The following is a 55,939-nucleotide window of genomic DNA, read 5'->3' on the forward strand; positions in this document are numbered from 1 at the left end:
CTCGAAGAACTGGTGGCCTGGCGGCAGGTCGGCGAACAGTTCGATCATCGTGCGGGCGACCTGGACGCCCATGTTCAGGAAGTCGCGCGTCAGCCCCACCTTCTCCAGCACGCCCAGCACATAGGTATTCTCCGCCATGCTGTCGACCGCGAAGACCGGCCCGACCGGGCTGCCGAACAGAAGGTTTTCGGCCACCGTCGCGTTGTTGTTGAACCGGTCGGGATGCCAGATCTCGACCAGCGACCGCATCGCCGGCTGGGCCAGCTCGGCCCTCAGCGCCGCCCGCGCCTCCAGGATGCGCGCGACCACGTCCCCGTCGCCGCCTTTCGCCAGCGTGCCGTTAAGGCCCAGCCGGTAGACGTCGTCCGCCATATCCACCATGTCCAGCACGGCGAGCGTGCGCCGGCGCAGGCTCTCGGGGCCGTCGCAGCCGGCGGCGACATAGTCGATCCAGTCCGCGTCCAGCGGGAAATCGGTGTTGCCGGCCGCCCGTGCCTCGGAAGACCGGCGGCGGTGCTCGGCCGCCGACCTCTCGTCCCCCTCATGCACGGCCAGCGGGCGGTGCCGCAGCCCGTAATAGAGGTTGTCGCGCAGGCTGGCGGTGAACATGTAGCTGTTCTGCCCGACATAGGCGATGCGCCGCCCGGTGACCGCCTCCGGCATATGCACCAGATCCTGCTCGCCGATCCGGATCCGGCCGGCCGTCGGCATCAGCAGCCGGGCGGCCAGCATGGCGAACTCGTCCCGCCCGGCACCGCCGACGATCGCCGTGTGCCCGTCGAGCGGCAGCGTGCAGGACACGCCGTCCAGGATCTTCGGCCCGTTGTCCTCGCCGAAAGAGACGTTGGTGAAGACCATCGGCGCGGTCAGCCGCGTGTCCGGAGCGGCGTCGGTGGCGATCAGGCCGGCGGCCATCAGTTCAGGCACGTCGAACTGCTCGATCACCTGCTCGTACTTGATCCGGATGTCCTCCTTCATCTGGTAATAGTCCAGCAGCTCCTTCCACGGCCCCGCCAGATCCTTGTAGGCGGCCAGCACGGCGACCAGCGAGCCGAAGCTGATGCTCCCCTGGATCACCAGGTACCCGCCGATCGAGTAGAAGAAGAAGGGCGTCAGCTGGTTGATGAAGTTATTGAGGAATTTTATGAAGAATTTGCGCTGGAAGATTTCGAACCGGATATCGTAGACGTCGCCGTACCGGTGCGAGATGTCCGCCAGGTGCCAGGCCGAGGTGTCGTGGGCATGGATCTCCTGCACGCCGGAAACCGATTCGCCGATCCGGTCGGAGATCTGGCGCATCGCCCGCACCCGCTGCTTGCCGAGCTGGTTGACCTTGCGCTGCAGCCGGGGGATCAGCCAGCCCTGCAAGGGGTAAAGCGAGATCGCCGCCGCCCCCAGGATGGGGTCCTGCATGAAGATGAAGACCAAATAGACCAGCAGCGTGCCGCCCTGGAACACCGGCAAGGCGATCGAGTCGCCGATGAAGCCGCCCAGCGGCTCGACCTCGGCGGTGATCATCGGGATGATCTCGCCCTGGCTGACCTTGCGGAACCGGGGCAGCGGGAATCGGAGCACCCTGACATACAGCTCGTAGCGGAGCCGCCGCAGCATGCGCTCGCCCAACCGCCCTTTCAGGGTGTTGATCCGGAACTTGAAGGCGCCGTTGACCAGGACCAGCATCAGGAACATCCCTGACAGCAGCATCAGGTACGGCACCTGTTCGAACTGGAAACCAAGGAATTCCTTGGGAAAATTCTGTCCGCCGATGGCGTCGTTGACGATCTGCTTCGGCAGTTCCAATGAATAGTAAAGGAACGGGAACGAGGACAGGGTGAGCAGGAGTATGATCACCTGCTGCCGCGTACTATAGCGCAGCACGAAGCGAAAGATGCTCTTTTCCATACCACCGATGTCCGAAAAAGCGTTCCTGCGCTGGTCCGACCGGGCAGGAAAAAGTAGGGCCGAGAGTACCTGATGGTGTGGCACCCGGCAATTCACATGGTCGATAACCAGCTATTCTGCTAGAGACAGACGATGGCATTGACCCCTATGGGTTCCAGGCTTCACAGGTTGGCCGAACTGCCGGAGTGGACACCGTGAGCAACCGCACATGAGCAACCGCATCGGGCCAGGCCGGGAAGACATCCGGGAACAGGTGCGCGAGCACAGCCGCGTGCTGATCTACAGCCACGACACCTTCGGCCTCGGCCATCTGCGCCGCTGCCGGACCATCGCCCATGCCCTGGTCGAGCAGCACAAGGACATGTCCGTCCTGATCCTGTCGGGGTCGCCGATCATCGGCAGCTTCGATTTCCGCAGCCGGGTCGATTTCGTCCGGATCCCCGGGGTGATCAAGCTGCGCAACGGCGAGTACACCTCGCTGAACCTGCACATCGACATCGAGGAGACGCTCGCCATGCGGGCGTCGATCATCCGCCACACGGCGGAGATCTTCGATCCCGACCTGTTCATCGTCGACAAGGAGCCGCTGGGCCTGCGAGGCGAGGTGCTGGAGACCCTCCAGGTGCTCAAGGCCCGGGGCACGCCCCTGGTGCTCGGCCTGCGCGACGTGATGGACGAGCCGTCGGCCCTGGGGCCGGAATGGGAGCGCAAGAAGGTTATGCCGGCGCTCGACCGTCTCTATGACGAGCTGTGGGTCTACGGCCTGCCGCAGATCTGCGACCCGCTCGAAGGCGTCCGGGTGCCGCCCTCGGTGCGCCGCAAGATGGTCTATACCGGATACCTGGAACGGAGCGCCCCGGTCCACCCCGCCCTGCCCGACATGCCGGACGAGCCGTTCATCCTGGTCACGCCCGGCGGCGGCGGCGACGGCGAGGACATGGTGGACTGGGTCCTGCGCGCCTACGAGCACGATCCCAGGCTGCCCCACCGCGCCCTGATCGTGCTCGGCCCCTTCATGCAGCGCGAGCTTCAGAACGAGTTCGCGGCGCGGGCGGCCGCCTTGCCCAAGGTCGAGACGCTGACCTTCGAGGCCCAGCTCGAAAGCCTGATGGCGAAGGCGATCGGCGTCGTCGCCATGGGCGGCTACAATACCTTCTGCGAGATCCTGTCGTTCGACAAGCGGGCGCTGATCGTGCCGCGCATGGTGCCCCGGCGGGAGCAGTATATCCGCGCCAGCCGCGCGCAGGAGCTGGGGCTGGTCAGCATGCTGCCCGACGACGGCGTGCGCGATCCGGGCGCCATGGCGACGGCGCTGCGCCAGCTGCCGCAGCAGCAGGTCCCCTCCGACGTGATCGTCCCCGGCCTGCTCGACGGGCTGGAGAACGTCAACCGCCTGGCCACCCGCCATCTGGCGGAACCTCGCCGCCCCGCGCGCCGCGCCACCCTGCGCCGCAGGGCCTGACCCATAGGCTGTTGATCTTGACTGTCTGCGTCGTCGTCAAGGGCTGGCCCCGGCTGTCCGAAACCTTCATCGCCCAGGAACTGGTCGGCCTGGAACGGCGCGGGGTCGACCTCGCCCTGTTCTCCCTGCGCCACCCGACCGACAAGACCGCCCACGCGCTGCACCATCAGCTCCGGGCGCCGGTGACCTACCTGCCGGAATATCTCCACGACGAGCCGGCCCGGGTCGCCCGCGCGCTGGCGGCCGCCCGCGCTCTGCCGGGTTGGAGCCGGGCGCGGGCGGTCTGGCTCCGCGACCTGGCGCGCGACCGCACCCGCAACCGGGTCCGCCGGTTCGGGCAGGCGGCGGTGCTGGCCGCCGAGCTGCCGCCGGGCACCAGCGGGATCTACGCCCATTTCCTGCACACCCCCGCCAGCGTCGCCCGCTACGCCGCCCTGATGCTCGGCCTGCCCTGGAGCTTTTCCGCCCACGCCAAGGACATCTGGACCATTCCCGAGTGGGAGAAGCGGGAAAAGCTGGCCGAGGCGCGCTGGGGCGTCACCTGCACCCGCCTCGGCCATGCCCATCTGGCAGAGCTGGCGCCCGCGCCCGGCCGTGTCCAGCTGCTCTACCACGGGCTGGAGTTCGACCGCTTTCCGGCCGAGGTGCCGGCGCGGCCTCCCCGGGACGGCGGCGACCCGGCCGACCCGCTGGTCCTGCTCTCGGTCGGCCGCGCGGTGGAGAAGAAGGGGTTCGACGTGGCGCTGGAAGCCCTGGCGAGGCTGCCCGCCGGCCTGCACTGGCGCTGGGTCCATATCGGCGGAGGGACCGGGCTGAAGACCCTGAAGGCGGAGGCCGGACGGCTGGGCCTCGACGGCAGGATCTCCTGGCGGGGCGCCCAGTCCCAGGACGTGGTGATCCGGCATTATGCCGAGGCCGACCTGTTCTTCCTGCCCAGCCGGCTGGCGCGCGACGGCGACCGCGACGGACTGCCCAACGTGCTGATGGAGGCCCAGGTCATGGGGCTTCCGGTGGTCGCGACCCGCATGGCCGCCATCCCCGAGCTGGTGGTCGAGGGCGAGACCGGCATCCTGGTCGATCCCGGCGATGCCGCGGGCCTCGCCGAAGCCCTCGCCGCCCTCGGCCGCGATCCCGAAGCGCGCCGGCGTCTGGCGGCGGCCGGCGCCAGCCGCGTCCGCGGGCGGTTCAGCGCCGGGGCCGGGCTCGACCATCTGGCCGGGCTGCTGACCGCCGGCGGTCCGGACTAAGGGGACCGGCCCGGCATGCGGATCGCCTTCTACGCTCCCCTCAAGGCGCCGACGCACCCCACGCCCTCGGGCGACCGCCGCATGGCGCGGCTGCTGATGGCGGCGCTGCGCCATGCCGGGCACCGGGTCGATCTGGCCTGCACCTTCCGGAGCTGGGACGACGGCGGCAGGCCCGGCCGGCACCGGCGCCTCGCCGATCTCGGCGGCCGGCTGGCGGGCCGGCTGGCGGACCGGCTGCGGCACGACCCGCCCGACCTGTGGTTCACCTACCACCTCTACCACAAGGCGCCGGACTGGCTGGGTCCCGCCGTCAGCGAAGCGCTGGGCATTCCCTACGTGGTCGCCGAGGCCTCCTTCGCGCCCAAGCAGGCCGGCGGCCCCTTCGCCCTAGGCCATGAAGCGGCGGCGGCCGCCATCGCCCGCGCCGACGCCGTGATCTCCCTCAACTCGGCCGACGCGGAGTGCCTGCATCCCCTGCTCCGGTCGCCCGGCCGGCTGACGCTGCTGCGCCCCTTCGTCGAGCCGCCGGCCCCGCGCGACCGCGCCGTGGACCGCGCCGGCCTCGCCCGCTCGCTGGGGCTGGATCCGGAGGTGCCCTGGCTGCTGGCCGTCGGCATGATGCGGGGCGGCGACAAGCAGCGTTCCTTCCGCATCCTGGCCCGTGCCCTGGAACGGCTCGGCGGTCACGACTGGCGGCTGCTGGTCGTCGGCGACGGGCCGCGCCGGGCCTGCGTCGAGGAAAGCTTCGGCCGCGTCGATCCCGGCCGGCTCCGCTTCCTGGGCGCGCTGCCGCCCGACCGGCTGGCCGCCTGCTACGCCGCCGCCGACCTGATGGTGTGGCCGGCGATCAACGAGGCCTACGGCATGGCGCTGCTGGAGGCGCAGGCCGCCGGCCTGCCCGTCGTGGCCGGCCGCACCGGCGGCGTGCCCGACATCGTGCGCGACGGCTCGACCGGCCTGCTGGCCCCGGTCGGGGACGAAATCGCCTTCGCCGACGCCATCGCGGCGCTGCTGTCCGATCCGGCCCGGCGAAGCGCCCTCGGCCGGGAAGCCGCCCGCGTCGCGGCGGCCGAGCACGGCTTCGACGGCGCGTCCCATACGCTCGATACCCTGCTCCACAGCCTCGCAAGGTCCCGATGACCGATCTTCTCATCCTGCGCCACGGTCCGACCGCCTGGAACACCGAGGGCCTGATCCAGGGACGCACCGACATCCCGCTGTCGCCGGAAGGCGAAGGCGTCGTCCGCGCCTGGGTGCTGCCGGACCGGCTCCGCGACCGGACCTGGGCCGCCAGCCCGCTGAAGCGCGCCCTCGCCACCGCCGCGATACTCGGGCTCGACCCCGTGCCCGACGCCCGGCTGGTCGAGATGGACTGGGGCGCCTGGGAAGGCCGGACCCTCGCCGGCCTTCGGGCCGAGCTGGGCGACCTGATGGCGGCGTGGGAAGCGCGCGGCCTGGACTTCCGCGGCCCGGGGGGCGAGAGCCCGCGCGAGGTGCAGGACCGCCTGCGTCCCTGGCTGGCGGAGACGGCCGCCGCCGGCCTGCCGGCCGGCGCCGTCGCCCACAAAGGCGTGATCCGCGCGATCTATGCCATGGCCACATGTTGGGACATGACGGACAAGCCGGTCCATAAACTCCTCGACGGCTGCGCCCACCGCTTCACCCTGGCGGCGGACGGCACCCCCACCGTGGCCGAGCTGAACATCGCGCTGGAGATTTGACTAAATTCCTATTAATATGTATGCTGGCGGCATCGCAGGGGCTTGGAAAATGATGACATCCGCTGACATTCTCCGCCTCCCTGCCGCCCATTCGTCAGAAACCGTAGGTCGGGTAGAGCGAAGCGGCAACCGACACCCAAGCGCCGGCTTACGTCTGGTGCCGCTTCGCTCTACCCGACCTACGTCGCCGACGAACCGCCACGGCACCGACGCCCCCATTTCATCATGGCCGGACTTGATCCGGCCATCCACGCGCAAACTCCGCAACGCCGGTTTGCACGTGGATGCGCGGGTCAAGCCCGCGCATGACGAAGAAGGAAATGCTTGGCGCCGTGAAGTCTTCACCCAGCGAGAGGCAGGCACCACCACCCCCTTCTCGTCATGGCCGGACTTGATCCGGCCATCCACGCGCGAACTCCGCAACGCCGGTCTGCGCGTGGATGCGCGGGTAAACCCCGCGCATGACGAGGAAGGAAATGCTTGGCGCCGTGAAGTCTTCACTCAGCGAGAGGCAGGCACCGACACCCCCTTCTCGTCATGGCCGGACTTGATCCGGCCATCCACGCGCAAACTCCGCCGCGCCAGTTTGCATGTGGATGCGCGGGTCAAGCCCGCGCTTAACGAGGAAGGAAATGCTTGGCGCCGTGAAGTCTTCACCCAGCGAGAGGCAGGCACCACCACCCCCTTCTCGTCATGGCCGGACTTGATCCGGCCATCCACGCGCGAACTCCGCCACTCCGGTCAGCGCGTGGATGCGCGGGTCAAGCCCGCGCATGACGAGGAAGGAAATGCTTGGCGCCGTGAAGCCTTGCCATGGCCGGCCGGATCATGACGAATCATGACGTTCGGCCCCCCCTGAAGGCCCTCGTATGGGTGCAGCACCTGCTCGGCATCGGGCATGTCCGGCGGGCGGCGCTGATCACCCGCGCCATGGCGGCGGCGGGGCTGGACGTCACGGTGGCGTCCGGCGGGTTCCCGGTCGCCGGCGTCGATTACGGCGATGCCCGCGTGGTGCAGCTGCCGCCGGCCCGGTCGGCGGACAAGAGCTTCAAGCGCCTGGTCGGCGAGGGCGACCGGCCCCTGGACGACGCCTGGCGGGAACGCCGCCGCGCGGCGCTGCTGGAGCTCGCGGACGCGGTCGATCCCGACATCCTGCTGCTGGAAACCTATCCCTTCGGCCGGCGTGCGTTCCGCTTCGAACTGCTGCCGCTGCTGGAACGTCCTCGGCGCCCCAGGGTCGTCGCCGCCTCCGTCCGCGACATCCTGGTGGCGAAGGACGATCCCGCCCGCGAGGACGAGATGGCCGACGTGGCGCGGCGATACCTGGACCTCGTGCTGGTCCACGGCGACCCCTCCGTGGTGCCGTTCGACGCGACCTTCCCGCAGGCGCACCGGATCGCGGACCTGATCCGCTACACCGGCTACGTCGCCCCGGCCCGCGCCCCGGCCCGCACGCCGACCCGCCCGGCCGCGAAACCGCACGGCGGCGGCGCCGGGGAGGTGATCGTCTCGGTCGGCGGCGGCGCCGTGGGATTGCCGCTGCTGCGGACCGCCCTGGCGGCGCGCCCGCTGACACCCCTGGCGTCATCCCCCTGGCGCCTGCTCGCCGGTCCCGACATCGGCGAGGCCGACTTCCAGGCCCTGCGCGACGGCGCCCCCCCCGGCGTGACCGTCGAACGGGCGCGGCCCGACTTCCCGGAGCTGCTGTCCCGCTGCGCCCTCTCGGTCAGCCAGGCGGGGTACAACACGCTGATGGACCTGATGCAGGCCCGGTGCCGCGCCGTGGTGGTGCCCTTCGCGGCCGGGAACGAGACGGAGCAGACCGACCGCGCCCGCCTGTTCGAGCGGCGCGGATTGCTCCACATCCTCCCCGAGGACGGGTTGACGCCGGAACGCCTGGCCGAGGCGGTCGGCCGCGCCATGGCGGCACCCCCGCCCGCCGGTTTCACCCCGGATGTGGACGGCGCCGCCACCACCGCCCGGCTGCTGGTCGAGGCCGCGTCATGACGAATGATGACATCTGGGCCGCCCTGGCGCGCGAACTGGACCTGTGGGCCGAGGCCGGGCGGACCGCCACCCTGTGGTGGCGCGACGACGACGCGGTTTCACCTTCCCCCGCCCTGGCCCGCCTGCGCGACGCCGCCACCGCCGCCGACGTGCCGGTGGCGCTCGCCGTGATCCCGGCGGGTGCCACGCCGGAGCTGGCGGAGGAACTGCGGCGCTGGCCCGGCGCCTCGGTGCTCCAGCACGGCCTGTCCCACGCCAACCACGAGACCCCGCCGTCCAAGAAGACCGAGCTGGGTCCGGCCAGGAGCGTCGAGGCGGTCCTGGCCGACCTCGCCGAGGGATGGCGGCTGCTGCGCCCCTTCGATCCCCTGCCCGTCCTGGTCCCCCCGTGGAACCGGATCGCGGCGGAGGTGGCCGCCCGGCTGCCGGCCATCGGCTATGCCGGCCTGTCCACCTTCAACGCCCGGCCCCGCCCTTGTCCCGTGCCTGGACTGGTCCAGGTCAACACCCATGCGGATGTCATCGACTGGCGAGGCGGCGGCGGTTTCGCCGGGACGGAGGCCGTGATCGGGGCCATGGTCCGCCACCTCGCGGCGCGCCGGACCGGCGCCGCCGATCCGGACGAGGCGACCGGGCTGCTGACCCACCATCTGGTGCATGACGACCCTTGCCGCCGCTTTCTCGACCGGTTCCCGGCCGCCGCGTCGGAGCACCCGGCCGTCCGCTGGCTCGGTGCCCCCGCCCTTTTCAGGAGTCCCTCCTTCAGGTGTCCCCCGTGAAACAGTTCCGCTATCCGGCTCCCCCCCTGTATGGCGACTATGCCCGCGCCGCCGCCGGGCTGGCGCTGACCGGCATTCCGCCGCTGCTGGTCCCGCTCAGCCCCTGGGTCGCGGTACCCATGATGATGGCGGCGGCCCTTTTCGTGGTGTTCGGCGCCCGGACGGCCCAGCGTCACGCCACCGTCATCGAAATGGACGATAACGGGATCAAGGCCCGCGGACCCTTGGGCGGTTCGATTTCGTGGGAACATTTGGCTCAGGTACGTTTAAACTACTATTCTACTCGTCGGGATCGCGGCCTCGGCTGGATGCAGCTCAAGCTCAGGGGCGCCGGTTCCGGGGAGACCGTCCGGCTCGAATCGACTCTCGACGGCTTCGACGAGATCGCCGAGCGGGTGGCGGACGTCGCGTGCAGGAAGGGGATCGGGATGACCGAGACGACGATCAGCAATTTCGCGGCACTCGGCATCGACGCCGATCCGCAGGCCGGCATGGATGCCCCGGGCGTGCGGACGGCGCGCTGGTCCCGATGACCGACCTGCTGAGCGTCCGCGACCTGCATGTGGAGTTCCGCGTCGCCGAGGGCGTGATCCATGCCGTGCGGGGGATCTCGTTCAGGGTCCGGCCCGGCGGCACGGTGGCCCTGGTCGGTGAGTCCGGCTCCGGCAAGTCGGTGGTCGCCCAGACCATCATGGGCATCCTGCCCCGCCCCGCCCATATCACGCGCGGCGAGATCCTGTTCGCCGACCCCCGCCTGCCCGGAACCGTGGATATCGCCAGGCTCGATCCGGAAAGCCGGGCCATGCGGGCGATCCGCGGCGGCAACATCTCGATCATCTTCCAGGAGCCGATGACCTCGCTGTCGCCGCTGCACACGGTCGGCGACCAGGTGGGCGAGGCGGTCATGCTCCACCGCGACGCCGGCAAGGGGGAGGCGCGCGAGTTGACCCGCGACATGCTGCGGCTGGTGGGCTTTCCCGATCCGGCCCGCGCGCTCGACACCTACCCGTTCGAACTGTCCGGCGGCCTGCGCCAGCGCGCCATGATCGCCATGGCGCTGATCTGCCGCCCGGCGCTGCTGATCGCGGACGAACCGACCACCGCGCTGGACGTCACGATCCAGGCGCAGATCCTCAAGCTGATCCGCGACCTCCAGGGCGAACTCGGCATGGCGGTGCTGATGATCACCCACGACCTGGGCGTCGTCGCCAACGTGGCCGAGGAAGTGATCGTGATGTACCGGGGCGAGGTCATGGAAGCCGGCGAGATGCGCGACATCTTCGCCAAGCCGAGGCATCCCTACCTGAAGGCGTTGCTGCGCGCGGTGCCGCGCTTCCACATGGAGCCGGGCGAGCGGCTGGTGCCGATCCGGGAGATCAAGTCGGCCGGCGGCAAGCTGCTGGAGAAGACCCGGGAACCCTGGCCGACCGGCGCCGACGCGGCCGGCCCGCTCCTGGCCGTCTCCAGCATCAGCAAACGGTTCGAGACCGGCGGCACCGGCTGGTTCAACCGCAACCGGACGGGCGCCGGCGTGCTGGCGGTCGACGATGTCAGCTTCGAGATCCGCCGCGGCGAGTGCCTGGGGCTGGTCGGCGAATCCGGCTGCGGCAAGACGACCCTGTCCAAGATCCTGATGCGGGCGCTGAAGCCCGACACGGGGGCCATCCTGTTCAACGACCGGGGCCGCCTCGTCAACGTGCTCGACCTGGAGGACGACGCCCTGGTCGCCTTCCGGCGCAAGCAGCAGTTCATCTTCCAGGACCCGTTCGGCTCGCTCAACCCGCGCATGACAGTGTTCGACATCGTGGCGGAGCCGCTGGTGATCCACGGCATCGGCGACGACGAGCATCGCCGGACGCTGGTCAAGGAGCTGATGAACCTGGTCGGCCTGGACGTGCGGCACCTGAAGCGCTACCCGCACAGCTTCTCCGGCGGCCAGCGGCAGCGCATCGGCATCGCCCGCGCCCTGGCCCTGCGGCCCGACCTGCTGATCTGCGACGAGCCGGTGTCGGCCCTGGACGTGTCGATCCAGGCCCAGATCCTGAACCTGCTGAAAGACCTCAAGGAGAAGCTCGGGCTGACCTACCTGTTCATCTCCCACAACCTGGCCGTGGTGGACTATATCGCCGACCGGATCATGGTGATGTGCCGGGGCCGGATCGTGGAGGTGGCGACCCGCGCCGCCCTGTTCCGCAATCCGGTGCATCCCTATACCCGCGCCTTGCTCTCGGCCGTGCCGGACCCCGATCCGGAATGCCGGCTCGACCTCGAGATGCTGGGCGAAGGCCGCGCCTCCGATCCGGGCGCCTGGCCGGCACCCTTCACCATCGACGGCACGGCCCAACCCGGCATGATCGACGTGGGCGACGGCCACCTCGTCCGCGCGACCGCCCGCCCCGCCCTCCTGGATCTGGCATCATGAGATTCCACCGCATCCGCGCCGGCTGCCTGGCCCTGGCCGCGATCACCTTCCTCGCGACGGTCCCCGCGTCCGCTGCGGTCGAGACGCCCTTCTTCGCCGAGCAGGTCGCCGCCGGAAAGCTGCCGCCGATCGGCGAGAGGCTGCCGGCCGAACCGAGAGTCGTGACATTCGATGACGATGGCGCGCAGCAGGGCCAGCCGGGCGGCGACATGAACATGCTGATGGCACGGGCGAAGGACGTACGCATCATGTTCGCGTACTTCTATGCCCGTCTGATGACGTACACCACGGACCTGACGCTCGAACCGGACATCCTCCGCTCGATCGACATCGAGGACAACCGGGTCTTCACCCTCCATCTCCGGCCCGGTCACCGCTGGTCGGACGGGTCGCCCTTCACCGCCGAGGATTTCCGCTATTGGTGGGAGGACGTGATCCTCAACAAGGACGTGCCGCCCTTCGGCGCCCCGCCGGAGATGCTGGCCGGCGGCGAACCTCCCGTTTTCGAAGTGCTGGACGAGACCACGGTACGCTATACCTGGAACAGGCCGAACCCGCTGTTCCTGCCGGCCCTGGCGGCGGCACGGCCGCTGGAGATCTTCGGTCCCGCGGCCTACCTGAAAAAGTTTCACGTGAAATACGCCGACCCCGCCGAGCTGAAGGATCAGGTCAAGGCGGCGGGGCAGAAGAGCTGGGCGCACCTGCACAACCGCATGGACAACGCCTACGACAACGACAATCCCGACCTGCCGACCCTCCAGCCCTGGATCAACACCACGGCGGCGCCGGCCGAGCGGTTCGTCTTCGTGCGCAATCCCTTTTATCACCGGGTCGATCCGGCGGGCAACCAGCTCCCCTATATCGACCGGCTGCTGGTGCAGATCGCCGACGGCAAGATCATCCCGGCGAAGGCCGGGGCCGGCGAGGCCGACCTCCAGGCGCGCTATCTGCGCTTCGACAACTACACCTTCCTGAAGCAGGCGGCGAAAAGGAACGGCTACAAGGTCGACCTGTGGAAGACCGGCAACGGCGCCCATCTGGCGCTGTTCCCCAACCTCAACGCGGCCGATCCGGTCTGGCGCGACCTGTTCCGCGACGTCCGCTTCCGCCGGGCGCTGTCGCTCGGCATCGACCGCGACGAGATCAACCAGGCGATCTATTACGGCCTCGCCAAGCCTTCCAACAACACGGTGCTGCCCCGCTCGCCCCTGTTCCGGCCGGAATACCGGGACGCCTGGACCCGGTTCGACGTGCGCGAAGCCAACCGGCTGCTCGACGAGATGGGGCTGAACAAGCGGGGCGGCGGCGACATCCGGCTGATGCCCGACGGGCGCGCCATGGAGATCATCGTCGAGACGGCGGGCGAGAGCACGGAGGAGGTGGACGTCCTGGAACTGATCGCCGACAGCTGGCGGAAGATCGGGGTCAAGCTGTTCACCAAGCCGTCCCAGCTGGAGGTGCTGCGCAACCGGATCTATGCCGGCCAGACCCTGATGGCGATCGGCAAGGGCGTGGACAACGGCATCCCCACGGCCGACATGGCGCCGGCCGAGTTCGTGCCGATGGACCAGAACCAGTACCAATGGCCGAAATGGGGCCAGTTCTACCAGACCGGCGGCACTGCGGGCGAAAAGCCCGACCTGCCCGCCGCGGTCGAGCTGATGGACCTGATGGGGCAGTGGCGGACGGCGCCCGACACATCGGCGCGGGCGGAGGTCTGGCACCGCATCCTGGGCATCCATGCCGACCAGGTCTTCACCATCGGGCTGGTCAACGGCACCCTCCAGCCGGTCGTCGTGCGCTCCACCCTGCGCAACGTGCCGGACGAGGGGATCTTCAATTGGGACCCGGGCGCCCATTTCGGCATCTATCGGCCGGACACCTTCTGGTTCGCCAAGCCGGGATGAACCGCGGAACGATGATCTGACGACGGACAATCAACAGGCGCGACGAAGGGACGATCGATCAACATGCTGGGCTTCCTCGTGCGGCGGATCATGGTGATGATCCCCACCCTTCTCGCGATCAGCGCGATCACCTTCGTCATCATCCAGCTTCCGCCCGGCGACTACCTGACCACCCTGATGACCGAACTGGAAAGCCGGGGCGAGGCGATCGACGAAAGCCGCCTGCAGTTCCTGCGGGAGGCGTACGGCCTGGACAGGCCCATGATCGAGCAGTATTTCGTCTGGGTCGGCGGCATGCTGACCGGCGACTACGGCTTCTCCTTCGAATACAACCGCCCGGTCGCCGACGTGATCGGCGACCGCATGCTGCTGACCATCGTGGTGTCCTTCGCGACCATCGTGTTCATCTGGGTCGTGTCGTTCCCGATCGGCATATATTCGGCGACCCACCAGTACAGCCTGGGCGACTACGGCCTGACCTTCCTGGGCTTCCTGGGGCTGGCGACGCCCAATTTCCTGCTGGCCCTGGTGCTGCTCTATTTCGCCAACGTGACCTTCGGCACCTCGATCGGCGGCCTGATGGACCCGGTCTACCTTGATGCGCCGTGGAGCTGGGGCAAGGTGCTGTCGATCCTCGAACATCTCTGGATCCCGGTGATCGTGATCGGGACCAGCGGAACCGCCGGCATGATCCGGCGCCTGCGCGCCAACCTGCTGGACGAGCTTCACAAGCAGTATGTGGTGACCGCCCGGGCCAAGGGCCTGTCGCCGGGCCGGGTGCTGTGGAAATACCCGCTGCGGATGGCGATCAATCCCTTCATCTCCGACATCGGCAACCTGCTGCCGCAGATCGTCTCGGGCGCCGCGGTGGTGTCCATTGTGCTGTCGCTGCCGACCACGGGGCCGATGCTGCTCGACGCGCTGCGCAGCCAGGACATGTATCTTGCGGGGTCCTTCCTGATGTTCCTGGCGCTGCTGACCGTGGTCGGCGTCTTCCTGTCCGATCTGGCGCTGGCGGCGCTCGACCCGCGCATCCGGCTCGAAGGCGGGGCGACGCGATGACCGCCGATCCCATGGGCACGGACCGGCTGGAACACTACGTCTCGACGGCGCCGTTCGACCCCTACTCCGTCGAGCAGATGTCGCCGGAGCAGGAACGCTATTTCATGGCGTCCCAGTGGCGCATGATGTGGTGGAAGCTGAAGCGCCACCGGCTGGCGGTGCTGTCGGCGGTGGTCCTGGGGTTGATGTATTTCACCACCCTGATCTCCGAGTTCCTGTCGCCCTACGCCCTGGACAGCCGGCACATCCACCATATCTACGCGCCGCCCCAGTCGGTCCACCTGTTCCACGACGGCAGCTTCGTCGGGCCGTTCGTCTACGGCTACGACTACCGGCTCGACATGGACACGCTCCAGCGCGTCTACACGGTGGACAGGACGGACGTGCAGCCGATCCGCTTCTTCTGCCGGGGGGACCCCTACGAATTCTGGGGCCTGTTCCCGGCGGACCTGCACCTGATGTGCCCGGCCGAGGGCGGCACGCTGTTCCTGCTCGGCACCGACCGGCTGGGCCGCGACATGCTGAGCCGCATCCTCTACGGCACCCGCATCTCCCTGACCGTCGGGCTGATCGGCATCTCCATCAGCTTCGTCCTGGGCATCGTGATCGGCGGCATCGCCGGCTATTACGGCGGCTGGATCGACAACGTGATCCAGCGCTTCATCGAGGTGCTGCGCTCCTTCCCGGAGCTGCCCCTGTGGATGGCGCTGTCGGCCGCCCTGCCGGTCACCTGGAGCCCGATCCTGATCTATTTCGGGATCACGCTGATCCTGGGGCTGCTGGACTGGACCGGCCTCGCCCGCGCCGTCCGCTCCAAGCTGCTGGCCCTGCGGGAGGAGGATTTCTGCACCGCCGCCCAGCTGATGGGCGCCAGCCCCCGGCGGATCATTGGCCGGCACCTGCTGCCCAGCTTCATGAGCCACCTGATCGCCTCGGCCACCCTGTCGATCCCCGGCATGATCCTGGGCGAGACGGCGCTGTCCTTCCTGGGCCTCGGCCTCCGGCCGCCGATCACCAGCTGGGGCGTGCTGCTGAACGAGGCCCAGAACATCAACGTCGTGGCCCTCTATCCCTGGCTGATGCTGCCGGTGGTCCCGGTGATCGTGGTGGTGCTGGCCTTCAACTTCCTGGGCGACGGGCTGCGAGACGCCGCCGATCCCTATCGTTGATCGTCTAAAGGTTGAGGACCATCCCTTCGAAGGCAACCAGGGTTCCCGGCCGCATGGCCTCCGCCTCGGCCGCGATTCCATCCATGACGCTGTCGTCGTGGTTCGGCTCGTGGTGGAAGATCACCGCCCGCCCTACCCCGGCGGCATCGGCGACCCGGCACCCCTCCTGCCAGGTCGAATGGCCCCAGCCCACATGGCGCGGGTAGGCCGCGTCGGTGTACATGCCGTCATAGACCATCACGTCGGCCCCTCGCGCCAGGTCGAGCACCGCCGGGTCGAGCCCCTCGGCGCGGTGTTCCGTGTCGGTCACGATCGCCAGCACCCTGCCCTCGTACTCCACCCGGTAGCCGCAGCACCGGTTGGGATGGTTGAGCGGACCCGTCCTCAGGGTGATCCCCGGCCCCGGCGTCAGCGTCGCCCCGCATTCGAAATCGTTGAAGGTGCAGGAATGGTCGAACGCGGAGAGCGGCACCGGGAACAGGGGGGCTATCATCATGTCGCACAGCACGGACCGGATCGTCTGCGTCGGCGGCAGGTGGCCCGCCCACAGGCGCAGCCGGTTGCGCGGGTCGAAAGCCGGGGCGAAGAACGGCAGCCCCGCCACATGGTCGTAGTGGGTGTGGGTGAAGAACAGGTCGAGGTCCAGCGGCGCCTCGGCCGCCAGCAGGGTGCCGAACGGACGAATGCCCGTTCCGGCATCGAAAATCATGAGGTGATCCCCGCACCGGACCTCGATGCAGGTGGTGTTGCCGCCATATCGCGCCGTCTCGGGTCCAGGCGACGGGATGCTGCCTCGGACCCCCCAGAATCGGACGACGAAACCGGATGACGGCGGCATTAAAGGCGCCGCCGATTGTTATGTCTTTCGCACATGGCTCTTAATGTGGCGAGCGGTTCGAGCGGAGTCGAGAAAAATTCCAGATAGCAACGAAACATGAACAATACTAGCCTGTTGATAATGGGAACCTGTCACTAGAGGAGCTTGGAATCATGGCGAACACCGGGGCGAACACAAGTAACGACAGCCCGAAGTCAGCCGACGCCGGCACCCCGTCCAACACGGAAAAGGACCCTTCGGATTGGACCACGGGCGATGAGGCGATGACCGGCGCGCAGGCATCCTATCTGAAGACCCTGAGCGAAGAGGCGAACGAGGAGTTCGATTCCTCGCTCAGCAAGGCCGATGCCTCGCGGCGGATCGACGAGCTGCAGAACAAGACCGGGCGCGGCAAGCAAAGCTGAGGGACCTTGGGAAATCGGAAGGGAAGCATTAATCGCGGTAGGGACGCCCGTTACCGGGCGCCCCCCGCACAGAACCGGACGTGCCCGATTAAGGCATCCGGCTCCCACCTTGGGTGTTTGACGCGGAAGCGGTTTCCGGGCCAGGGATGGATGATGCGCGGCCGTGGTAGCCAGCAGTCGGCAAGGCGCGTGAGTTTGTCCCACGGTGTCTTGTCCTTCTGGCTGCGCCGACGCAGCGCCCTCATCCACAGGACGCCGACATGGTAGCGCAGGTTGGCAAGGGCCCGGTAGTTGGTCGGGACGGCGAAGTAGGCGTAGAAGCCGCGCATCACCTGTCCCAACCACCGGCCTTGCTCCGGGATGCCCTGGTGCCAGCGCCGCCGGAGTTCCTCCTTGATTTCCTTGAGCTTGGCCTGCTTGCGCTGGCGCCGGGTCTGGCGTCGCAGCAGGAAGCCGCCACGCCGGGACCGCCCACAGATGTGGGTGAAGCCCAGGAAGTCGAAGGTCTCCGGTTTGCCCGCGCCGCGCTTGGCCCGGTCGGCAGTTGCCTGCCGGCCGAACTCGATCAGGCGGGTCTTGTCGGCGTTCAGTTCCAGGGCGAACCGCGCCAGGCGCTCCCGCAGGTCCGCGAGGAACCGCTCGGCGTCCGACCGGTGCTCGAACCCGACGACGGTGTCGTCGGCGTAGCGCACCATGACCATGGTCCCGGTCGCGTGGCGATGGCGCCACTGCCGGGTCCACAGGTCGTAGACATAGTGGAGATAGACGTTGGCCAGCAGTGGCGATGCCACCGCCCCTTGCGGGCTGCCGGCCGTCGCCGGCTGCCGTTTCCCCGTCTCGTCCACCACGCCTACCGTCAGCCACTTGCGGATCAGCCGCAGGACGCGGGCATCGCCGATCCGGTGTTCCAGGAACCGCATGATCCACATGTGGTCGATGCTGTCGAAGAACGCCCGGATGTCCGCATCCAGGATCCAGTTCACCCGGCACTCGCCGATCGCCACCGCCAACGCGTCGAGCGCGTCGTGCTGCCCCCGTCCCGGCCGGAAGCCGTAGGAGAAGCCGAGGAAGTCTTCCTCGTAGATGGCGTTCAGCACCTCCACCAGCGCCCGCTGGACGATCTTGTCCTCCAGTGCCGCGATCCCGAGCGGCCGCATCCGGCCGTCCGGCTTGGGAATGAAATGCCGGCGTGACGGGTGCGCCCGGTAGCGGCCGGAATGCACGCGGTCCTTCAGGTCCGCCAGCCGTTCCTCCAGCCCCTCCGCGTACTCCCGCCACGTCATTCCGTCCACACCCGGAGCCGCGTCCCGCTTCAATGCCCGATAGGCAAAGCGCAGCAGGTCGGTATCCACGTGCGTCAGAAGGGTGGTGAACCGCTCCTCCTTTCGCTCCCGTGCCGCTTGACGTATGCGCTCCAGCCCCGAGAGCACGGGTGCCCGGTCCTGAGCCCGGCCCGTGTGCGGCGGAGACGCATTCCCCTCGGCCCCACCCCTTCCCTCCACCGGCTCCGCGTCCGCGTTCGCCGACTTCACAGGTACTATGGATGGGTCTGACCTCTTCGGCGCGTGCGTCACCGGCTACGGCTCCTCGCCTTCCCGGTGCGGACCAGACGGCCATCGGCCTCTGGTCACGCCGAAGATCTCCCGGTTCCCGCGCAAGGAGCGTCCGCACATGCCAGGGTCTCTGACCACGCCGGACCGCCGGGGTGCTCGCATGACGCACCCCGCCGTATCGCCTTCCAGGCACAGAACCCTGTCGGCATCCGGGATCGAGATTCTTACGCGGCTCAATGGCTGGCCTATGCGCTCCCCTGTCAACGCTTCGCCGACAGCCTCACGACCGCCGCCGCATGACTCGGGGCCGGTGTGGGGCGCTACTCCTTCACCGTACAGGACTTTCACCCGCTACTCCTTGCCGGTCTCCCGGCGCTCTCTGTGTTAACCTTAATCCGGTGTTAACCAATACGGCCTATAACGAGGACATCGCATCTGTGGTGCGGTTCCTCCATGTAAAGCAACCTTCGGCTCCGTCGGCATCGGTCGACGGAGCCGATTTTTTGTCACGCCTGCCGAATACGGCCCGGAGGCTGTATGGCCCCGGTCTCCCGCAGGCGCCGCAGGGTCCGGCCGGCCGCCAGGGGAAGCACGAGCCCCGGCCAGAGAAGACGGTACGATCCCCCGCTGCCCCGGTGGAAGACCCACCCCCGCGACGTGAACCAGCCGCGCAGACAATAGGTCGTCACGACCGCCAGGGCGCCGCCCCCGACGACGTCGGTCATGAAATGGGCGTTCACCATGATGCGGCTGAGCCCGATCAGGCAGGCTGCGGCTAGCAGCGCGCCGCGCCAGCTCGGGACGATGAACGACACCGCCAGGGCGAAGGCCACCGCCGTGTTGGTGTGGCCGGATGGGAAGGAGTGGAAGTTCGCGTTCAGGATCATCGGATCGAACCCGAGGAAACCCGCCTGCTCCAGCAGCTTCGGCCGCGCCCGCCCGACGATGACCTTAACGATGTTGACGGCGATCCCGGACAGGGCGACCGACGCGAAGACGAACATGAATGCCGATCCGGCCCAACGGGTCATCGCGGCGGCACGCCGGCCGGCCAGGATGAACCATCCCGCGGCGATCAGCCCGAGCCCGAGCACGCCCGTCGGCACCAGGGTCCATTTGCTGTCCCCCGCCTCCGTGATGGCGCGGAAAATATCCAGCAGGCCCGGATCGGCGGACCGCGCCAGCTCGGACGCGGTGCGGTCGAGATGGTTCAGCAGCATATGGCCGAACAGGAACAGCAGGAACCAGAGGGAATACCGGACCGGCCGCGGCTGGTCTTCGGTGAACGGATTTCGCATCGTGGTCCCGCCGTTGCCGACGATCTGACAAAAGGGCCGAAGTCGCAGCTCCGCCCCGTGGCAGGACACTAGTAAAGGTAAGTTATTACCAAGGAGTTACGACTTAGCGACGATATAAGGTCATCATCAGCTTCGTACCGCGCGAATAATTAAGACCACTAATTGTTTCTATGGCAATCGGATGGAATCCCTTGGCTTCGGCTTCGGCCAGGAAGGCGTCGTCCTGCGGCAGGTCGACCAGGGCCAGTGCGCAGGCATCGTCCGCCAGGCGGTGGGCAGCCGCCCGGCCGTCGCCCGAAAGCACCGTCCCGGTCCCCACCAGGAAGACGAGGCTGGGTTCGGTGAAGCCGATGGACACCAGGGTCGAGTCGGGACAGGGCCGCGCCGCCGCGACCGCGGCGGCGACCCTGGGGCTGATCCAGATCTTCTCGATGCGGGGCAGGACGACCTGGAAGGCGAGCAGATACATCCCGAGCGACCCGGCGCTCACCACCGCGACCGAGCGACGCAGCCCGCCTCGGTGGAACAGCAGGGCGCCGTAGCCGAGCACCGCCGACACGGCGACAGCCAGCGGCAGGGCCGCCGGATCCAGCGTCCATTCGATCACCGCGTGCAGGGCGGCCAACCCGGCGGCGAGCACCGCGGCGATCAGGAGGAACAGCAGGATCGAGAGCAGGCGAAGCCATCGCCGCTCCCCTCCGAAACCGTCCAGCGCCGCGCGCGCGGTCAGCAGCGCCAGCGCCGGATAGGCCGGAAGCACGTAGTGAAACAGCTTGGTCGGCACCGCCTCGAAGACGATCCAGGTCGGAACGGCCCAGGCGAGGCAGAACAGCACCGCCGGATCCCGCCGGTTGGCCCAGACCCAGGGGATCGCCGGGATCGCCAGCAGGGACCAGGGCCAGAAGGTGACCGGAAACAGCAAGGTGTAGTAGCCGGGCGGGAACCCCTTGGATTCCTGCCCGCCGGCGACTTTGGCCAGCATGTCGTGGCCGACCGACTCGGCGAAGAAGGCGCCCTGGGTCTTGACGGTGATCAGGATCAGCCAGGGCGCCACGATCAGGAGGAGCACGGGCAGGCCCAGCCGGGGCCGCAGCGCGGCCAGCCAGCCGACCCGCCGCCCGGCGAGCGCCAAGCCCAGCGCGGTGCCGCCGACCACCAGCAGGATGATCGGTCCCTTCAGCAGGATGCCGATCCCGAGAGAGCACCAGAACAGCAGCGCCAGGCCGGTGGACAGGGCCTCCCGCCCGTTCCGCCGAAGCCAGGCCTCCGCCAGCGCCGCCTGCGCGCCCAGCACGGTCGCCAGCAGGGCCGCGTCCGTCTTGGCGGTGCGCGCCTCGACCGCGAGCAGGACGGTGCCGGCCAGCATCGCCGCGGCGAGAAACCCGGCGCGCTCGCCCGCCAGGGAACCGAACAGGGTGGTGCCGATCCGGAAGGTCAGCAGCACGGCGAGGACGGCCCCGGCGAGCGACGGCAGGCGGTAGGCCCAGATGGCGGCCTGCTCCGGCCCGCCCGCCAGCGTCACCGCCACCGACTGCATCCAGTAGATGCCGACCGGCTTCTTGTGCCTCGCCTCGTCCTGGAAGCGGATATCGACGAAATCGCCGCTCTCCAGCATCTGCCGGGTCGCCTGGGCGAAGCGGGCCTCGTCCCGGTCGGTCGGCGGCAGCACGAAGAAGCCCGGCAGGAACAAGGCCAGGCAGAGCGCCGCCAGCGCCGCCATCAGCCCGATCCGCCTGAGCAATGCCGGGAGGGAGCGGCCGGAGGGCGTGTCCGCGACGCTCACGATGCCGACGCGCGCCCGATGTCGTCGGCGACCGCGTCGTCGCCGCACCTCGCGGCTTTGCGCTTGTCGCGCCAGATCATCCAGATGTTGCGGGAATAGATCACCAGCCCAAGCCCCTGCCCCAGGATGAACACGGGATCCTCCCGATGGATCGCGTAGGCCAGCAGCGTCACGCCGCCGGCGATGCTGAAATACCAGAAGGCCTCCGGCACGAAGCTGCGCTTGAGGCGCTCGCTCTGTATCCACTGGATCAGGAAGCGCATGGAGAACAGCGCCTGTCCCAGAAAACCGATCGCCGTCCAGACGATGACCATCGAATCACCCGATAGAGCCTGTATCGATGCCGCGCCATCGACCGATCAGCGGACCTGCCCGGCAAAGTCCTCGAGGACGGAGTCAGGCAGGCGGGTACGGCGCTTCAACCACAGGACACCCATCAGGTCGACTATGCCGATGGCCGCACGTCCCAGATTGCCGTATTTCGAGACGCCGCGACGGCGCGCCCGATGATTGACCTCGACGAAGGCGACGCCATGCCCGTGGATCTGGAACAGGGCGGGAAGGAACCGGTGCATGGCCCCGAAATAAGGCAGATCCAGGAAGGCGTCGCGGCGGAACACCTTGATGCCGCACCCGGTGTCGGCGCAGCCGTCGTTCAGGACGGCCTGGCGCAAGCCGTTGGCGATCCGCGTGGCGACCCGCTTGGACCATATGTCGCGGCGCTTGCGCCGGATCCCGCCGACCAGCGCCGGCGCGCCGGGCATCATCGCCAGGTCCAGCAGGTTGGGAATGTCGGCGGGATCGTTCTGCCCGTCGCCGTCGAGCGTCGCGATCCAGGTCCCCCGGGCGGCCCGGACGCCGGTGCGCACGGCGGCGCTCTGGCCCGATCGGGTGGAATGCCGGACGACGCGCACGGCGCCCGGTTCCGCGGCGAGCCGTCCGGCGGTGCCGTCGTCGCTGCAGTCATCGACGAAGATCACCTCGTACTCCACGGACGCGGCGAGCGCCGCCCGGATCTCCCCCAGCAGAGGCGCGACGTTTTCCGCCTCGTTGTAGACGGGGACGACCACCGAGAGCCGCGGCTCCGAAGGGAAGTAGGCCGACTGGCCGGCGGCAGGCGCCGCGGCGGCGGGGGACTCGGCGGTGGGTAAGACGGCGGTGACCATGGAACCCCTGAGGCATGGCGGCAGGTTGGCCGCATCATAACCATACCCGGGATAGAAGAAAGTAAATTGGAGGATCCCAAATATAGATAACAAAAATTTAACGGTAGTTACTTGGACGCGGCAAAGCGCCGCACAGCCTTTTATTCAGCTCCCACTTCCCGGACTGGTTACGGAATCAGCCGGTACCCTCCCGGTTCGGTTACCAGGATCTCCGCATGGGAAGGATCGCGCTCGATCTTCTGGCGCAGGCGATAGACATGGGTTTCCAGCGTGTGGGTGGTGACCCCGGCATTGTAGCCCCAGACCTCGCCCAGAAGGGTGTCGCGGCCGACCACCTTCTCGCCGGCGCGGTAGAGGAACTTGAGGATCGCCGTCTCCTTCTCGGTCAGCCTGATCTTGCGGTTGCCGGCCTCGTTCATCAGGAGCTTGACGCTGGGGCGGAAGGTGTAGGGGCCGATGGAGAAGACCGCGTCCTCGCTCTGCTCGTACTGGCGCAGCTGGGCGCGCAGCCGGGCCAGCAGCACGCTCAGCCGGAACGGCTTCGTCACATAGTCGTTGGCGCCGCTGTCGAGGCCCAGGATGGCGTCGCTGTCGGTGCCGGCCGCCGTCAGCATGATGATCGGGCTGCGCACGCCTTCGCGCCGCATCAGGCGGCACAGCTCGCGCCCGTCCATGTCGGGCAGGCCGACGTCGAGCAGGACGGCGTCGAACACGCCGTGGCGGATCAGGTTCAAGGCGGCCGAGGCGTCGTCCGCCTCGGCCGTCTCGAACTCCTCGAGGAGATGAAGCTGTTCGGCCAGCGACTGGCGCAGCGCCACGTCGTCATCGACCAGCAGGATCTTCTTGCCCGGCGTCATCGCATCCCCTGTTAGGGTCCCGTTCGGCACCTGGGCGCCCAGCACCGGCCCCGGCGGGGACGCGGATGCGGGATCCTCAGCGCTGGACCTCGACTCCCCGCCAGAACGCGACATGATCCCTGATGGCCGCCGCCGCTTCCTTGGGTTCCGGATAATACCATGCGGCATCGCGGTTTTCGACGCCATCAACCACGAGCGTGTGGTAATGGGCGGTACCCTTCCAGGGGCAGACGGTCGTGGTGGAGGATGGTTTGAAATAATCGCGCCTGAGCGCAGCCGGCGGAAAATACACGTTGCCTTCGACCAGCTCGAAGCTGTCCGACTCCGCGATCACTGCGCCGTTCCAGAGTGCCTTGGCCATGTCCGTCCTCCCGCGTCGATGCCGTACCGCGTGCCGGTACCGGGAGAGACATAGGCCGATCGGAGCGGCGGGGGAGACCCGCGATCCGTTACCGCGCCGCTTTGAAGCCACCCTCGGAGGATGGTGCCCAGGAGAAGACTCGAACTTCCACGACATTTCTGCCACAGGTACCTGAAACCTGCGCGTCTACCAATTCCGCCACCTGGGCAGCGCGGACCGGCTAGATACTGTGACCGGCGGCGGCTGTCAAAGGCTTTCGGCGCGGTTCCGCGAAAATATCGACATGGCCGACCAGGGCCTCCAGGACGCCCGCTTGCGCGGCCGCGCGGCGGCGTTCCGCCCAGCCCTCGATCGCCGGGGAACAGCCGTCCGGCGCGATCTCCCGGGCAGCACCCCGATAGCCTTCGATCAGGGCCAGATGCATGGCGACGTCGGCCGGCCCGATGGTCCAGTCGCTGGCGGCGGTCTCGACCGCGAAGCCGTTGGCCCGCAGGGCATCGGCCAGCCGCGTCGGGGCTTCCGGCCCGAGGGCGGGGCCGAAGCCCTTGTCGGTCGCCTGATGCCGCTCGATCCAGCCGCGCATCGCGGCGTCCTGCGGGTCTTCGGGCGACCAGCGGAGCCGCCCGTCGACGCTCAGCGTGACAAGCACCGGTCTGGGCGCCCCCGCCAGGGCGGCGACGAAGCGGTCCATCCAGGCGGCTGAAACGAGGTCGAACAGGGCCGTCGCGACGATGGCGTCGAACTGCCGGAAATCCAGGGTCTCCAGGTCGCTCGACAGATCGACGCTGCGGGTCTCGAAGGCGGGCAGGGGATGCGCGCCGACAGCCAACTCCTCCGCGACCGCGCCGAGCAGGACGGGATCATGGTCGGCCAGCACCCAGCGCTGGCCCGGACGCCGGAGGCGCGGCGACAGGTGGCGCAGGTTCGCGCCGGTGCCGGCGGCGAGATCGAGCAGGCGCGGGCTGTCCGGCAGCGCCGCGGCGAAGCGCCGGGTCAGCGATCCGTCCCGGGCGGCATCGTCGAACGGCGCCCGCAGGCGCAGCCAGTCCCGGTCGAAGCCGCCCATGTCCTGTCTCCCGGATGCTCAATCGCCCGTGGCGCACAAGCGCAGCCGGGGCTCCAGGCCGGCCAGCTCGGCGGCGAAACGGTCGGCCGCGTCGTCCCAGGTCGGCAGGCACCGGGCCGCGGACCGCGCCGCCGAGGTCAGCCGGGACCGCAACCCGCCGTCCGTCAGCAACAGCCGCAGCGCGTCTCGGAGCGCCGCGGCGTCGCCGGGCGGGACCAGGATCGCGGCATCCTCCGGCACGGTGGTCGGAATGGCGCCGGCGCGGGTGCTGACGATCGGCAGCCCGTGGGACAGCGCCTCCGCCAGCGCCATGCCGTATCCCTCGTAGTAGGAGGGCAGCACGAACAGGTCGGCGCCATGGTACTGGCTGGGCATCGCCGCGGGGCCGATCTCGTCCATCAGGGCGATCCTGCCGGTCAGCCCGTGGCGCAAGATCGCGTCCTGCACCGCCGCGGCGGCCCCGGCATCGCGCCTGGTGCTGCCGATGCAGGTGAGTTTCCAGGGCAGGTCGGCAAGGCCGGCCAGGGCTTCGACCAGCAGCAGGTGGCCCTTGCGCGGCGTGACGGTGGCGACGCACAGCAGGTTCGGCTCCGGCGTCCCGGAGCCGGCGGCCGGCCCCTCGGGCCGGTCGGTCCCGGGCTCGACGACGCCCAGACGGTCCGGCGTCACGTGGAACCCGGACAGCAGAGCTTGCGCGGTGTAGGGGCTGGTCACGACCACGCGGTGGACACGGGCGAGGCAGCCTTGTTCCAGTTGCCGCAGGGTGCGCGCCTGCGCCTCGTCCAGCCCGGTTTCCAGCGACAGGGGATGGTGGACCAGCGCCATCAGGCGCAGCCGGTGGTTCTCGATCATCAGGCTGCCGGCGACGCCCGGCAGCGCCAGCCCGTCGATCACCACCAGGGCGCCGTCGGGCAGGCGGGACAGCACGCGGTCCGCCTCGTAGATCGCTTCCTGGTCGACGATCGGGTAGGGGCCGGGCAGCTCGTGGACATGGACCGGGATACCGCGCGCCCGCAGGCCCGCGACGATGCGGGCGTCGTAGATGTAGCCGCCGGTCTTCTGGTCGAGGCGGCCGGGCAGAACCAGATGGACGTCCAGGCTCATCGAGCCGCATCCCCCTGGAGCGGACCCTCGAACGTGGCCCAGGCGATATGGGACTCGTGAAGGGTGACCTTGAGGCTGTCGAGGCCCAGCCCGCCCTCGCCCAGCGCGCCGTCCAGGATGCGGGCGCCCAGGCGGCGGTGGATCTCGCCGCACAGGAACTCGGTCGTCGTGTTGACGCCGGAAAGCTCCTCGACCTCGTCCAGGTTCCGGTAGTTCAGCGGCTTCAGGACCTCGGCGAGCAGGGCGGCGGCCATCCCGATATCGACCACGAGGCCGTCGGCGTCGAGTTCGCGCCGGCGCATCTCCAGGTCGCATATGAAGGTGGCGCCATGGAGCTTCTGGGCGGGGCCGAACACCGCGCCCTTGAAGCTGTGCGCGATCATGATGTGATCCCGCACGGTCAGGCTGTACATCGGCGAAGTCCTCCGTTCCGGTTCGTCATCGGGCGCCGCCGTAGCGGACCAGATGGCAGATCTGATTTGCGGGCTGATCGCCGGGCGTCAGCGCGAGTTTGGGAAAAATATCTGTTAGGTCAGCAAACAAACATGATCCGGTCAAGAGGATATCCGGCCTTGAATCCTTCAGCAGGTCGAGGGCCAGGGTCAAGCGGTCGCGGTAACTCCAGCGCGACCGCATGGCCGGTGCCACCGCCCCGACCTGGCTGGACACCAGGCGGAGCCGGCGCGGATGGAAGGCGGCGCCGAGGGGTGCCGCGACCGGCCGGGTGCCGTACCAGCTGGCCTCCACCACCGTCGCCTCGAACCCGGCGAGCGCCAGCGCCGTGACGAGGCCGTCGGGATTGCCGCTGGCATGGATCACTATGTCGCAGTCCCCCGACGCCGCCTCCGGCAGCGCGAACCCGACGCCCAGCGCCTCGGCCACGGCGGCGCGGGCCGGATCGACGTCGATCAGCTCGACCCGGGCGGCGGGGATCCGGGCCGCCAGCCAGGCCGTCAGGCAGCCGACGACGCCGCCGCCGATCACCGCGATCCGGCTGCCGACCGGGGGCAGGGCGTCCCACAGGATGTTGACCGCCGTCTCCATGTTGGCGGCCAGCGCGGCGCGATCGGCCGGCACGCCGTCCGGGACCGGCACGACGGCGTCGGCGGGAACGACGAACCGGTCCTGGTGCGGGTGCAGGCAGAACACCCGCCGGCCCGCCAGCGCGGCCGGACCCCGCTCGACCACGCCGACCATGCAGTAGCCGTACTTGACCGGGCCGGGGAAGTCGCCTTCCTGGAACGGGCAGCGCATGGTGTCGAACAACTCCGGCGGCACCTTGCCCTGGAACACCAGGCTCTCGGTGCCGCGGCTGACGGCGCTGACCTCGGCGCGGACCAGCACCTCGCCGGGACCGGGGCCGGGCAGGGGCGCCTCGCGCAGCTCCCCCCGGCCGGGGGCCACGGTCCAGAACGCGGTGGCGGTATCGGTCGGCGGGTCGTTCGGGATGGGATCAGCCACGCAGGTCACAATCGAACAGGATGTCCGTTCCCAGGACGAAATGGCGCGACTTCGGCCGCAGTCCGCCGTCGATCGTCTCGATCTCCGGCAAGGTGAAGCTGGGCCGGCCGGATCCCAGGATCAGCGGCGCCACGGTGACCTGGAGCCGGTCGAGGCAGCCGGCCTGGAGGAAGCGGGACACGGTCACGCCGCCGCCCTCGATGAAGACGAACTCCAGGCCCCGGTCGGCCAGCAGCGCCAGGATGCCGCCGGGATCGAGCCCGGCGCCGCACCGGGGCAGCCCGAGCACTTCGGCGGCGCCGACGCGCTCGCCGGGCCGCGCCCGGTCGTGGGCGCACAGCAGCAGCGTCGGCGCGGCGCCGTCGTGGAAAATCCCCTGGCTGCCGTCGAGCCGGCGGTTGGTGTCGACCACGACCCGCACCGGGTTGCGCCCCTCGCACAGCCGGACGGTCAGCTTGGGATCGTCGTGCCGCACGGTGCCGGCCCCGACCAGGACGGCGTCCGACAGCGCGCGCATGCGGTGATTGTGCAGGATGTCCTCGGGACCGGTCACCCACTGGGAGGCGCCGCACAGGGTCGCGATCCTGCCGTCCAGGCTCTGCCCCAGATGGGCGACGGCATAGCGCCCGGGCGGCCTTCCTGCGCACAGGGGAAGATAGAGGTCGCACAGGAGGAGGCTTTCGCCATCCGCCGGCCCGATGCCGCCCCGGATGGCGTCCGCGGTCGGCGGCATGGCCGGGCCGGGTCCCCCGCGGCCATGCCGGAGGTCGAGGATCGCCCGCCAGAGCCGGTCCGGATCGGAAGCGGGCGAGGAGCCCGCGAGGGAGGGTTCGGTACTATCCATGATCAAGCCCTACCAATTGCCCTCTCCGTCCCGCTTTACCAGTCCCCCGTTCAAGGTAATTCCCGCGGGCCTCCATCGACAGGACCCGAGCCCTTTACCATCGCATTTTATGCACCAATTATCGTCAATGGCTTACGGATCGACCGACAGCGCCCACAGGGAACCCGGGCAGGGAATGCCGGCGACGGCCCGGCTCTTCCTCAGCGTCGCCCTGCACATGGCGGCGGGCGGCGTGCTGACGGCCGCCGCCGCGGTGGCGCTGGGCGATCTGGCCGGCCTGCCCGGCATCTATCCCCTGACCGCCATGGGCTGCTACGCGATCGTCGCGGTGCTGATGCTGCTCCACCTGCGCGGGCACGCGCCCCATGCCCGTTTCGGCGCCGCCAACCGGGTGACGCTGCTGCGCGGCGTGATCGCCAGCCTGATCGGCGGGACGATCCCGGTGATCCGGCATCTCTCGCCCGAAGCGCTTTGGGTCGTCTCGCTGGCGGCTCTGCTGGCGCTGGTGCTGGACGGGGTGGACGGCTGGGTCGCCCGGCGGACGCGGATGGCGACCCCGTACGGCAAGCAGCTGGACATCAATTTCGACACGGTCCTGATGGGCATCCTCGCGGTGCTGGCATGGCAGGACGGCAAGGCGGGCGCATGGGTGCTGGCGATCGGGCTGGCGCGCTACGGCTTCGTCGCCGCCGGCTGGGTCTGGCCCATGCTGAACGCCGAGCTGCCGTTCAGCCAGCGGCGCCGGGTCATCTGCGTCGTGCAGATCGCGGTCCTCCTGGCCTGCATCCTGCCGGTGGTCCAGCCGCCGCTCAGCAGCCTTGCGGCCGCAGCGGCACTTGGCCTTTTGCTTTTCTCCTTCGCGGTCGATACGCTTTGGCTGGTGAAGGCCGGCGTGGACGATGGCACGCGGACGGACGGGTATCGCGACAGGGACCCCGCCGCCGAGCCTACCCGGACCGACATCTGACAGCCCGCTCCACTTTCCACGGACATCAAGAAAAGAACAATGACCTCCCCCAGTCTCGCCAAACTGACGGACGACCTGTCCCAACCCCTCGATCAGACGGCCCTGCGGTCGGTCGATCGTGCGATCGGCGAGCTGCGGCGCGGCGATCCCGTCCTGGTGGAGGATCTGGAGGGGAGCCTCGCCCTGGCGCTGTCGGTGGAAGCGGTGACGGCGGAGGCGCTGGACGGTCTCAGGAAATCGGCCGGAGCATCCCCTGTGCTCGCGGTCACCCGGCCGCGCGCCGCGGCGATCGGGCTGTCCGGGCAGCAGGCGCCGGTGGTCACGCTGGCGCTGAGCGGCGGCCTGGATGCCGACGCGATCCACACGCTGGTAGATCCGACGCGGCGGACGCCCCAGGGTCCCGTCCCGGCCCTGAGCGTGGCGCCGGCCGAGCTGGGAACCCGCGAGGGAGCGGCCGTGGCGCTGGCCAAGCTGGCGCGCCTGCTGCCGGCCGCCGTCGTCGCTCCGGTCCGGCTGCCGCGCGGGACCACGGCGGTGACCTGGGCCGCCAAGCACGACCTGATGCTGGTGCGGGCGCGGGACATCCTGGACTACCAGACCCATGCGGCGCGGACGCTGACCCTGGTCGGCGACGCCGCGGTGCCGCTGGTCGATGCCGAGAACACGCGGGTGCTGGCATTCCGTCCGCCCGACGGCGGAGTCGAACATCTGGCGATCGTGATCGGCGATCCCTCCGCCGAAGACGGCCCGGCGCTGGTCCGGCTGCATTCGGAATGCTTCACCGGCGACCTGCTGGGCTCGCTCCGCTGCGACTGCGGCGACCAGCTCCGCGGCGCCATCGCGGAGATTGCCCGGCAGGGCAGCGGCATCGTGTTCTACCTGGCGCAGGAGGGCAGGGGTATCGGGCTGGTCAACAAGCTGCGGGCCTACCAGCTTCAGGACGACGGGTTCGACACGGTCGAGGCCAACGAGATGCTGGGCTTCGACGCCGACGAGCGGATATATCTTCCGGCGGCGGAGATGCTGCGCCAGCTGGGGTTCTCCCAGGTGCGGCTGCTGACCAACAACCCGGACAAGCTGCGCCAGCTGGCGCGCTGCGGGATCGAGGTGGTCGACCGGGTGCCCCATGTCTTCCCCAGCAACGGCCACAACGAAGCCTATCTGAAGACCAAGGCCGAACGCAGCGGCCACATGTTCTGAGCGTCGAGGGGACGGAAATAACCGGACGGAAAAACCCGCCGGCGTCACCACCGGCGGGTTCTCCATTCCGATCAGGCCCGGAAGCTTACTCGGCGCCGCCGGAATGCGCGGCCGGGTAGGGGGAAGCCTGGGTCACCTCGGGAGCCGCCGGCGGCTCGGCCGGGGTCGTCGGCATCCGCGCGATGGAGGCCGAATTGGCTGTCAGCACCTGGATCTCGCCGATCAGCTGGCCGCCGGCCTCGACCTCCAGCTCGCCGTAGCGGATCGCGCCGTTGATCTTGCCGGTGGAGCGCAGGCGCAGGCGGCCGCGCACGCTGATGTCGCCCTCGAACCGGCCGGCGATGTCCGCCTCGTCGATCTCGACGCTGCCCTTGAACAGGCCGGACTCGGCGATCTCGATGTTGCGGCCGTCCCGCAGCTTGGCTTCGACCGTCCCTTCGACCACCAGCACGTCGCAGGCGGTGATCTCGCCCGAGAGCGAAATGTCGCGGCCGACGATCAGCTTGCGCATCTCGGTGGCGCCGGTGGACAGGGACGAGCCGGAAACCGAGGAGCCGGTCGAAGGCGCCGCCAGACCCTCGCCCAAGGGGCGGCGCGCCGGGGCACCCGGAATCTCGACCACGCGGCGCGGAATTTCGGGCTTGAAGGAGGTGCTGGAAGACGGCGGTTTGATCGGCGACATATCTTGTCCCTTATCGGCAAACGGGGAACGCACCGGCGGCTCGGTGGCCACCGCTTCGGGCGCGGCCGGCTCGACCGGCATGGCGCCTTCGGGTTTCAGCGGTCCGGCGGGCGGTGACTTGCGTCGAAACATGGGCGATGGCCCCCAAAGGCAGGGTGGATGACGGCTGGCCACAAAACGGCTGGCCATAAAAATGAGCCGTCATGGTTAACTCTTTATTACTATTTGGCAGCTCGGTGCAAGTTTCCTGTGAGCCCATAGAAAATGTGCACCATGAAGGCCGTCGCCACAACGGGAACCAGCAGATTGACCAAAGGTATCGTCGAAAAGAAGGCGACGATGACTCCGGCAAGGAACAGCCTGGCACTGTTTGCCTTGCGCAGCGTCCGGGCCGCTGACGGTTTCATCCGCCGGAGTGCCACGAGTTCGAAGTACTCGCGGCTCAGCAGGTAGCCGTTCAGGATGTAGAAGACCGCGATGTTGACGCCCGGGAACAGGTAGACCGGCAGGACGAGCAGGTTGAGGAACACGACGATCGCGAGGAACTTGATCGCGTTCCAGATCTCGGCCCCCAGGCCCTGGCCCTCGGCGGGCGGCAGGCCCGGATAGTACCGCCGCTCGACGGACACGGCCACGCGCTCCAGCAGGAGGCCGGAGATGGTCACCACGACGGCCGGGAAGAACAGGTAGGCCAGGGCGAACACGCCCAGGCCGCCCAGTACGTCTATGGTTGTGTCCAGCCAGGGCAGTTCCGTGAGCTGGGTCTGGAAAAGCAGGATCCAGGCCAGACCGGCCATGGTGAGGAAGCCCAGGATGGCGCCGAAGACGCTCAACCAGACGACCTTGCGGACCGGAGGGTCGGAGAGCTGGCCGATGGCGCGGACGAGGGCAGGGATCATGTGAAGCATCGCGATCAGGTTCGAGGGCCGGACTTGTACGGAGGTCGCCGGCCGTTATACTCCGGCCGCACTAATCCTCAAAACCTTCCCCGCAAGAACCCACCGGAACAAGGATGCAGCCCCGCATGTCCCAGGCCACCCTAGACGTTGTCGGCATCGGCAACGCCATCGTCGATGTCATCGCCCATGCCGACGATGATTTCATCGAAGCCAACGGCCTGGAAAAAGGCGCCATGACCCTGATCGATGCCGACCGGGCCGAAGAGCTTTACGGCAGGATGGGTCCGGGTATCGAGATGTCCGGCGGTTCCGCCGGCAACACCATGGCCGGCATCGCCTCCCTGGGCGGCAAGGGCGCCTATATCGGCAAGGTGAAGGACGACCAGCTCGGCACCGTGTTCCGCCATGACATCCGGGCCGTCGGGGTCAGCTTCGACAGCAAGCCGGCGACGGAAGGCGCCCCCACGGCCCGCTGCCTGATCCTGGTGACGCCCGACGCCCAACGGACCATGAACACCTATCTCGGCGCCTGCGTCGAGCTGGGTCCCGACGACATCGACGCGGACCTGATCCGGAGCGCCCAGGTGACCTACCTGGAAGGCTATCTCTGGGACCGGCCGCTCGCCAAGGAAGCCTTCCTCAAGGCCGCCGAGCTGGCCCACGCCGGCGACCGCAAGCTGTCCCTGACCCTGTCCGACAGCTTCTGCGTCAACCGCCACCGGGCGGAGTTCGCCGACCTGGTCGACAACCACGTGGACATTCTGTTCGGCAACGAGCACGAGATCATGGCGCTCTACCAGGTGGACAGCTTCGACCAGGCGCTGGCCGCAATCCGCGGACGGTGCGAGACCGCCGTGCTGACCCGCAGCGAAAAGGGATCGGTCGTCGTGACGGAGCGGGACGTGTTCGAGATCCCGGCCGACCCCATCGACCACCTTGTCGATACCACGGGGGCGGGCGACCTGTTCGCCGCCGGCTTCCTGCATGGCTACACCCATGGCCGCAGCCTGCCCGACTGCGCCCGGATCGCCGCCATATCGGCGGCCGAGGTGATCAGCCATGTCGGCGCGCGTCCGGAGGTCAATCTGGCGGATCTGGTGGCCCGGAAGCTGGGCTGAGACATCCTGGAGGGGCGGCGTCCCGCCGCCCAAGGTGCGCGGGACGCGCACCCTCCGACCTACTTTCCCGTCAGACGCTGGATCACTTCATCAAGCTGGTCCAGCGTCTGGTACTGGATGCTCAGGGTGCCGCCCTGCCCCTGGGCGCTGATGCTGACGCGCAGCCCCAGGCGGCCGGTGATGTCCTGCTCCAGGGCCAGGGTGTCGGGGTCCTTGCCGGGACGGGCCGGTGCCGTGCCTCGTGACACCGGGGCGGATCCGCCGATCGGCGCGGGCGGCGCCGGCTCCTCCCTCGGGTTCTGGGCATCGCGGGCGAGCTGCTCGACCTGCCGGACGTTCAGGCCCTTCTCCACCACCTGATGGGCGGCCGCCACCGGATCGGGGACCGACAACAGGGCCCGCGCATGGCCAGCGGTGATCGAGCCGTCCTGGACCAGCTGCTTCACCTGCAACGGCAGGGTCAGCAGCCGGAGCATGTTGGCGATATGGCTGCGGCTCTTGCCCAGCGCCTTCGCCAGGGCGTCCTGGGTGTGGCCGAACTCGTCCATCAGCCGCTTGTAGCCTTCGGCCTCTTCCAGGGCGGTCAGGTCCTGCCGCTGGATATTCTCGATCAGCGCGATTTCCAGCGCTTCCCGGTCCGTGAACTCGCGGACGACGACCGGAACCTGATGCAGCCCGGCGAGCTGGGCGGCCCGCCAGCGGCGCTCGCCGGCGATGATCTCGTAGATCTTGGGGTCGTCCGGATGCTGACGGACCAGCAGCGGCTGAAGGATGCCGCGCTCGCGCACGGAGTCCACGAGGCTCTGGATCGCTTCCTGGTCGAACCGGCGCCGCGGCTGGAACTTGCCGGGCGTGACGAACTCGATCGGCATCTGGCGGGACTGCTTGCCCCCCTTGTCCACGGTCTCCACCAGATCGTCGGCGGCGGCCTCGCCGAACAGCGCGTTGAGGCCGCGGCCGAGGTTCGAGCGGCGCTTGTTGTCTTCCATCAGGCGATCAGCCTCTTCTTCTCACGCTTCAGGACTTCGCTCGCCAGGTGGATATAGGCCTGGGAGCCCGGGCAGCGCAGATCGTAGATCAGCACCGGCTTCCCGTGGGAGGGGGCCTCCGACACCTTGACGTTCCGCGGGATGACCGTGTCGTAGACCTTCTCCCCGAAGAACCCGCGGACGTCGGCGGCGACCATGTCGGACAGGTTGTTGCGCTTGTCGAACATGGTCAGCACGACGCCATGGATATCCAGGCCGGGATTGAAGGCGCGCTTGACCCGCTCGATGGTCCGGATCAGGTGGCTGAGGCCTTCGAGGGCGTAGAACTCGCACTGGAGAGGCACCATGACCGCGTCGCTCGCGACCAGGGCGTTCAGCGTCAGCAGGCCGAGCGCCGGCGGGCAGTCGATCAGGACATAGTCGTAGTTCAGGGCGCTGTGGGCGAGCGCCATGCGCAGCCGGTACTCCCGCTGTTCGGCGCCCACAAGCTCGATCTCCGCGCCCGACAGGTCCTGGGAGGAGGTGACGACCCACAGGTTGGGAACCGGGGTCTCGATCGCGGCGTTCTCGACCCGGACCTCGGCGAAGATCACGTCGTAGGTGCCGACCGTGCGGCTAGACCGCTCGATGCCGAGACCGGTCGAAGCGTTGCCCTGGGGGTCCAGGTCCATGATCAGGACGCGCTTGCCGACGGCGGCGAGAGCGGTGGCAAGGTTGACGGTCGTGGTCGTCTTGCCGACGCCGCCCTTCTGGTTGGCAACGGAGATGACGCGGGCGCGGGACATCTTGGCCTCTGGAGCGACGGTGGAAATGCGGGTGACATCAGGCACGGGACACCTCGCTCACGCGGAGAATGCTGGCGCTGGAGTCGGTGACACTCTGTATCCGATCGACGGTGATATTCCAAGTCTTCGAAGCGATCGATACTTCATCTTGGGCCTGCTGGCCTTTGGGGAACAGGCAAATCGAGCCCGGCGCCAGAAAAGGGGCGGCGAACCCAAGCAGATCGACCAGCGGAGCCAGCGCCCGGGCGGTCACCACATCGGCAGGGAAGGGTTCGACCTGCTCGAGTCGGACCGCATGGACGGTCGCGGCGGCGCCGGTGGCGCGGGCGACCTCCCGCAGGAAGGCGGCCTTGCGCTGATCGCTTTCGATCAAGTGGACCTCGGGAACTCCCAGGATCGCCAGCACCAATCCCGGGAAGCCCGCCCCGCTGCCGAAGTCCACGAGGGTCCGGGCACCCGGCGGGACCAGGGGATGGAGCTGGGCGGAGTCGGCGAAGTGCCGGGTCCACAGATGGGGCAGGGTGCGGGGGCCGACCAGATTGATCGCCGGCTGCCATTTCCGCAAAAGGTCCGCATAGACCTGGAGGCGGTCGCGTGTTTCACGTGAAACACCGGCAAGAACGTCCTCAGGCGCTGAGGCGGGCATCGCGGCGCTTCACGTGACGGAGCAAGGCGACCACCGCGGCCGGGGTGACGCCCGGAATGCGGGCAGCCGCCCCAAGGGTCGCCGGCCGAGCCTGACGCAGTTTCTGCCGGATCTCGGTGGACAGGCTGCCGATGGAATCGACGTCCAGGTCTTCCGGCAGCAGCAGGGACTCGTCCTTGCGGAAGGCGCGGATATCGGCCTCCTGCCTGTCGAGATACCCGGAGTAGCGGGCATCGATCTCGATCTGCTCGGCGATGTCTGCCGGCAGTTCGGAAAGCTCCGGCCAGAGCCGGGCGAGCTTGCCCAGGTCCATGTCGGGATAGCGGAGGAGGTCCGAAGCGCTGCGGCGCACGCCGTCATGATTGACGTTGAAGCCCTGGCGCGACAGCTCGTTGGGAGTTGCCTGAAGACGGCCCACCAAGGCGCGGGCGACTTCCAGGCCCGCCGCCTTCTCGGCGAACCGCTCCGACCGTAGGCTCCCGACGCAGCCGATCGCCATGCCCTTCGCGGTCAGGCGCTGATCGGCATTGTCGGCCCGCAGCAGCAGCCGGTACTCGGCGCGCGACGTGAACATGCGGTAGGGCTCTGTGGTGCCGCGGGTGATCAGGTCGTCGATCAGGACCCCGATATAGGCGTCGGCCCGGTCCAGCACGAAAGTGCCGCCGCCGGCGCAACGCAGCGCAGCGTTGATCCCGGCCATCAGCCCCTGGGCCGCCGCTTCCTCGTACCCCGTCGTGCCGTTGATCTGTCCGGCCAGGAACAGGCCGGGCAGGCGGCGGGTCTCCAGCGTCGGGGTCACCTCGCGCGGATCGACATAATCGTACTCGATCGCGTAGCCTGGGCGGATCATGACCGCGTGCTCAAGCCCGGGAATGGCCTCGAGAACGGCGAGTTGGACGTCGCGGGGCAGGGAGGTCGAGATCCCGTTGGGATAGACCGTATCGTCGTCCAGCCCTTCCGGCTCCAGGAAGATCTGATGCCGTTCCTTGTCGGCGAAGCGGACGATCTTGTCCTCGATCGACGGGCAGTAGCGCGGCCCGACGCCCTGGATCTGACCCGAATACATCGGCGCCCGGTGAAGGTTCGCGCGGATCGCCTCGTGCGCGGCCGGGGTCGTCCAGGTCACGTGGCAAGGAACCTGGGGCGTCGTGATCCGGTCGGTCAGGGTCGAGAACGGGGGAGGCGGGTCGTCGCCCGGCTGGCACTCCAGCCCGGCCCAGTCGATGGTGCGGCCGTCCAGGCGCGGCGGCGTACCGGTCTTCAACCGGCCCAGCGGGAAGCCGGCGCGCGACAGCGTCTCCGAAAGACCGAGAGCGGGAGCCTCGCCGACGCGGCCCGCCGGGATCTTCTCCTCGCCCAGGTGGATCATGCCGCGCAGGAACGTCCCGGTGGTCAGGATCACGGCTCCGGCCCGGATCTCCCGACCGGTGCCGGTGACGACGCCGGCCACCGCACCGTCGGCACCGATGACCAGATCCTCCACCGCGTCGCCCAGCATGTCCAGGCCAGACTGCTCCGCCAGCACCGCCTGCATGGCCTCGCGATAGAGCTTGCGGTCGGCCTGCGCGCGAGGACCGCGGACGGCGGGTCCCTTGCTGCGATTCAGGATACGGAACTGGATGCCGGAACGATCGATCACCCGGCCCATGACACCGTCCAGGGCGTCGATCTCGCGAACGAGATGGCCCTTGCCCAACCCGCCGATGGCAGGGTTGCACGACATCTCGCCGACGGTTTCCAGCTTGTGGGTCAGCAGCAGGGTACGCGCACCCATGCGCGCCGACGCCGCGGCAGCCTCACAGCCCGCGTGGCCACCGCCGACCACGATCACATCATAATTCCGCATGCCGCGCACTTTATTGACTGAACGGGTTGAGGTCAAAGCCGGATTGCCGGGGAGCGGGTGTTCGGCCGCGTGAAGGATCACGGATGCACACGGATCTGACCGGCATCGGCTCCGCCCGGCATGTATCCGTGCCCATCCGATCCATCCGTGTGCTTCCGTGATCCCTTGAACTTCCCGGACCGGCGCGGCTCACATGAAGAAGCGTCGCTTCCCGACGCCAGCCGGGAAGCGGGTGTTTCCGAGCGTAAAGGATCACGGATGAACACGGATAAACAGGATGAACACGGATCTGGCCGGCATCGGCTCCGCCCGGCATCTATCCGTGCCCATCCGATCCAATCGCGGTAGGGACGCCCGTTACCGGGCGCCCCCCGCACAGAACCGGACGTGCCCGATTAAGGCATCCGGCTCCCACCTTGGGTGTTTGACGCGGAAGCGGTTTCCGGGCCAGGGATGGATGATGCGCGGCCGTGGTAGCCAGCAGTCGGCAAGGCGCGTGAGTTTGTCCCACGGTGTCTTGTCCTTCTGGCTGCGCCGACGCAGCGCCCTCATCCACAGGACGCCGACATGGTAGCGCAGGTTGGCAAGGGCCCGGTAGTTGGTCGGGACGGCGAAGTAGGCGTAGAAGCCGCGCATCACCTGTCCCAACCACCGGCCTTGCTCCGGGATGCCCTGGTGCCAGCGCCGCCGGAGTTCCTCCTTGATTTCCTTGAGCTTGGCCTGCTTGCGCTGGCGCCGGGTCTGGCGTCGCAGCAGGAAGCCGCCACGCCGGGACCGCCCACAGATGTGGGTGAAGCCCAGGAAGTCGAAGGTCTCCGGTTTGCCCGCGCCGCGCTTGGCCCGGTCGGCAGTTGCCTGCCGGCCGAACTCGATCAGGCGGGTCTTGTCGGCGTTCAGTTCCAGGGCGAACCGCGCCAGGCGCTCCCGCAGGTCCGCGAGGAACCGCTCGGCGTCCGACCGGTGCTCGAACCCGACGACGGTGTCGTCGGCGTAGCGCACCATGACCATGGTCCCGGTCGCGTGGCGATGGCGCCACTGCCGGGTCCACAGGTCGTAGACATAGTGGAGATAGACGTTGGCCAGCAGTGGCGATGCCACCGCCCCTTGCGGGCTGCCGGCCGTCGCCGGCTGCCGTTTCCCCGTCTCGTCCACCACGCCTACCGTCAGCCACTTGCGGATCAGCCGCAGGACGCGGGCATCGCCGATCCGGTGTTCCAGGAACCGCATGATCCACATGTGGTCGATGCTGTCGAAGAACGCCCGGATGTCCGCATCCAGGATCCAGTTCACCCGGCACTCGCCGATCGCCACCGCCAACGCGTCGAGCGCGTCGTGCTGCCCCCGTCCCGGCCGGAAGCCGTAGGAGAAGCCGAGGAAGTCTTCCTCGTAGATGGCGTTCAGCACCTCCACCAGCGCCCGCTGGACGATCTTGTCCTCCAGTGCCGCGATCCCGAGCGGCCGCATCCGGCCGTCCGGCTTGGGAATGAAATGCCGGCGTGACGGGTGCGCCCGGTAGCGGCCGGAATGCACGCGGTCCTTCAGGTCCGCCAGCCGTTCCTCCAGCCCCTCCGCGTACTCCCGCCACGTCATTCCGTCCACACCCGGAGCCGCGTCCCGCTTCAATGCCCGATAGGCAAAGCGCAGCAGGTCGGTATCCACGTGCGTCAGAAGGGTGGTGAACCGCTCCTCCTTTCGCTCCCGTGCCGCTTGACGTATGCGCTCCAGCCCCGAGAGCACGGGTGCCCGGTCCTGAGCCCGGCCCGTGTGCGGCGGAGACGCATTCCCCTCGGCCCCACCCCTTCCCTCCACCGGCTCCGCGTCCGCGTTCGCCGACTTCACAGGTACTATGGATGGGTCTGACCTCTTCGGCGCGTGCGTCACCGGCTACGGCTCCTCGCCTTCCCGGTGCGGACCAGACGGCCATCGGCCTCTGGTCACGCCGAAGATCTCCCGGTTCCCGCGCAAGGAGCGTCCGCACATGCCAGGGTCTCTGACCACGCCGGACCGCCGGGGTGCTCGCATGACGCACCCCGCCGTATCGCCTTCCAGGCACAGAACCCTGTCGGCATCCGGGATCGAGATTCTTACGCGGCTCAATGGCTGGCCTATGCGCTCCCCTGTCAACGCTTCGCCGACAGCCTCACGACCGCCGCCGCATGACTCGGGGCCGGTGTGGGGCGCTACTCCTTCACCGTACAGGACTTTCACCCGCTACTCCTTGCCGGTCTCCCGGCGCTCTCCGTGTGCATCCGTGATCCCATGAACTTCCCAAACCGGCGCGTTTCACGTGAAACAGCGGTCACTTCCCGATGCAGAAGTCCCGGAAGATCACGTCGAGCAGATCTTCCACATCCACCCGGCCGGTGATCCGCCCCAATGCCCGGATCGCGATCCGGACATCCTCGGCAGCCAGTTCTGGCAACGGCGCCGAAAGTGCCCGCTCAAGCGACGCCACGCACTCCTCCAACGCGGACCGGTGGCGGGCGCGGGTGAGTGCCGGCACTCCGGGCGCCTCGAACCGCCGCGCCACGCCGGCGGTCAACTTCTCCAGCAACTCGGCGAGGCCGGAACCCGTAACGGCGGAAACCGCCAACGTCGCGCGCCCCCCGACCGTCATCTCCGGCGAGGCGACGCGGTCGCTCTTGTTCAGGACGACCAGCGTATCCTCGTCCACGATCTCCAGCGTCTGGGCGTCCAGGTCGGGCAGGGAGGTCGCGTCGAACACCGCGAGCTTCAGGTCGGCTTGCGCGGCCCGCGCCAACGCGCGCCGGATGCCCTCGGACTCGATCTCGTCGGCCGCCTCGCGCAGGCCGGCGGTGTCGGCCAGGACGACGGGATAGCCGCCCAGGTCGAGGTGGACTTCCACAACGTCCCGCGTGGTGCCCGCCCGTTCGGAGACGATCGCCGCCTCCCGCCGGGCCAGCGCGTTCAGCAGGCTCGACTTGCCGGCGTTCGGCGCACCCAGGATCGCGATGTGGATTCCGTCGCGCAGCCTCTCGCCCCGACGCTTGTCATCGAGGTGTGCCCGCAGGCCGGTGATCAGGGACTCCAGCACCGGGCGCACCTGGTCGGAAACGCCCTCGGGCAGGTCCTCGTCGGGAAAGTCGATGTCCGCTTCCAGATGGGCCAGGGCATGGGTCAGGCGACGGCGCCAATCCTCGTAGAGCCGGCCCAGCTCGCCTTCCATCTGGCGCAGGGCCTGCCGGCGCTGGGCGGAGGTCTCGGCATCCACCAGATCGGCGATGGCCTCGGCGGCGGTCAGGTCGAACTTGCCGTTCTCGAACCCGCGCCGGCTGAATTCCCCGGGTTCGGCGATCCGGAAGTCCTGCAGGGCGGACAGGGAGTCGATCAACCCGGCAACCACGGCACGGCCGCCATGCACGTGGAATTCGGCTACGTCCTCGCCGGTGAAGCTGCGCGGCCCCGGGAACCACAGCACCACCCCCTGGTCGAGGAACTCCCCGCTGCGGGGATCGGCAAGCCGGACGACGGTGGCGGTGCGCGGAGCGGGCAGGGGGCGGGCGGTCAGGATCGTAAGGGCAACGCCGGCCCGCGGTCCGGAGACCCGGACGATGGCGACGCCCCCGCGCCCCGGCGCCGTGGCCGGGGCGAAGATGGTCGGGATCACCGGATCAGGCGGGAGCGACGGAACGCGCCTCGGACCGGGGCTCCGTCTGGTCCGGCATCAGCATCAGCCGCTCGACCCGCCCGCCGTCGATCACGTGGGTCTGCAGGATCTCGTCGATGTCTTCCTGGGACGTGAAGGTGTACCAGACGCCTTCGGGATAGATCACCAGGGCAGGCCCCAACTCGCACCGCTCCAGGCAGCCGGCCGAGTTGATACGGACCTTGGGCTCAAGACCCAGTTCCTTGGCGCGGGCCTTCATGTAATTGCGGAGCTTCTCCGAGCCCTTCGCGGCGCAGGACCCGCGCTTGGCCCCCTCGGGACGCAGGTTCGTGCAGCAGAAGACATGGCTGCTGTAGATCAGTTCCGGATCGCTCACTTCTTTCCATCCTTGCCCATGGCGTTGGTCATCTGGGTCCAGAAGATCTTCTGCATCTGCTCGAAACCCTGCAGGCCGGCAGGCAGCCAGGTCTTCAGCATCGCTTCCGGTTCCATGGCCTGCAGGTTGGCACTCATGCGGTCCTGAATCTGTTGCATCAGGGCATCCTGCATCGGCTTCACATCCGGCAGACCGAAGAAATGCCGGGCTTCTTCGGGGGTACAATCGATGTCGACGGTGATCTTCATGCTCGGAACCTCTCGGGCCACGTCCCCCGCCGGGGTAGCCCCACACAGATTGGGGTTGAGCGCACTCGTCGGCGCGCTTCACTATACAGATAGGATGTGCAAGCGCAACGACAGCACCCGTTCTTTGCCGCAATGCCGCAACCCTCTCAGATAAAGGCGAGCACCATGTCCGCAAACATGCTGGGCCATGAGACCAGCCCCTACCTGCTCCAGCACAGGGACAACCCGGTGCACTGGATGCCCTGGGGAGATGAGGCCTTCGACCGCGCGCGGAAAGAGGGGAAGCCGATCCTGCTGTCGGTCGGCTACGCGGCCTGCCACTGGTGCCACGTGATGGCCCATGAGAGTTTCGAGAATCCCGCGATCGCCGAGGTGATGAACGAACTGTTCGTCAACATCAAGGTCGACCGGGAGGAGCGGCCCGATCTCGACACCATCTACCAGTCCGCCCTCGCGCTGCTCGGACAGTCCGGCGGCTGGCCCCTGACCATGTTCCTGACGCCGGACGGCGAGCCGTTCTGGGGCGGGACCTACTTCCCGCCGGCGTCGCGCTACAGCAGGCCCGGTCTGCCGGAGGTGCTGCGCGGCGTGGCGGCGACGTACCATGAAGAGCCGGAGAAGGTGACGCGCAACGTCACGGCTCTGAAGGACAGTCTGGAGAAGCTGGCGGAGAACCATTCCGGCGGCGCGATCACGCCGGGCGTCTTCAACCAGGTGGCCGACCGGCTGGCCCGCGAGGTCGATCCCTTCAACGGCGGCATCGGGTCGGCGCCCAAGTTCCCCCAGACCTCCCTGTTCACCCTGCTGTGGCACGCCTGGAAGCGGACGGGCAGGGAACCCTACAAGACCGCCGTGACCAACACGCTTCGCCATATGTGCCAGGGCGGCATCTACGACCATCTTGGCGGAGGCTTCGCGCGCTACTCCACCGACGACCACTGGCTGGCCCCGCATTTCGAGAAGATGCTCTATGACAACGCCCAGTTGATCGACCTGCTGACCCTGGTCTGGCAGGAGACCGGCGAGCCGCTGTTCAAGGTCCGCGTCGCCGAGACGGTGGACTGGGTCCTGCGCGAGATGCTGGCGGAGGATGCCGAAGGCGGGCGTGTCGCCGGGTTCGCCAGCACGCTCGACGCCGACAGCGAGGGCGAGGAGGGGCGCTTCTACGTCTGGTCGGAACGGGAGATCGACGACATCCTCGGCCCGGACGCCGCGGTCTTCAAGTCGGCCTACGACGTCACCCGGCAGGGCAACTGGGAAGGCACCAACATCCTGAACCGCACCGCCAAGCCGGAGTTGGGCGACGAGGACCACGAGGCGAGCCTTGCCCGGATGCGGGCCATCCTGTGGCAGGCGCGCGAGCGCCGCATCCATCCCGGATGGGACGACAAGGTACTGGCCGACTGGAACGGTCTGATGATCGCGGCGCTCGCCCGGTCCGGCTTCGTGTTCGGCCGGCCGGACTGGATCGCCGCGGCTGCGGCGGCATTCGACTTCGTGGCTGGAACCATGATCCGGGACGGCCGGCTGTTCCACACCTGGCGCCGGGGACAGCTGAAGAACCCGGCCTCGCTCGACGACTACGCCAACATGGCGCGCGGAGCGCTGGCCTTGTACGAGGTGACCGGGGAGCCGCGCTATCTCGACCAGACCCGCGGCTGGGTCGAGGTGCTGGACCGGCACTACTGGGACCAGGAGAGCGGGGGCTACTTCTTCACCGCCGACGATGCCGAGCGCCTGATCGTGCGGACCAAGACCTCCCACGACAACGCGGTTCCCGCCGGCAACGGCACCCTGGTCGGCGTGCTGGGCCGGCTGTTCAGCATGACCGGGGACGACAGCTATCACCAGCGGGCCGAGGCGGTGGTCCAGGCCTTCTCCGGCGAGCTGACCCGCAACTTCTTCCCCCTTTCCACGCTGCTCAACAATACCGAACTGCTCTATACTGCGATCCAGCTCGTGGTGGTGGGGAACAAGGGAGCCGCCGACACCGAAGCCCTGCTCGACACGGTCCGGGCGACCTCGTCGCCATCCGTGGTGATGACCCTGCTGTCCCCGGAGACCGATCTCCCGGACGGACACCCGGCAAAGGGCAAGGGCATGGTGGCAGGCAAGGCGACCGCCTATGTCTGCGCGAACATGACCTGCTCCGCCCCGATCACCGACGCTGCCGACCTCAAGATCAACCTGACGAGGAAGTGACGGCATGGGACGCCTGACCATCGAAAGCCCCCTGGGACGCCTTAACCTCACCAGCCTGGACGGCGCGCTGACGGCGCTGGACTGGGACACGGGCGAGACCGCGGCCGACCGCGACAGCGTGCTGGACGAGGCGGCGCGCCAGCTCCGGCAATATTTCGACGGGCACCGCACGGTCTTCGACCTACCGATGCGCCCGCACGGTACCCTGTTCCAGCAGCGGGTCTGGGCGGCGATGGTGGAGATCCCGTGCGGCAGGACCGCGACCTACGGCGACCTCGCCCGCCAGCTCGATTCCGCCCCCCGCGCCGTCGGCGGGGCCTGCGGGCGCAACCCGCTGCCCATCGTGATCCCCTGCCATCGCGTCGTCGGCGGGGCGGGGAAGGGAGGCTATTCGGGCTTCGGCGGACTGACCACCAAGGACTGGCTGCTGAACCACGAGGCCGTCCTGGTGCATGCCCCCGTGGCGTGACGCGGCGCGACCTGAGTACACCGGTATCGTGACAAGGCGCCACCGCGCCTATATCGTGTCGTCGCCAGCACGGCCTGAGGTCATGCCTCGGGCCGGAACCCATGACCCACGGCACAGTCCAAGAAAGAGAAGGGTGGAATGACCGACGTTACGATCAACGCGGCCGACGGCGGCACCTTTACCGGATATCTCGCGAAGCCTGCCGGAGGCACCGGACCCGGCATCGTCGTGATCCAGGAAATCTTCGGCGTCAACCAGGTGATGCGGGAGATCTGCGACGATCTGGCCGCGCAGGGCTATCTCGCCCTTTGCCCCGACTTGTTCTGGCGCCAGGAACCCGGTATCCAGATCACCGACAAGACCGACGAGGAATGGGCAAAGGCCTTCGAGCTCTACAAGGGCTTCAGCGAGGTCAAGGGTGTGAACGACCTGATCGCGACCCTGGGCGTCCTGCGCGAGACCGAGGGCTGCAACGGCTTGGTCGGCACGCTGGGATATTGCCTGGGCGGCAAGCTCGCCTACCTGATGGCGACCCGGTCCAACGCCGACTGCTCCGTCTCCTATTATGGCGTCGGGATCGAGAAGAACCTGGACGAGGCGAGCGCCATCACCAAGCCCTATCTCGCCCATATCGCCGAGAAGGACCAGTTCGTCCCGCCGCCGGCCCAGCAGCAGATCCGCGACGCGCTGTCCAAGATCTCCTGCGTCACCGCCCATACCTATCCCGGCTGCGACCACGCCTTCGCCCGCGTCGGCGGCGCCCACTACGACAAACAGGCCGCCGACCTGGCGAACCAGCGCACGGCCGCTTTCCTGAAAGAGCATCTGACGGCCTGAAGCGGCACGACAAGAACGAGAGGGAGTCCGAAAACAATGGTTCACGCCATCCGCTTTCATCAGGCCGGCGGACCCGAGGTCCTGAAATGGGAAGAGGTCGAAGTCGGCGGTCCAGGACCAGGACAGGTGAAGATCCGGCAGTCGGCGATCGGGCTCAACTTCATCGATACCTACCATCGCAGCGGCCTTTACCCGGTCCCCGACCTTCCCTGCATCCCCGGCATGGAAGGGGCGGGCGTCGTCGAATCGGTCGGCCCCGGGGTTACCAGCTTCAGCCCCGGTGACCGCGTCGCCTATGCGGGCGGGCCGATCGGTGCCTATGCCGAGGTTCGCCTGATGCCGGCCGACAGGCTGGTCCCGCTGCCGAGCTGGATCGACGACAAACAGGCCGCGGCGATGATGCTCCAGGGCATGACCGCCCAGTTCCTGCTGCGGTCATGCCACAAGGTCATGCCGGGCGAGACCATCCTGGTCCATGCCGCGGCGGGCGGCGTCGGCCTGATCCTCTGCCAGTGGGCCCGCAAGCTGGGTGCCACCGTCATCGGGACCGTCGGGTCGGACGAGAAGGCGGAACTGGCCCGGGAGAACGGCTGCACGCACCCGATCGTTTACAGCCGCGAGAACTTCGTCGAGCGGGTGAAGGAGATCACCGATGGGGCCGGCGTGCCGGTGGTCTACGACTCGGTCGGAAAGGACACCTTCATGAACAGCCTGGACTGCCTGCAGCCGCGTGGCCTGATGGTCCTGTTCGGACAGTCCTCGGGTGCGGTGCCTCCGGTCGATCTCGGGGTCCTGGCCGCGAAGGGCTCGCTCTATGTGACCCGGCCGATGCTGTTCTCCTACACGGCGAAGCGCGAAGACCTGATGACCAGTGCCGCCGACCTGTTCGACGTGGTCCATAGCGGCGACGTGAAGATAGAGGTTCGCCAGACCTTCCCGCTCCGCGACGCCGCCGAAGCCCACCGGGCCCTGCATGCCCGCGCCACCAAGGGGTCGTCGCTCCTGCTGCCGTGACGTTTCACGTGAAACACGGTGGTCCCGGCATTCCAGCGGTCAGCGCCCCGGTCCAGCGCCTGGGTCAGCGGGGTGCCGGGACCACCGCCACGCAGGTTTCCACGATCGTGCCGCACGATTCCAGGTCGCGGCCCTGGTTGTAATCCAGGCTTTCGACGATGCCGTCCCGCATGGTGAAGGTTGCCTCGCACTGGAAGTTCTGGCGGTGGACCGTCGTCCGTGGTCGGATGAAGCGCCGTCCACCGATCCCGATATCGTCAAAGTCGGTCTCGACCTGCGTGAAGGTCATCCCGCCCACATAGGTCAGGAGCTCGGTGTCGCCGACCTGCTGGGTACGGTCGGGGACCCCGGCGCAGGAATAAAGCAGCTCCTTCGGCATCCCGATCAGCGCCGTATTGGCCCGGGCCGCCGCTTCGATCCGCGGATTGGCGCACCCCGCCAGCACGGTCGCCGCCAGCGCCAGCATGACTATGGACCGGATCATCGCTGCCTCCCTTGTCACCCGACTCAACAGGGTGATCATGCCATTGGTGCCGGTCCGGGTGCCTGACGCTTCCGGAGCAGCGCGTCGAACGGAAACCTACCGGTTCAGCACTTCCAGAAGCCGGTCGATGGTCGCCTCGTCGAGCGAGCGGATGCGGTCGGCCAGCAGGTTCGCGACCAGGGTCGCCTTGGGCGTCAGGCCGGACGTATCGACCACGATGCGCGGGTGGCTCATCTCGGCGAGCCGTTCCAGCGCCTCGGCCTCGTCCCAGAAGATCTGGAAATAGGCGCAGATCTGCCGGACCAGCATGATCGACGGCTGGCCGCGCTTGCCATGTTCCAGGGCGGAGAGGTAGGCCGACGACACTTCCAGCTCATCGGCCATCTGCTTCAGGGTGACGCCGCGCTTGGCGCGCAGCTCGCGGATATGGGCACCGAAGGGAGTCACGAATCAACGCCGTCGTTTCAGCAGGACATAGAGCGCGCCGTCGCCGCCGTCCTTCGGCTGGGCGCGCTGGATCGCAAGCACCAGCGGGCGGAGCGGCGATTCGTTCAGCCAGCGCGGAACCACCTGGCGCAGGATGCCGGCGCCCTGGCCGCCTGACCCCTTTCCGGCCGATCCCTTGCCGGTGATGACCAGGACCATCCGGCGCTGCTCGTGCCAGCCGCGCAGGATGAACGAGTTGAGGGCGGCGTGGGCCTGGGACTGGGTCATGCCGTGGAGGTCGATCCGGCCCTCGATGCCGAGACGGCCCCGGCGCAGCCGGTCGTCGGTCCGGCGGTCGAGCCCAGGCGGCGACGCGGGGTCCAGGGCGGGCAGCCGGTTGCGGTGGCCGGATGCCGGGAGACCGGCACCGCGCCCCGCCAGGCCGTCCGGCACGGCCGGGCCGGCGATCTCGACCGGGAGGTCCCCGGCCGCCGGGGAGGGTGCCGGCGGATCGGGGATCTCCCGGCCGGGCAGGGGGTCGGTGTCGCGCATCGCCATGCGCCAGAGGCTGTGCTCGTCGGACGTCACGGTGCGGCGGCGGCGTGGGGGCGTTCTGTTCATCTGGTCTCCACGTCGCCCGCCGCCTCAGACGCCCGCGCCGTCGATCAGCAGGATGTGGAGTCGCCGCGGGCCGTGCGCCCCGAGCTGGATGGTCTGCTCGATGTCGCCGGTGCGGGAAGGTCCGGTGATGAAGTTGACGGTCCGGGGCAAATCCTGCCCGCGCCGCCGCACGGCATCCCAGCCGTCCTCGTAGCTGCCGACGATCTGGTCGGCCCGCAGCACGACGATATGGGTGTCCGGCATCATGTTCAGCGTGGTGGGATGCTCGGGACCCGACAGCATCATCAGGGTGCCGGTCTCGGCGATGCCGGCGAAGGCGGCGGTCACGCTGGTGAGGTCGCGGTCCGCCGCCCGGCCCCGGTCCACCGTCAGGGTCGGCCGCTTGTTCCATGGAACCCCGTCGAGCTGCGGGTCGGGGGCGACCTTCACCTCGGCCGGCAGGTTCTGGCTCGCCAGGTAATCGGCCACCGCGTGGGGAACCCGCGCCAGGTTCGGCAGGCGGTCCACCGTGGCGGCCACCTCGGTCACCATGGAGACGAACAGGTCCACCTTGTCCGACGCCGACAGGTCGGTCCGGTCGGGCACCAGGTTGCGCCGGTGCTCCTTCAGCCGGCCGTCCACGGCGGCGGCCATCTCCGGGCTGGCGCCGTCGCGCTTCAGGGAACGGCGGATGCTGGTCAGGATCTGGGTGCGGGCTTCGGACATGGCTCAGGCCGCCTTCCTGCCGGAGGCTTGGCCTTGCTGGCCCTGGCGGGCCTGGCGCTGCGCCCAGAGCTGCTGGAAGGTCTTGCCCTCGGGTGCCGGCATGTCGCGCCAGTCGGTCCAGCCCCGGGCCAGCGGCAGCGACCGGAAGCGGCCCTTGCGGCGGCCGAGGGTGCCCAGCGCGCCCATCATCATGTTGGCCCCCAGGCGGTACAGCTTGGGCCGCTTGGCGAACCAGGCCCACAGGCCCAGCCCGTACCGGTAGGCCTGCGGCGCCATCTTGTTCTGGTACTCGCGCTCGCGCCAGTGCCGCATCATGCGGGGCAGGGGGATGCGCATGGGGCAGACGCTCTCGCACTTGCCGCAGAAGGTCGAGGCGTTCGGCAGATGCCCCGCCTCCTGCACGCCGATCAGGCTGGGCGTCAGGACCGACCCCATCGGCCCGGGATAGACCCAGCCATAGGCATGGCCTCCCACGGCGCCATAGACGGGGCAGTGGTTCATGCAGGCGCCGCAGCGGATGCAGCGGAGCATGTCCTGGAACTCGGTGCCCAGCATGCCCGTGCGGCCGTTGTCCAGCAGCACCACGTGGAACTGCTCCGGCCCGTCCAGGTCTTCCGGCCGACGCGGCCCGGTCGAGAAGGTCGTGTAGGAGGAGAACTCCTGGCCGGTCGCCGAGCGGGCCAGGACGCGCAGGATGGTCGATGCATCCTCCAGCGTCGGGACGATCTTCTCCAGGCTGGCCAGCACGATATGCACCTTGGGCAGCGTCTGCGTCAGGTCGCCGTTGCCCTCGTTGGTCACGATCACGGTGGAGCCGGTCTCGGCGATCAGGAAGTTGGCCCCGGTGATGCCGACGTCGGCCGCCAGGAACTTCTGGCGCAGCATCTCGCGCGCCTCGTTGACCAGCGCCCGCGGCTCCTCCAGGGAGCGATTCGGGTCCAGGCCCGCGTGGGTCTTCATGAAGGTCGCGGCCACGTCCTCCTTGTTCAGGTGGACGGCCGGCGCGATGATATGGCTGGGCGCTTCCTTGCGGAGCTGGATGATGTACTCGCCCAGGTCGGTCTCGACCGGCTCCAGGCCGTTCTTCTCCAGATGGTCGTTGAGCTCGATCTCCTCCGCGATCATCGACTTGCCCTTGGTCACGACCTTGGCATCGACCGAGCGGCAGATCCGCAGGATCGCGTCGCGCGCCTCGCCCGGCGTGCGGCACCAGTGGACGTGGCCGCCATTGGCCGTGACCTTGTCCTCGAACCGTTCGAGATAGAGGTCGAGATGGTCGAGCACATGGTTCTTGATGTCGCGCGACTGGTCGCGCAGCCGGTCGAACTCCGGCAGGCGGCCGACCGCCCGCGTCCGCTTGTCCTGGAACCCGACCTTCATCTTGCCCAGCGCCTTCTGGAGGCGTTCGTCCGCCAGTGCGCCGTGGGCATTGTCCTTGAAGGCGTGACTCGTGCTCTGCATCTCAGGCGTTCCTCAACTCTCGACCGGTATTCTCTCGTCCCGGGCCAATCATATACCGCAAATCACCGGGCGCGGGTGTCGCCGATCGGCGGCGTTTCGCCGGTCATGCCGGCCAGCACCTCCGCGACGTGCCGGACCTTCACCGCGGCGCCCTCGCGCTTCAGCTTGCCCGCCATGTTCAGCAGGCAGCCCATGTCGCCGGCGAGCAGCGTGTCCGCCCCGGTCCGCTGGATGTCGGCGATCTTCTCGCCCACCATCTTGTTGGAGATTTCCGGGTACTTGATGCAGAAGGTGCCGCCGAAACCGCAACACACCTCGGCTCCCGGCAGTTCCGCCACCGTCAGCCCCTCGACCGAGCGCAGCAGCGCGCGGGGCTGCTGCTTCACCCCCAGCTCGCGCAGGCCGGAGCAGCTGTCATGGTACGTGACGGTGCCGTCGTAGCGGGCGTCGACCCCGTCCAGCCCCATGACGTCGACGAGGAACGAGACCAGCTCGTAGGTCCTGTGCTTCAGGTGGGCGGCGCGCTGGGCCCAGTCCGGCTCGTCCGCGAACAGCTCGCCGTAATGCTCCTTGATCATGCCCGCGCACGACCCGCTGGGGGCCACCACATAGTCGAAGCCCTCGAACGCCTCGATCACGCCGCGGGCGATCTCCTTGGTGTCGGCTCGGGCGCCCGAGTTGTAGGCCGGCTGGCCGCAGCAGGTCTGGGAGGCCGGCACCTCCACCGAGCAACCGGCGTCCTCCAGCAGCTTGACCGCGGCGAAGCCCACGGTCGGCCGGAACAGGTCGACCAGGCAAGTGACGAAAAGCCCCACGCGGGGCGTCTTTATCGCGCTGTCCATTGTTTCCGTCCCTGCGGCGCTGGCCTTCCGTCTCCGGAAGTTCAGGCCGGATTGGTATCTTGTGCGATGTAACTGGTTGCCGTGTAATTAGTTGGTATTACCAGTCGTGGCAACCGCCATCGCCCGGCGCGTCAGCCGACCGGCGCCACCGCGCGCGGAATCAGCAGATGGTAGCGGCCGGGGCTCCGCATCTTGCCGGCCCGCAATTCCGCTTCGGGTCCGTGGCCCCAGAACACGTCGCCGCGCACGACGCCCCGGATGGCACCGCCGGTGTCCTGCGCCACCATCAGGCGGCGGACCCGCGCCCCGGCGTCGAGCGGATCCTGGGCGTCGAGCCAGACCGGCACGCCATAGGGCACGAACGACCGGTCCACCGCCAGGCTGCGGCCCGGCGTCAGGGCGACGCCCTGGGCTCCCACGGGACCCTCGCCCGTGAGCGGCCGGAAGAAGACGAAGGACGGATTGCGGTTCATCAGGTCGGCGGCCTCGTCCGGATGGGCGTCCAGCCAGTCCCGGATCGACTGCATAGACACCGTCTCGCGGGTCAGGGCGCCGCGGGCGATCAGCTCGCGGCCGATCGCGACGTAGGGATGGCCGTTCTGGCCGTCATAGCCGACCCGGACGGTACTGCCGTCCTCCATCACCACCCGGCCCGATCCCTGGATATGCAGGAAGAAGGCGTCCACCGGATCGTCGACCCAGACCATCTCCAGGCCGCGGCCCTTCAGGGCGCCGCCCTCGATCTTCGCGCGGTCCTCGTAGGGGCGCAGCCGGCCTTCGACGACCCGCCCGGCGATCCGCTCACCCTTCAGGGTATCGCGGAACTCGCCCAGGTCGACCATCACCAGATCGTCGGGCTTGCGGTAGAGCGGCACCGAGTAGCGGCCGCCCGGCAGGGCCGAGCCGCGCAGTTCCGCCTCGTAGTAGCCGGTGAACAGTCCCTCGGGCTTGTCGTTGTCGGCCGCCGCGTAGGGCAGGAACCAGGTCTCGAAGAAAGTCCGGGCGGCGGCGTGGTCGCCGCGCGGCACCCGCGCCAGCGCCTCGCACGGGGCGATCCAGTCCGCGATCCGGCCCGCCGCCCCCAGCGCCCGGTCGGCCGGCTGTACGGTCAGCTTGCCGCAAGAGCGGGCGAAGGCGTCGAGCGCGTCGGCCTGGGTATCGGTCCGCCAGCCCGGCAGATCCTCGAACCGCGCCGGGGTCAGCGTCAGCTTGGGCGGGACGGTCTCGGCCTCCTTCGGCGCCTCCGGCGCGCAGGCTGCGAGGAGGAACGCCAGGAAGGCGGCCGGCAGCGCTGCGAACGCGGTGCCGGTCTTCATGAAGCGGGAAAGCATCTACCCAATCGGCCCCATGGCCCGTCAGTTCGGAACGCGGGTCTCGATCAGGGTCCAGTTCGGATTCCGCGAGCGGGTGTTGCGCGCGAAAGTCCAGATGTCCACGACCTCCAGCGGCTGTTCGGGATCGCCGTCGATCACCTCGCCCGCCTTGTCGCGCGTGATGTTGACCTGGTCGCTGACGAACTTGATCGTGACGAAGGCGGTCCGGCCTTCCATGCGGGCCTCGATCACGTCCGAGTCGCGGATGCCGATCACCTGGGTCTCCAGCGTCTCGCCGGCGGCCTGCCGGTTGCGGATCGCGGCGGCGAAATTGTCGTAGACGTCGTCGCTCAGCAGCGGCCGAAGCGTCGGCGTGTCGCCCTGCGCGAAGGCGGTGACGATCATCTCGAACGCGGCGCGGGCACCCTGGACGAAATTCTTCTCGTCGAAGGTCGGATCGTTGGCCTGGATCTGCGCGATGCCGGCCGCGAGCGAGTAGGGCTCGTCGGGAGCCGGCGGCGGCAGGTCGACGGGCAGGCGCCCGCGATCCGGCAGCGTCACGACGTTGTCTCCACCCTCCTGGCCAGGCCGCGGAGTATACGGGTTGGGTCGCTGGCGCTCCTCACCGTGACGCCGGCCCAAAACGCCGCGCAGCCGATACACGAGAAAGGCTGCGATCATGGCGAAAATCAGGATATCGATGAAATAAAACCCCTCGCCCATTGAACATGTCCTGGTCGGTTCGCCCTAGACCGTCAGCCGGGCGCGTATTAACTGTACCGCGTGAAGAGCGTATGTGTACGGTGTCAGCCGAATCCCTGTACCGGTAATCCCCGTACCGGTTTCGACAAACGCCTCTTTTCGTAGATAGGCCGTTACCGGGGAAAGAGCAAGGACACGCATGTACATCCTACTCGCATTCATCATCCTTCCGATCATAGAAATCGCCGTGTTCATCCAGGTGGGCGGCTTGATCGGCTTGTGGCCGACCCTTGCCCTGATCCTCCTGACGGCCTTCGCCGGGGCGGCGTTGCTGCGCGTGCAAGGCTTCGCGGTCGCCCGTCGGGCCCAGGAGAGCCTGGCCCGCAACGAACTGCCGGTCGCCGAGGTGTTCGACGGTTTCTGCCTGGTCGCCGCGGGAGTGCTCCTGCTGACGCCGGGCTTCGTGACGGATACGCTCGGCGCCCTGCTTTTCATCCCGGCCTTCCGGGGTTTTCTCCGCCGCCGCCTGATCGGCATGCTGGGCAAGCGCGGCGGCATGCGCGTGTTCGTCGACGGAGCGGAGGTGAATCCCGACGATCCCTTTGCCCGCAGGACCAGCAGGCCGCCGCCCGGCGTGATCGAGGGGGAGTTCACCGATGTCACGCCCGGTCCCCCGGACCGGACCGACCTTCCGCCGCCCGACAGCCCCCCGCCCGACAGCCGGTGGCGCCCTCCCCATGACCGGTAACATCCCATCATGCTTCTGATCCGACACGGACAGTCCGAATTCAACGCCGCCTTCGCGGTCCAGCGGGTCGATCCCGGACTGATCGACCCCGGCCTGACCGAGACCGGCCGCGCCCAGGCGCTGGCCACCGCGGCCCAGCTGTCCGACCGGGGGCTCAAGCGCCTGCTGGCGAGCCCCTACACCCGGGCGCTCCAGACCGCCTCGATCATCGCCGAGGTGCTGGAGCTGCCGATCGAGGTCCAGCCCATCCTGGGCGAGCACGCCCATTTCATGTGCGACATCGGGACGCCTCGCTCCGAACTGGAGAAGCAGTGGCCATACCTGGCGTTCGACCACGTGCCGGAGATCTGGTGGCCCGACCAGGAGGAGAACGAGGACGGCGTGATGATGCGCGCGGCCGAATTCCGCGCCATCGCCGCCGGGATGAAAGACCAGCGGCACGTCGGCGTCGTCAGCCATTGGGGCTTCATCCGCGCCCTCACGGGGGAGGAGGTGACGAACTGCGCCATCGTGGAGTTCGACCCCCGCGGGGCGCCGCGTCCGGGCCTCCCCGGGGCCGCGTCCTGACGGCACCCGTTCATTGCCGTGCCCCGTGATTCCGTGCTAGCCACAGCACCAGAAGCGCAGAACCGATACGAACCGCGCATGCGCCAAATCCACGCGCTCACCAGGAGATCACCATGACCGACCAGTCCGGCGCCGGCCAGAGCCGCCCCACCGCCCTGCCGATCGTCATCAACGCCCAGTACGTCAAGGACTTCTCGTTCGAGAACCCCAACGCCCCGCAGACCCTGCTGCCCGGCCAGCCGGCTCCCCAGGTCTCGGTCGGCGTCGACGTCCGCAGCCAGCAGGTCGGCGAGACGCTCTACGAGGTCGTCCTGGAGATGCGCTGCGAGGCCAAGGTCGGCGAGAACACCGCGTTCCTGGTCGAACTGTCCTATGCCGGCCTGTTCACCCTCCAGGGCCTCGCCGACGAGCATATCCGGCCGGTGCTGCTCATCGAGGGTCCGCGCCTGCTGTTCCCGTTCGCCCGGGCGATCGTCGCCGACGCGACCCGCGACGGCGGCTACCCGCCGCTGATGATCAACCCGATCGACTTCACCGACCTCTACCGCCGCCAGACCGCCCCGCAGCAGCCGACGACGGCCTGACGACCGTTTCCCTACCGAGAGGGACGGCGCGACGCCGCCCCTCCCGCACGACATGAAAAAGGCCTTTGCCTCTCTCCGCGAGGAGGAAGCAAAGGCCTTTTTCATGTCCGCCGGGAGCGGCCTACTGGTTCATCGAGTCGAAGAACTCGGAATTGCTCTTGGTGTGCTTCAGCTTGTCCAGCAGGAAGTCGACCGAGTCCGTGACGCCCATGGGCATCAGGATGCGGCGCAGCACCCACATCTTGGAAATCGTCGCCTTGTCGACCAGCAGCTCTTCCTTCCGGGTGCCCGACTTGGTGATGTCGATCGCCGGGAAGGTGCGCTTGTCGCTGATCTTGCGGTCCAGGATGATCTCGGAATTGCCGGTGCCCTTGAACTCCTCGAAGATCACCTCGTCCATGCGCGACCCGGTATCGATCAGCGCGGTCGCGATGATGGTCAGCGAGCCGCCTTCCTCGATGTTTCGGGCGGCGCCGAAGAAGCGCTTCGGGCGCTGCAGGGCGTTGGCGTCGACGCCGCCGGTCAGCACCTTGCCGGAGCTGGGGACGACCGTGTTGTAGGCGCGCGCCAGGCGGGTGATGCTGTCCAGAAGGATCACCACGTCGCGCTTGTGCTCGACCAGCCGCTTGGCCTTCTCGATCACCATCTCGGCGACCTGGACGTGGCGGGCCGCCGGCTCGTCGAAGGTGGAGCTGACGACCTCGCCGCGCACGCTGCGCGCCATGTCGGTCACTTCCTCCGGCCGCTCGTCGATCAGCAGGACGATCAGGTAGACTTCGGGATGATTCTGGGCGATCGAATGGGCGATGTTCTGGAGCATCACCGTCTTGCCGGTGCGAGGCGGCGCCACCACCAGCGCGCGCTGGCCCTTGCCCAGCGGGACGACCAGGTCGATGATCCGGCCGGTGAAGTTCTTCTTGGTCGGATCCTCGATTTCCATGTTCAGCCGCTCTTCCGGGTAGAGCGGGGTCAGGTTGTCGAAGTTGATCCGGTGCCGGACCTTGTCCGGGCTGTCGAAATTGATCGTGTTGACCTTGAGCAGCGCGAAATAGCGCTCCCCGTCCTTCGGCGCCCGGATCTGTCCCTCGACGGTGTCGCCGGTGCGCAGGCCGAAGCGGCGCACCTGGCTCGGGCTGACATAGATGTCGTCCGGACCAGGCAAGTAGT

56 protein-coding genes and 1 tRNA gene (2 of these 57 running past the window's edge) are annotated in these 55,939 nt (G+C 68.5%); 23 read left to right on the forward strand and 34 right to left on the reverse strand.

The annotated features are described in order from the left end of the window. Window positions 1–1,902: the 5' portion of an ABC transporter ATP-binding protein/permease gene (locus JL100_RS28500; RefSeq protein ID WP_202684502.1), read on the reverse strand. The gene continues 738 nt to the left of window position 1, outside the view; the window shows 1,902 of its 2,640 coding nt (coding positions 1–1,902); it begins with the start codon at window positions 1,900–1,902; its stop codon lies off the left edge, out of view. Between the two features lie 208 nt (window positions 1,903–2,110). On the opposite strand from JL100_RS28500, the gene JL100_RS28505 reads away from it, so the two are divergent. The 12 genes from JL100_RS28505 to JL100_RS28560 all read left to right on the forward strand — a co-directional run bounded on the left by JL100_RS28505 (window position 2,111) and on the right by JL100_RS28560 (window position 15,678). After that, window positions 2,111–3,364 (forward strand): glycosyltransferase family protein, encoded by a 1,254-nt coding sequence (locus JL100_RS28505; protein WP_202684503.1) that lies wholly within the window; start codon window positions 2,111–2,113, stop codon window positions 3,362–3,364. Window positions 3,365–3,381: 17 nt separating this feature from the next. Then, entirely contained in the window at window positions 3,382–4,611 is a 1,230-nt protein-coding gene (locus JL100_RS28510; protein ID WP_202684504.1) for a glycosyltransferase, read from the forward strand. Window positions 4,612–4,626: 15 nt separating this feature from the next. After that, window positions 4,627–5,751: a glycosyltransferase family 4 protein gene (locus JL100_RS28515; RefSeq protein WP_202684505.1), complete on the forward strand. Its 1,125-nt coding sequence runs from the start codon at window positions 4,627–4,629 to the stop codon at window positions 5,749–5,751. Then, a complete protein-coding gene (locus JL100_RS28520; protein WP_202684506.1) occupies window positions 5,748–6,332 on the forward strand; it encodes a histidine phosphatase family protein in 585 nt (194 codons plus the stop codon). Before JL100_RS28515 ends, JL100_RS28520 begins: the two co-directional genes overlap by 4 nt. A gap of 235 nt (window positions 6,333–6,567) precedes the next feature. Beyond that, entirely contained in the window at window positions 6,568–7,164 is a 597-nt protein-coding gene (locus JL100_RS28525) for a hypothetical protein (protein ID WP_202684507.1), read from the forward strand. Further along, a complete protein-coding gene (locus JL100_RS28530) occupies window positions 7,161–8,339 on the forward strand; it encodes a glycosyltransferase family protein (RefSeq protein ID WP_202684508.1) in 1,179 nt (392 codons plus the stop codon). The genes JL100_RS28525 and JL100_RS28530 overlap by 4 nt, the downstream gene beginning before the upstream one ends. Next, window positions 8,336–9,118: a polysaccharide deacetylase family protein gene (locus tag JL100_RS28535; protein ID WP_202684509.1), complete on the forward strand. Its 783-nt coding sequence runs from the start codon at window positions 8,336–8,338 to the stop codon at window positions 9,116–9,118. The genes JL100_RS28530 and JL100_RS28535 overlap by 4 nt, the downstream gene beginning before the upstream one ends. Next, on the forward strand, window positions 9,106–9,651 hold the full coding sequence (locus tag JL100_RS28540) for a hypothetical protein (RefSeq protein ID WP_202684510.1): 546 nt from the start codon (window positions 9,106–9,108) through the stop codon (window positions 9,649–9,651). The genes JL100_RS28535 and JL100_RS28540 overlap by 13 nt, the downstream gene beginning before the upstream one ends. Next, entirely contained in the window at window positions 9,648–11,540 is a 1,893-nt protein-coding gene (locus tag JL100_RS28545) for an ABC transporter ATP-binding protein (protein WP_202684511.1), read from the forward strand. The genes JL100_RS28540 and JL100_RS28545 overlap by 4 nt, the downstream gene beginning before the upstream one ends. Continuing rightward, window positions 11,537–13,447, forward strand: coding sequence for an ABC transporter substrate-binding protein (locus JL100_RS28550; protein ID WP_202684512.1), 1,911 nt, complete (start codon window positions 11,537–11,539; stop codon window positions 13,445–13,447). The genes JL100_RS28545 and JL100_RS28550 overlap by 4 nt, the downstream gene beginning before the upstream one ends. A gap of 63 nt (window positions 13,448–13,510) precedes the next feature. Then, the gene (locus JL100_RS28555; protein ID WP_202684513.1) at window positions 13,511–14,509 is read left to right on the forward strand and encodes an ABC transporter permease; all 999 of its coding nucleotides are present in this window, start codon (window positions 13,511–13,513) and stop codon (window positions 14,507–14,509) included. Beyond that, on the forward strand, window positions 14,506–15,678 hold the full coding sequence (locus JL100_RS28560) for an ABC transporter permease (RefSeq protein ID WP_228420958.1): 1,173 nt from the start codon (window positions 14,506–14,508) through the stop codon (window positions 15,676–15,678). Before JL100_RS28555 ends, JL100_RS28560 begins: the two co-directional genes overlap by 4 nt. Before the next feature lie 4 nt (window positions 15,679–15,682). Here JL100_RS28560 and JL100_RS28565 read toward each other — a convergent pair whose 3' ends face one another. Continuing rightward, the gene (locus JL100_RS28565; RefSeq protein WP_407696925.1) at window positions 15,683–16,387 is read right to left on the reverse strand and encodes an MBL fold metallo-hydrolase; all 705 of its coding nucleotides are present in this window, start codon (window positions 16,385–16,387) and stop codon (window positions 15,683–15,685) included. Window positions 16,388–16,668: 281 nt separating this feature from the next. Between JL100_RS28565 and JL100_RS28570 the strand changes: the two genes are divergently transcribed. Then, window positions 16,669–16,920, forward strand: coding sequence for a DUF3072 domain-containing protein (locus JL100_RS28570; protein WP_202684515.1), 252 nt, complete (start codon window positions 16,669–16,671; stop codon window positions 16,918–16,920). A 50-nt stretch (window positions 16,921–16,970) separates the two neighbouring features. Here the strand turns inward: JL100_RS28570 and ltrA (JL100_RS28575) are convergent, their stop codons facing one another. The 13 genes from ltrA (JL100_RS28575) to JL100_RS28635 form a co-directional block, all read right to left on the reverse strand. Next, entirely contained in the window at window positions 16,971–18,350 is a 1,380-nt protein-coding gene (gene ltrA, locus JL100_RS28575; protein WP_407696907.1) for a group II intron reverse transcriptase/maturase, read from the reverse strand. Between the two features lie 629 nt (window positions 18,351–18,979). Next, window positions 18,980–19,771, reverse strand: a complete 792-nt coding sequence (locus JL100_RS28580; RefSeq protein WP_202685481.1) for a phosphatase PAP2 family protein — start codon at window positions 19,769–19,771, stop codon at window positions 18,980–18,982. 103 nt (window positions 19,772–19,874) lie between these two features. Next, the gene (locus JL100_RS28585; protein WP_228420959.1) at window positions 19,875–21,554 is read right to left on the reverse strand and encodes an ArnT family glycosyltransferase; all 1,680 of its coding nucleotides are present in this window, start codon (window positions 21,552–21,554) and stop codon (window positions 19,875–19,877) included. Further along, window positions 21,551–21,868 (reverse strand): lipid-A-disaccharide synthase N-terminal domain-containing protein, encoded by a 318-nt coding sequence (locus JL100_RS28590; protein ID WP_202685483.1) that lies wholly within the window; start codon window positions 21,866–21,868, stop codon window positions 21,551–21,553. Before JL100_RS28590 ends, JL100_RS28585 begins: the two co-directional genes overlap by 4 nt. A 45-nt stretch (window positions 21,869–21,913) precedes the next feature. Next, entirely contained in the window at window positions 21,914–22,720 is an 807-nt protein-coding gene (locus tag JL100_RS28595) for a glycosyltransferase family 2 protein (protein WP_202685485.1), read from the reverse strand. Between the two features lie 167 nt (window positions 22,721–22,887). After that, the gene (locus JL100_RS28600) at window positions 22,888–23,577 is read right to left on the reverse strand and encodes a response regulator transcription factor (protein WP_202685487.1); all 690 of its coding nucleotides are present in this window, start codon (window positions 23,575–23,577) and stop codon (window positions 22,888–22,890) included. Window positions 23,578–23,653: 76 nt separating this feature from the next. Then, entirely contained in the window at window positions 23,654–23,938 is a 285-nt protein-coding gene (locus JL100_RS28605) for a DUF427 domain-containing protein (protein ID WP_202685488.1), read from the reverse strand. Between the two features lie 121 nt (window positions 23,939–24,059). Then, a tRNA-Leu gene (locus JL100_RS28610) sits at window positions 24,060–24,146 on the reverse strand. 12 nt (window positions 24,147–24,158) lie between these two features. Continuing rightward, the gene (locus JL100_RS28615; protein ID WP_202685490.1) at window positions 24,159–25,004 is read right to left on the reverse strand and encodes a class I SAM-dependent methyltransferase; all 846 of its coding nucleotides are present in this window, start codon (window positions 25,002–25,004) and stop codon (window positions 24,159–24,161) included. A gap of 18 nt (window positions 25,005–25,022) precedes the next feature. After that, a complete protein-coding gene (locus JL100_RS28620) occupies window positions 25,023–26,108 on the reverse strand; it encodes a glycosyltransferase family 4 protein (RefSeq protein ID WP_228420960.1) in 1,086 nt (361 codons plus the stop codon). Further along, window positions 26,105–26,521, reverse strand: coding sequence for a 6-pyruvoyl trahydropterin synthase family protein (locus JL100_RS28625; protein ID WP_202685492.1), 417 nt, complete (start codon window positions 26,519–26,521; stop codon window positions 26,105–26,107). Before JL100_RS28625 ends, JL100_RS28620 begins: the two co-directional genes overlap by 4 nt. Window positions 26,522–26,546: 25 nt before the next feature. Next, complete coding sequence (locus tag JL100_RS28630; protein WP_228420961.1) at window positions 26,547–27,569, reverse strand: MDR/zinc-dependent alcohol dehydrogenase-like family protein; 1,023 nt, start codon at window positions 27,567–27,569, stop codon at window positions 26,547–26,549. Continuing rightward, the gene (locus JL100_RS28635; protein WP_228420962.1) at window positions 27,562–28,413 is read right to left on the reverse strand and encodes a RibD family protein; all 852 of its coding nucleotides are present in this window, start codon (window positions 28,411–28,413) and stop codon (window positions 27,562–27,564) included. The genes JL100_RS28630 and JL100_RS28635 overlap by 8 nt, the downstream gene beginning before the upstream one ends. Before the next feature lie 175 nt (window positions 28,414–28,588). Here JL100_RS28635 and JL100_RS28640 point away from each other — a divergent pair, with 175 nt between their 5' ends. Then, the gene (locus JL100_RS28640) at window positions 28,589–29,380 is read left to right on the forward strand and encodes a CDP-alcohol phosphatidyltransferase family protein (protein ID WP_202685493.1); all 792 of its coding nucleotides are present in this window, start codon (window positions 28,589–28,591) and stop codon (window positions 29,378–29,380) included. 39 nt (window positions 29,381–29,419) lie between these two features. Then, the gene (ribA, locus tag JL100_RS28645) at window positions 29,420–30,580 is read left to right on the forward strand and encodes a GTP cyclohydrolase II (RefSeq protein ID WP_202685494.1); all 1,161 of its coding nucleotides are present in this window, start codon (window positions 29,420–29,422) and stop codon (window positions 30,578–30,580) included. Window positions 30,581–30,665: 85 nt separating this feature from the next. On the opposite strand, the gene JL100_RS28650 is transcribed toward ribA, so the two are convergent. Together JL100_RS28650 and JL100_RS28655 are read right to left on the reverse strand one after the other, a co-directional pair. Further along, on the reverse strand, window positions 30,666–31,262 hold the full coding sequence (locus tag JL100_RS28650) for a bactofilin family protein (RefSeq protein ID WP_228420963.1): 597 nt from the start codon (window positions 31,260–31,262) through the stop codon (window positions 30,666–30,668). Between the two features lie 221 nt (window positions 31,263–31,483). Continuing rightward, complete coding sequence (locus JL100_RS28655) at window positions 31,484–32,161, reverse strand: EI24 domain-containing protein (RefSeq protein WP_202685496.1); 678 nt, start codon at window positions 32,159–32,161, stop codon at window positions 31,484–31,486. Between the two features lie 125 nt (window positions 32,162–32,286). Between JL100_RS28655 and JL100_RS28660 the strand changes: the two genes are divergently transcribed. Next, window positions 32,287–33,279 carry an adenosine kinase gene (locus tag JL100_RS28660; RefSeq protein ID WP_202685497.1) on the forward strand — a complete coding sequence of 331 codons (993 nt, stop codon included), beginning with the start codon at window positions 32,287–32,289 and terminating at the stop codon, window positions 33,277–33,279. 59 nt (window positions 33,280–33,338) lie between these two features. Here JL100_RS28660 and JL100_RS28665 read toward each other — a convergent pair whose 3' ends face one another. The 8 genes from JL100_RS28665 to JL100_RS28700 all read right to left on the reverse strand — a co-directional run bounded on the left by JL100_RS28665 (window position 33,339) and on the right by JL100_RS28700 (window position 41,797). Beyond that, the gene (locus tag JL100_RS28665; RefSeq protein WP_202685498.1) at window positions 33,339–34,268 is read right to left on the reverse strand and encodes a ParB/RepB/Spo0J family partition protein; all 930 of its coding nucleotides are present in this window, start codon (window positions 34,266–34,268) and stop codon (window positions 33,339–33,341) included. After that, entirely contained in the window at window positions 34,268–35,053 is a 786-nt protein-coding gene (locus JL100_RS28670) for a ParA family protein (protein WP_202685505.1), read from the reverse strand. The genes JL100_RS28665 and JL100_RS28670 overlap by 1 nt, the downstream gene beginning before the upstream one ends. A 37-nt stretch (window positions 35,054–35,090) precedes the next feature. Next, entirely contained in the window at window positions 35,091–35,699 is a 609-nt protein-coding gene (gene rsmG / locus JL100_RS28675) for a 16S rRNA (guanine(527)-N(7))-methyltransferase RsmG (RefSeq protein ID WP_202685499.1), read from the reverse strand. Beyond that, window positions 35,680–37,545, reverse strand: a complete 1,866-nt coding sequence (gene mnmG, locus JL100_RS28680) for a tRNA uridine-5-carboxymethylaminomethyl(34) synthesis enzyme MnmG (protein ID WP_202685500.1) — start codon at window positions 37,543–37,545, stop codon at window positions 35,680–35,682. The genes rsmG and mnmG overlap by 20 nt, the downstream gene beginning before the upstream one ends. A 357-nt stretch (window positions 37,546–37,902) precedes the next feature. Then, complete coding sequence (gene ltrA, locus JL100_RS28685) at window positions 37,903–39,282, reverse strand: group II intron reverse transcriptase/maturase (protein WP_407696907.1); 1,380 nt, start codon at window positions 39,280–39,282, stop codon at window positions 37,903–37,905. 562 nt (window positions 39,283–39,844) lie between these two features. Next, window positions 39,845–41,173, reverse strand: a complete 1,329-nt coding sequence (gene mnmE, locus JL100_RS28690) for a tRNA uridine-5-carboxymethylaminomethyl(34) synthesis GTPase MnmE (RefSeq protein WP_202680787.1) — start codon at window positions 41,171–41,173, stop codon at window positions 39,845–39,847. Between the two features lie 4 nt (window positions 41,174–41,177). Further along, on the reverse strand, window positions 41,178–41,549 hold the full coding sequence (locus tag JL100_RS28695; RefSeq protein ID WP_202680788.1) for a (2Fe-2S) ferredoxin domain-containing protein: 372 nt from the start codon (window positions 41,547–41,549) through the stop codon (window positions 41,178–41,180). Beyond that, window positions 41,546–41,797: a DUF6489 family protein gene (locus JL100_RS28700; protein ID WP_202680789.1), complete on the reverse strand. Its 252-nt coding sequence runs from the start codon at window positions 41,795–41,797 to the stop codon at window positions 41,546–41,548. The genes JL100_RS28695 and JL100_RS28700 overlap by 4 nt, the downstream gene beginning before the upstream one ends. A 165-nt stretch (window positions 41,798–41,962) precedes the next feature. On the opposite strand from JL100_RS28700, the gene JL100_RS28705 reads away from it, so the two are divergent. The 4 genes from JL100_RS28705 to JL100_RS28720 all read left to right on the forward strand — a co-directional run bounded on the left by JL100_RS28705 (window position 41,963) and on the right by JL100_RS28720 (window position 46,319). Next, window positions 41,963–43,999 (forward strand): thioredoxin domain-containing protein, encoded by a 2,037-nt coding sequence (locus JL100_RS28705; protein ID WP_202680790.1) that lies wholly within the window; start codon window positions 41,963–41,965, stop codon window positions 43,997–43,999. Between the two features lie 4 nt (window positions 44,000–44,003). Continuing rightward, window positions 44,004–44,468, forward strand: a complete 465-nt coding sequence (locus JL100_RS28710; protein ID WP_202680791.1) for a methylated-DNA--[protein]-cysteine S-methyltransferase — start codon at window positions 44,004–44,006, stop codon at window positions 44,466–44,468. Between the two features lie 138 nt (window positions 44,469–44,606). Further along, window positions 44,607–45,305, forward strand: coding sequence for a dienelactone hydrolase family protein (locus JL100_RS28715; protein WP_202680792.1), 699 nt, complete (start codon window positions 44,607–44,609; stop codon window positions 45,303–45,305). Window positions 45,306–45,341: 36 nt separating this feature from the next. After that, complete coding sequence (locus JL100_RS28720) at window positions 45,342–46,319, forward strand: quinone oxidoreductase family protein (protein WP_202680793.1); 978 nt, start codon at window positions 45,342–45,344, stop codon at window positions 46,317–46,319. A gap of 64 nt (window positions 46,320–46,383) precedes the next feature. On the opposite strand, the gene JL100_RS28725 is transcribed toward JL100_RS28720, so the two are convergent. From JL100_RS28725 to JL100_RS28760, 8 genes are all read right to left on the reverse strand, one after another. Then, window positions 46,384–46,803 carry a hypothetical protein gene (locus JL100_RS28725; protein WP_202680794.1) on the reverse strand — a complete coding sequence of 140 codons (420 nt, stop codon included), beginning with the start codon at window positions 46,801–46,803 and terminating at the stop codon, window positions 46,384–46,386. 96 nt (window positions 46,804–46,899) lie between these two features. Further along, window positions 46,900–47,250, reverse strand: a complete 351-nt coding sequence (locus JL100_RS28730) for a helix-turn-helix domain-containing protein (RefSeq protein ID WP_202680795.1) — start codon at window positions 47,248–47,250, stop codon at window positions 46,900–46,902. 3 nt (window positions 47,251–47,253) lie between these two features. Beyond that, the gene (locus tag JL100_RS28735; protein ID WP_202680796.1) at window positions 47,254–47,850 is read right to left on the reverse strand and encodes a Smr/MutS family protein; all 597 of its coding nucleotides are present in this window, start codon (window positions 47,848–47,850) and stop codon (window positions 47,254–47,256) included. Between the two features lie 24 nt (window positions 47,851–47,874). Continuing rightward, entirely contained in the window at window positions 47,875–48,555 is a 681-nt protein-coding gene (locus JL100_RS28740; RefSeq protein WP_202680797.1) for a LutC/YkgG family protein, read from the reverse strand. Window positions 48,556–48,558: 3 nt separating this feature from the next. Further along, complete coding sequence (locus tag JL100_RS28745; protein ID WP_202680798.1) at window positions 48,559–50,016, reverse strand: LutB/LldF family L-lactate oxidation iron-sulfur protein; 1,458 nt, start codon at window positions 50,014–50,016, stop codon at window positions 48,559–48,561. 62 nt (window positions 50,017–50,078) lie between these two features. Further along, window positions 50,079–50,858, reverse strand: a complete 780-nt coding sequence (locus tag JL100_RS28750; RefSeq protein WP_202680799.1) for a (Fe-S)-binding protein — start codon at window positions 50,856–50,858, stop codon at window positions 50,079–50,081. Between the two features lie 131 nt (window positions 50,859–50,989). Beyond that, window positions 50,990–52,189 (reverse strand): murein transglycosylase A, encoded by a 1,200-nt coding sequence (gene mltA / locus JL100_RS28755; protein WP_228420964.1) that lies wholly within the window; start codon window positions 52,187–52,189, stop codon window positions 50,990–50,992. Window positions 52,190–52,213: 24 nt separating this feature from the next. Then, a complete protein-coding gene (locus JL100_RS28760) occupies window positions 52,214–52,894 on the reverse strand; it encodes a Tim44/TimA family putative adaptor protein (RefSeq protein WP_202680800.1) in 681 nt (226 codons plus the stop codon). Window positions 52,895–53,072: 178 nt separating this feature from the next. Between JL100_RS28760 and JL100_RS28765 the strand changes: the two genes are divergently transcribed. From JL100_RS28765 to secB, 3 genes are all read left to right on the forward strand, one after another. After that, on the forward strand, window positions 53,073–53,621 hold the full coding sequence (locus JL100_RS28765; protein ID WP_202680801.1) for an FxsA family protein: 549 nt from the start codon (window positions 53,073–53,075) through the stop codon (window positions 53,619–53,621). Window positions 53,622–53,630: 9 nt separating this feature from the next. Next, window positions 53,631–54,188, forward strand: coding sequence for a histidine phosphatase family protein (locus JL100_RS28770; RefSeq protein WP_202680802.1), 558 nt, complete (start codon window positions 53,631–53,633; stop codon window positions 54,186–54,188). 113 nt (window positions 54,189–54,301) lie between these two features. Then, on the forward strand, window positions 54,302–54,772 hold the full coding sequence (secB, locus tag JL100_RS28775; protein ID WP_202680803.1) for a protein-export chaperone SecB: 471 nt from the start codon (window positions 54,302–54,304) through the stop codon (window positions 54,770–54,772). A 121-nt stretch (window positions 54,773–54,893) separates the two neighbouring features. On the opposite strand, the gene rho is transcribed toward secB, so the two are convergent. Next, on the reverse strand, window positions 54,894–55,939 hold the 3' portion of the coding sequence (rho, locus tag JL100_RS28780) for a transcription termination factor Rho (RefSeq protein ID WP_158047757.1). 211 nt of this gene lie beyond the right edge of the window; only the last 1,046 of its 1,257 coding nucleotides appear in the window; its start codon lies beyond the right edge, outside the window — the gene reads right to left on this strand; the stop codon is at window positions 54,894–54,896.

The organism is Skermanella mucosa (genome assembly GCF_016765655.2).
GTDB classification, from domain to species: domain Bacteria; phylum Pseudomonadota; class Alphaproteobacteria; order Azospirillales; family Azospirillaceae; genus Skermanella; species Skermanella mucosa.

Bases quoted from the DNA above. Each gene is read 5' to 3' on its own strand.
- JL100_RS28505 (WP_202684503.1), top strand. From the start codon at position 2,111: ATGAGCAACCGCATCGGGCCAGGCCGGGAAGACATCCGGGAACAGGTG.
- JL100_RS28515 (WP_202684505.1), top strand. From the start codon at position 4,627: ATGCGGATCGCCTTCTACGCTCCCCTCAAGGCGCCGACGCACCCCACG.
- JL100_RS28520 (WP_202684506.1), top strand. From the start codon at position 5,748: ATGACCGATCTTCTCATCCTGCGCCACGGTCCGACCGCCTGGAACACC.
- JL100_RS28530 (WP_202684508.1), top strand. From the start codon at position 7,161: ATGACGAATCATGACGTTCGGCCCCCCCTGAAGGCCCTCGTATGGGTG.
- JL100_RS28535 (WP_202684509.1), top strand. From the start codon at position 8,336: ATGACGAATGATGACATCTGGGCCGCCCTGGCGCGCGAACTGGACCTG.
- JL100_RS28545 (WP_202684511.1), top strand. From the start codon at position 9,648: ATGACCGACCTGCTGAGCGTCCGCGACCTGCATGTGGAGTTCCGCGTC.
- JL100_RS28550 (WP_202684512.1), top strand. From the start codon at position 11,537: ATGAGATTCCACCGCATCCGCGCCGGCTGCCTGGCCCTGGCCGCGATC.
- JL100_RS28555 (WP_202684513.1), top strand. From the start codon at position 13,511: ATGCTGGGCTTCCTCGTGCGGCGGATCATGGTGATGATCCCCACCCTT.
- JL100_RS28560 (WP_228420958.1), top strand. From the start codon at position 14,506: ATGACCGCCGATCCCATGGGCACGGACCGGCTGGAACACTACGTCTCG.
- JL100_RS28565 (WP_407696925.1), bottom strand. From the start codon at position 16,387: ATGATTTTCGATGCCGGAACGGGCATTCGTCCGTTCGGCACCCTGCTG.
- JL100_RS28570 (WP_202684515.1), top strand. From the start codon at position 16,669: ATGGCGAACACCGGGGCGAACACAAGTAACGACAGCCCGAAGTCAGCC.
- JL100_RS28580 (WP_202685481.1), bottom strand. From the start codon at position 19,771: ATGCGAAATCCGTTCACCGAAGACCAGCCGCGGCCGGTCCGGTATTCC.
- JL100_RS28590 (WP_202685483.1), bottom strand. From the start codon at position 21,868: ATGGTCATCGTCTGGACGGCGATCGGTTTTCTGGGACAGGCGCTGTTC.
- JL100_RS28595 (WP_202685485.1), bottom strand. From the start codon at position 22,720: ATGGTCACCGCCGTCTTACCCACCGCCGAGTCCCCCGCCGCCGCGGCG.
- JL100_RS28600 (WP_202685487.1), bottom strand. From the start codon at position 23,577: ATGACGCCGGGCAAGAAGATCCTGCTGGTCGATGACGACGTGGCGCTG.
- JL100_RS28605 (WP_202685488.1), bottom strand. From the start codon at position 23,938: ATGGCCAAGGCACTCTGGAACGGCGCAGTGATCGCGGAGTCGGACAGC.
- JL100_RS28615 (WP_202685490.1), bottom strand. From the start codon at position 25,004: ATGGGCGGCTTCGACCGGGACTGGCTGCGCCTGCGGGCGCCGTTCGAC.
- JL100_RS28620 (WP_228420960.1), bottom strand. From the start codon at position 26,108: ATGAGCCTGGACGTCCATCTGGTTCTGCCCGGCCGCCTCGACCAGAAG.
- JL100_RS28625 (WP_202685492.1), bottom strand. From the start codon at position 26,521: ATGTACAGCCTGACCGTGCGGGATCACATCATGATCGCGCACAGCTTC.
- JL100_RS28635 (WP_228420962.1), bottom strand. From the start codon at position 28,413: ATGGATAGTACCGAACCCTCCCTCGCGGGCTCCTCGCCCGCTTCCGAT.
- JL100_RS28640 (WP_202685493.1), top strand. From the start codon at position 28,589: ATGCCGGCGACGGCCCGGCTCTTCCTCAGCGTCGCCCTGCACATGGCG.
- ribA (WP_202685494.1), top strand. From the start codon at position 29,420: ATGACCTCCCCCAGTCTCGCCAAACTGACGGACGACCTGTCCCAACCC.
- JL100_RS28650 (WP_228420963.1), bottom strand. From the start codon at position 31,262: ATGTCGCCGATCAAACCGCCGTCTTCCAGCACCTCCTTCAAGCCCGAA.
- JL100_RS28655 (WP_202685496.1), bottom strand. From the start codon at position 32,161: ATGATCCCTGCCCTCGTCCGCGCCATCGGCCAGCTCTCCGACCCTCCG.
- JL100_RS28660 (WP_202685497.1), top strand. From the start codon at position 32,287: ATGTCCCAGGCCACCCTAGACGTTGTCGGCATCGGCAACGCCATCGTC.
- JL100_RS28665 (WP_202685498.1), bottom strand. From the start codon at position 34,268: ATGGAAGACAACAAGCGCCGCTCGAACCTCGGCCGCGGCCTCAACGCG.
- JL100_RS28670 (WP_202685505.1), bottom strand. From the start codon at position 35,053: ATGTCCCGCGCCCGCGTCATCTCCGTTGCCAACCAGAAGGGCGGCGTC.
- rsmG (WP_202685499.1), bottom strand. From the start codon at position 35,699: ATGCCCGCCTCAGCGCCTGAGGACGTTCTTGCCGGTGTTTCACGTGAA.
- mnmG (WP_202685500.1), bottom strand. From the start codon at position 37,545: ATGCGGAATTATGATGTGATCGTGGTCGGCGGTGGCCACGCGGGCTGT.
- JL100_RS28700 (WP_202680789.1), bottom strand. From the start codon at position 41,797: ATGAAGATCACCGTCGACATCGATTGTACCCCCGAAGAAGCCCGGCAT.
- JL100_RS28705 (WP_202680790.1), top strand. From the start codon at position 41,963: ATGTCCGCAAACATGCTGGGCCATGAGACCAGCCCCTACCTGCTCCAG.
- JL100_RS28710 (WP_202680791.1), top strand. From the start codon at position 44,004: ATGGGACGCCTGACCATCGAAAGCCCCCTGGGACGCCTTAACCTCACC.
- JL100_RS28715 (WP_202680792.1), top strand. From the start codon at position 44,607: ATGACCGACGTTACGATCAACGCGGCCGACGGCGGCACCTTTACCGGA.
- JL100_RS28720 (WP_202680793.1), top strand. From the start codon at position 45,342: ATGGTTCACGCCATCCGCTTTCATCAGGCCGGCGGACCCGAGGTCCTG.
- JL100_RS28725 (WP_202680794.1), bottom strand. From the start codon at position 46,803: ATGATCCGGTCCATAGTCATGCTGGCGCTGGCGGCGACCGTGCTGGCG.
- JL100_RS28735 (WP_202680796.1), bottom strand. From the start codon at position 47,850: ATGAACAGAACGCCCCCACGCCGCCGCCGCACCGTGACGTCCGACGAG.
- JL100_RS28740 (WP_202680797.1), bottom strand. From the start codon at position 48,555: ATGTCCGAAGCCCGCACCCAGATCCTGACCAGCATCCGCCGTTCCCTG.
- JL100_RS28745 (WP_202680798.1), bottom strand. From the start codon at position 50,016: ATGCAGAGCACGAGTCACGCCTTCAAGGACAATGCCCACGGCGCACTG.
- JL100_RS28750 (WP_202680799.1), bottom strand. From the start codon at position 50,858: ATGGACAGCGCGATAAAGACGCCCCGCGTGGGGCTTTTCGTCACTTGC.
- mltA (WP_228420964.1), bottom strand. From the start codon at position 52,189: ATGCTTTCCCGCTTCATGAAGACCGGCACCGCGTTCGCAGCGCTGCCG.
- JL100_RS28760 (WP_202680800.1), bottom strand. From the start codon at position 52,894: ATGGGCGAGGGGTTTTATTTCATCGATATCCTGATTTTCGCCATGATC.
- JL100_RS28765 (WP_202680801.1), top strand. From the start codon at position 53,073: ATGTACATCCTACTCGCATTCATCATCCTTCCGATCATAGAAATCGCC.
- JL100_RS28770 (WP_202680802.1), top strand. From the start codon at position 53,631: ATGCTTCTGATCCGACACGGACAGTCCGAATTCAACGCCGCCTTCGCG.
- secB (WP_202680803.1), top strand. From the start codon at position 54,302: ATGACCGACCAGTCCGGCGCCGGCCAGAGCCGCCCCACCGCCCTGCCG.